The sequence below is a fragment of the Streptomyces sp. NPDC046215 genome (assembly GCF_040646215.1).
Classification (GTDB): Bacteria; Actinomycetota; Actinomycetes; order Streptomycetales; family Streptomycetaceae; genus Streptomyces; species Streptomyces stramineus.
Window position 1 is genome coordinate 1 of record NZ_JBEYZW010000066.1, and the last position, 40,961, is coordinate 40,961.

The 40,961-nt window shown below is 72.1% G+C and carries 37 protein-coding genes and 1 pseudogene; 19 read left to right on the forward strand and 19 right to left on the reverse strand.

The window, feature by feature from the left end; all coding sequences use genetic code 11:
* Positions 1-184: 184 nt before the first annotated feature.
* Genes pgl through tkt form a run of 5 tightly spaced genes read right to left on the reverse strand, consistent with a single transcriptional unit; the run spans position 185 to position 6,801 of the window.
* Positions 185-967 carry a 6-phosphogluconolactonase gene (pgl, locus tag ABZ951_RS24585; protein WP_344091147.1) on the reverse strand — a complete coding sequence of 261 codons (783 nt, stop codon included), beginning with the start codon at positions 965-967 and terminating at the stop codon, positions 185-187.
* The gene (opcA, locus tag ABZ951_RS24590) at positions 964-2,040 is read right to left on the reverse strand and encodes a glucose-6-phosphate dehydrogenase assembly protein OpcA (RefSeq protein WP_344091145.1); all 1,077 of its coding nucleotides are present in this window, start codon (positions 2,038-2,040) and stop codon (positions 964-966) included. The genes pgl and opcA overlap by 4 nt, the downstream gene beginning before the upstream one ends.
* Complete coding sequence (gene zwf, locus ABZ951_RS24595) at positions 2,037-3,563, reverse strand: glucose-6-phosphate dehydrogenase (protein ID WP_344091143.1); 1,527 nt, start codon at positions 3,561-3,563, stop codon at positions 2,037-2,039. The genes opcA and zwf overlap by 4 nt, the downstream gene beginning before the upstream one ends.
* 1 nt (position 3,564) lies before the next feature.
* A complete protein-coding gene (gene tal / locus ABZ951_RS24600) occupies positions 3,565-4,680 on the reverse strand; it encodes a transaldolase (protein WP_344091141.1) in 1,116 nt (371 codons plus the stop codon).
* 33 nt (positions 4,681-4,713) lie between these two features.
* Positions 4,714-6,801: a transketolase gene (gene tkt / locus ABZ951_RS24605; protein ID WP_344091139.1), complete on the reverse strand. Its 2,088-nt coding sequence runs from the start codon at positions 6,799-6,801 to the stop codon at positions 4,714-4,716.
* Positions 6,802-7,243: 442 nt separating this feature from the next.
* Between tkt and ABZ951_RS24610 the strand changes: the two genes are divergently transcribed.
* The 3 genes from ABZ951_RS24610 (at position 7,244) to ABZ951_RS24620 (ending at position 9,702) form a co-directional block, all read left to right on the forward strand.
* Positions 7,244-8,185, forward strand: coding sequence for a heme o synthase (locus ABZ951_RS24610; protein WP_344091136.1), 942 nt, complete (start codon positions 7,244-7,246; stop codon positions 8,183-8,185).
* Between the two features lie 24 nt (positions 8,186-8,209).
* On the forward strand, positions 8,210-8,569 hold the full coding sequence (locus tag ABZ951_RS24615; RefSeq protein WP_344091134.1) for a hypothetical protein: 360 nt from the start codon (positions 8,210-8,212) through the stop codon (positions 8,567-8,569).
* Between the two features lie 86 nt (positions 8,570-8,655).
* Positions 8,656-9,702, forward strand: a complete 1,047-nt coding sequence (locus ABZ951_RS24620; protein ID WP_344091132.1) for an amidohydrolase — start codon at positions 8,656-8,658, stop codon at positions 9,700-9,702.
* On the opposite strand, the gene ABZ951_RS24625 is transcribed toward ABZ951_RS24620, so the two are convergent.
* The 3 genes from ABZ951_RS24625 to ABZ951_RS24635 all read right to left on the reverse strand — a co-directional run bounded on the left by ABZ951_RS24625 (position 9,675) and on the right by ABZ951_RS24635 (position 12,516).
* On the reverse strand, positions 9,675-10,667 hold the full coding sequence (locus tag ABZ951_RS24625; protein ID WP_344091130.1) for a COX15/CtaA family protein: 993 nt from the start codon (positions 10,665-10,667) through the stop codon (positions 9,675-9,677). The genes ABZ951_RS24620 and ABZ951_RS24625 overlap by 28 nt on opposite strands.
* A 98-nt stretch (positions 10,668-10,765) precedes the next feature.
* Entirely contained in the window at positions 10,766-11,557 is a 792-nt protein-coding gene (locus tag ABZ951_RS24630; RefSeq protein ID WP_344091127.1) for an ABC transporter permease, read from the reverse strand.
* A complete protein-coding gene (locus tag ABZ951_RS24635; RefSeq protein ID WP_344091125.1) occupies positions 11,554-12,516 on the reverse strand; it encodes an ABC transporter ATP-binding protein in 963 nt (320 codons plus the stop codon). The genes ABZ951_RS24630 and ABZ951_RS24635 overlap by 4 nt, the downstream gene beginning before the upstream one ends.
* Positions 12,517-12,687: 171 nt before the next feature.
* Here ABZ951_RS24635 and ABZ951_RS24640 point away from each other — a divergent pair, with 171 nt between their 5' ends.
* Genes ABZ951_RS24640 through ABZ951_RS24675 form a run of 8 tightly spaced genes read left to right on the forward strand, consistent with a single transcriptional unit; the run spans position 12,688 to position 19,344 of the window.
* Positions 12,688-13,494, forward strand: a complete 807-nt coding sequence (locus tag ABZ951_RS24640) for an ArsR family transcriptional regulator (RefSeq protein ID WP_344091123.1) — start codon at positions 12,688-12,690, stop codon at positions 13,492-13,494.
* Positions 13,491-14,912, forward strand: coding sequence for a Fe-S cluster assembly protein SufB (gene sufB / locus ABZ951_RS24645; protein ID WP_344091121.1), 1,422 nt, complete (start codon positions 13,491-13,493; stop codon positions 14,910-14,912). Before ABZ951_RS24640 ends, sufB begins: the two co-directional genes overlap by 4 nt.
* A 59-nt stretch (positions 14,913-14,971) precedes the next feature.
* Complete coding sequence (sufD, locus tag ABZ951_RS24650) at positions 14,972-16,162, forward strand: Fe-S cluster assembly protein SufD (protein WP_344091118.1); 1,191 nt, start codon at positions 14,972-14,974, stop codon at positions 16,160-16,162.
* Complete coding sequence (locus tag ABZ951_RS24655) at positions 16,159-16,485, forward strand: bifunctional 3-phenylpropionate/cinnamic acid dioxygenase ferredoxin subunit (RefSeq protein WP_344091116.1); 327 nt, start codon at positions 16,159-16,161, stop codon at positions 16,483-16,485. Before sufD ends, ABZ951_RS24655 begins: the two co-directional genes overlap by 4 nt.
* A 7-nt stretch (positions 16,486-16,492) precedes the next feature.
* Positions 16,493-17,260, forward strand: coding sequence for a Fe-S cluster assembly ATPase SufC (gene sufC, locus ABZ951_RS24660; RefSeq protein WP_344091114.1), 768 nt, complete (start codon positions 16,493-16,495; stop codon positions 17,258-17,260).
* A complete protein-coding gene (locus tag ABZ951_RS24665; RefSeq protein ID WP_344091112.1) occupies positions 17,257-18,513 on the forward strand; it encodes a cysteine desulfurase in 1,257 nt (418 codons plus the stop codon). Before sufC ends, ABZ951_RS24665 begins: the two co-directional genes overlap by 4 nt.
* A gap of 31 nt (positions 18,514-18,544) precedes the next feature.
* Entirely contained in the window at positions 18,545-19,009 is a 465-nt protein-coding gene (gene sufU / locus ABZ951_RS24670; protein WP_344091109.1) for a Fe-S cluster assembly sulfur transfer protein SufU, read from the forward strand.
* A complete protein-coding gene (locus ABZ951_RS24675) occupies positions 19,006-19,344 on the forward strand; it encodes a metal-sulfur cluster assembly factor (protein ID WP_184730813.1) in 339 nt (112 codons plus the stop codon). Before sufU ends, ABZ951_RS24675 begins: the two co-directional genes overlap by 4 nt.
* Before the next feature lie 49 nt (positions 19,345-19,393).
* Here ABZ951_RS24675 and ABZ951_RS24680 read toward each other — a convergent pair whose 3' ends face one another.
* The 4 genes and pseudogenes from ABZ951_RS24680 to ABZ951_RS24695 all read right to left on the reverse strand — a co-directional run.
* Complete coding sequence (locus ABZ951_RS24680) at positions 19,394-19,555, reverse strand: hypothetical protein (protein ID WP_344091104.1); 162 nt, start codon at positions 19,553-19,555, stop codon at positions 19,394-19,396.
* Between the two features lie 159 nt (positions 19,556-19,714).
* On the reverse strand, positions 19,715-22,033 hold the full coding sequence (locus ABZ951_RS24685) for a hypothetical protein (RefSeq protein WP_344091102.1): 2,319 nt from the start codon (positions 22,031-22,033) through the stop codon (positions 19,715-19,717).
* 42 nt (positions 22,034-22,075) lie between these two features.
* The gene (locus tag ABZ951_RS24690) at positions 22,076-22,519 is read right to left on the reverse strand and encodes an agmatine deiminase family protein (protein WP_361280704.1); all 444 of its coding nucleotides are present in this window, start codon (positions 22,517-22,519) and stop codon (positions 22,076-22,078) included.
* A pseudogene (locus ABZ951_RS24695) lies at positions 22,486-22,989 on the reverse strand (agmatine deiminase family protein); the annotation flags it as partial. The gene ABZ951_RS24690 and the pseudogene ABZ951_RS24695, both read right to left, overlap by 34 nt.
* 211 nt (positions 22,990-23,200) lie before the next feature.
* Here ABZ951_RS24695 and ABZ951_RS24700 point away from each other — a divergent pair.
* Genes ABZ951_RS24700 through dapD form a run of 3 tightly spaced genes read left to right on the forward strand, consistent with a single transcriptional unit; the run spans position 23,201 to position 25,099 of the window.
* On the forward strand, positions 23,201-23,524 hold the full coding sequence (locus ABZ951_RS24700; protein ID WP_344091100.1) for a multidrug efflux SMR transporter: 324 nt from the start codon (positions 23,201-23,203) through the stop codon (positions 23,522-23,524).
* The gene (locus tag ABZ951_RS24705) at positions 23,524-24,081 is read left to right on the forward strand and encodes a TetR family transcriptional regulator (RefSeq protein WP_344091098.1); all 558 of its coding nucleotides are present in this window, start codon (positions 23,524-23,526) and stop codon (positions 24,079-24,081) included. The genes ABZ951_RS24700 and ABZ951_RS24705 overlap by 1 nt, the downstream gene beginning before the upstream one ends.
* 28 nt (positions 24,082-24,109) lie before the next feature.
* Complete coding sequence (gene dapD / locus ABZ951_RS24710) at positions 24,110-25,099, forward strand: 2,3,4,5-tetrahydropyridine-2,6-dicarboxylate N-succinyltransferase (protein WP_344091096.1); 990 nt, start codon at positions 24,110-24,112, stop codon at positions 25,097-25,099.
* Between the two features lie 28 nt (positions 25,100-25,127).
* On the opposite strand, the gene dapA is transcribed toward dapD, so the two are convergent.
* Both dapA and ABZ951_RS24720 read right to left on the reverse strand, forming a co-directional pair.
* Positions 25,128-26,036, reverse strand: coding sequence for a 4-hydroxy-tetrahydrodipicolinate synthase (gene dapA, locus ABZ951_RS24715; RefSeq protein WP_361280699.1), 909 nt, complete (start codon positions 26,034-26,036; stop codon positions 25,128-25,130).
* 101 nt (positions 26,037-26,137) lie between these two features.
* Positions 26,138-27,982 (reverse strand): endonuclease/exonuclease/phosphatase family protein, encoded by a 1,845-nt coding sequence (locus ABZ951_RS24720; RefSeq protein ID WP_344091091.1) that lies wholly within the window; start codon positions 27,980-27,982, stop codon positions 26,138-26,140.
* Between the two features lie 319 nt (positions 27,983-28,301).
* Here ABZ951_RS24720 and ABZ951_RS24725 point away from each other — a divergent pair, with 319 nt between their 5' ends.
* Complete coding sequence (locus ABZ951_RS24725; RefSeq protein WP_344091088.1) at positions 28,302-29,804, forward strand: hypothetical protein; 1,503 nt, start codon at positions 28,302-28,304, stop codon at positions 29,802-29,804.
* A gap of 220 nt (positions 29,805-30,024) precedes the next feature.
* Here ABZ951_RS24725 and ABZ951_RS24730 read toward each other — a convergent pair whose 3' ends face one another.
* A complete protein-coding gene (locus tag ABZ951_RS24730; protein WP_344091086.1) occupies positions 30,025-31,185 on the reverse strand; it encodes a serine hydrolase domain-containing protein in 1,161 nt (386 codons plus the stop codon).
* Between the two features lie 200 nt (positions 31,186-31,385).
* On the opposite strand from ABZ951_RS24730, the gene ABZ951_RS24735 reads away from it, so the two are divergent.
* The gene (locus tag ABZ951_RS24735; RefSeq protein WP_344091084.1) at positions 31,386-32,183 is read left to right on the forward strand and encodes an NAD(P)-dependent oxidoreductase; all 798 of its coding nucleotides are present in this window, start codon (positions 31,386-31,388) and stop codon (positions 32,181-32,183) included.
* Positions 32,184-32,320: 137 nt separating this feature from the next.
* Complete coding sequence (locus ABZ951_RS24740) at positions 32,321-33,523, forward strand: TerD family protein (RefSeq protein WP_344091082.1); 1,203 nt, start codon at positions 32,321-32,323, stop codon at positions 33,521-33,523.
* Here ABZ951_RS24740 and ABZ951_RS24745 read toward each other — a convergent pair.
* The 4 genes from ABZ951_RS24745 to ABZ951_RS24760 form a co-directional block, all read right to left on the reverse strand.
* On the reverse strand, positions 33,476-34,546 hold the full coding sequence (locus ABZ951_RS24745) for an MsnO8 family LLM class oxidoreductase (protein ID WP_344091080.1): 1,071 nt from the start codon (positions 34,544-34,546) through the stop codon (positions 33,476-33,478). The two genes, ABZ951_RS24740 and ABZ951_RS24745, sit on opposite strands and share 48 nt — an antisense overlap.
* Positions 34,547-34,566: 20 nt before the next feature.
* Entirely contained in the window at positions 34,567-36,027 is a 1,461-nt protein-coding gene (locus ABZ951_RS24750) for an alkaline phosphatase PhoX (RefSeq protein WP_344091078.1), read from the reverse strand.
* Positions 36,028-36,189: 162 nt separating this feature from the next.
* Entirely contained in the window at positions 36,190-36,876 is a 687-nt protein-coding gene (locus ABZ951_RS24755; protein WP_344091075.1) for a response regulator transcription factor, read from the reverse strand.
* 28 nt (positions 36,877-36,904) lie between these two features.
* Positions 36,905-38,161: a histidine kinase gene (locus ABZ951_RS24760; protein ID WP_344091073.1), complete on the reverse strand. Its 1,257-nt coding sequence runs from the start codon at positions 38,159-38,161 to the stop codon at positions 36,905-36,907.
* Between the two features lie 526 nt (positions 38,162-38,687).
* On the opposite strand from ABZ951_RS24760, the gene ABZ951_RS24765 reads away from it, so the two are divergent.
* Positions 38,688-39,737, forward strand: a complete 1,050-nt coding sequence (locus ABZ951_RS24765; protein ID WP_344091071.1) for an aminotransferase class V-fold PLP-dependent enzyme — start codon at positions 38,688-38,690, stop codon at positions 39,735-39,737.
* Positions 39,738-39,814: 77 nt separating this feature from the next.
* Entirely contained in the window at positions 39,815-40,846 is a 1,032-nt protein-coding gene (locus ABZ951_RS24770) for a methyltransferase (protein ID WP_344091068.1), read from the forward strand.
* Positions 40,847-40,961: the final 115 nt, after the last annotated feature.

A 40,961-nucleotide genomic window follows, 5' to 3' on the forward strand; every position in this document is an offset into this window, starting at 1 on the left:
GCGGAGACTCCTGACGACTGAGGCGTCGGCCGGAATGTGGCTCTCGTCATCGAGATCCTCGAACTGCGTGCGGAGAACGATCAGTTGACCAGGGCCGGACGGGCTCATGAGCCCGTCCGGCGCTTTTGAGGACAGAGCACAGCGGCCCGTCCGGTGATTGAGGACGCCGCGCGCAGCTACCCCGTCAGGACGTCGCCGGGGGGTAAAGCTCCCGCGGCAGGCGCGCCGCGGCGGCGTCGTCCAGCAGCCACAGCGTCCGGCTGCGGCCGTACGCCCCCGCGGCGGGGGCCTGGATCTCGCCCGCGCCGCTCAGCGCGAGCGCCACGGCGGACGCCTTGTCCTCGCCCGCCGCCAGCAGCCACACCTCACGCGCCGCGCGGATCGCGCGGAGCGTCAGCGAGACGCGGACGGGCGGCGGCTTCGGAGCGCCCTGCACCCCGATGACCGTCCGCTCGGTCTCCCGCACGCCCGGCATCTCGGGGAAGAGCGACGCCACGTGCGTGTCCGGGCCGACGCCCAGCAGCAGGACGTCGAAGGACGGCACCGGGCCGTGGTCCTCGGGCCGGGAGGCCGCGGCGAGCTCCGCCGCGTACGCCTCCGCCGCGGCCTCCGGGTCGATCCCGTAGGGGCCGCCGGCCGGGGCCATGGGGTGCACCCGGGCCGGGTCCAGCGGCACGCTGTCGAGCAGCGCCTCCCGGGCCTGGGTGTAATTGCGCTCGGGGTCACCCTCGGGGAGGAACCGCTCGTCGCCCCACCACAGGTCCAGCCGCGACCAGTCCACCGCGTCCCGCGCGGGCGCGGTGGCGAGGGCGGCGAGCAGCCCGTTGCCGTTGCGCCCGCCGGTGAGGACGACGGAGGCGGAGCCGCGGGCGGCCTGGGCGTCGACGATCTTCGTGATCAGCCGGGCCGCCGCGGCCTGGGCCATCAGCTCCTTGTCCCGGTGGACGACGATCTGCGGGGTGCTCACTTGCCGGCCGCCTTCTTGCCCGTCGCCTTCTTGGCGGGAGCGGGAGCGGGGGCCTCAGCGGCTTCCGGAGCCTCCGGGGCCGGCTCGTCGGCCTTCCCGGCGTCCTCGGACGCCTTCGGGGCGGCCGCCCCGGACGCCTTCCCGCTCCCCTGGGAGAGCCGCTCCACGCCGTACTTCAGCGCGGACTCGTAGGTGATGTCCGGGTCGAGCCTGCGCAGCTCCTCCGCGAGGAGCTCCGCGGTCTCGCGCCGGTTGAGCGCGACGGCGCGGTCCGGCTGGCCGGGCATGCACAGCGTGGCCAGCGTGCCGTTGGGGCGGTCCAGGACGACCGGGCCGTTCCTGGTCTCCATCCGGACGGCCGTCAGGCCCGGGCCGTCCGAGACGGCCCGCTTCACCGGCACGCCGAGGCGGTCCGCGAGCCACATCGCCAGCAGCTCGCAGCTGGGGTTGTAGCCCTCGCCCTCGACCTCGGCGGAGACGACGTCGACCTGCTGCTGGTCCAGGGCGGCCGCGAGCATGGAGCGCCACGGCGTGATCCGGGTCCAGGCGAGGTCGGTGTCGCCGGGGGCGTAGTGCGCGGCGCGGGCCGTAACCTCCGCGAGGGGGTCCTCGGCGGCGTAGGTGTCGGTCACCCGGCGCTGGGCGAGGGCGCCCAGCGGGTCCTTCTCGGGGTTGACCGGGGCACCCACCGGCCACCAGACGACCACGGGGGCGTCGGGCAGCAGCAGCGGCAGCACGACCGACTGGGCGTGGTCGATGACGTCGCCGTACAGCCGCAGGACGACCGTCTCGCCGGTGCCGGCGCTGGTGCCGACCCGGACCTCGGCGTCGAGGCGGGCCTTGGCGCGGTCGCGCATCGAGCGGCTGACCCGCTTGATGACGACGAGCTTGCGCGAGGGGTGCTCGCGGGACGCCTCGTTGGCGGCCTTGAGCGCGTCGTAGGCGTGCTCCTCGTCGGTGACGATGACCAGGGTGAGGACCATGCCGATGGCGGGGGTGCCGATGGCGCGGCGGCCCTGGACCAGCGCGTTGTTGATCTTGCTGGACGTGGTGTCCGTGAGGTCCATCTTCATGGCCGCCGCCAGCTCCGTCCGTCTCGTGCGAGCATCTCGTCGGCCTCGTCCGGGCCCCAGGTGCCGGCCTGGTAGGACGCGGGCTTGCCGTGCTTGTCCCAGTACCGCTCGATCGGGTCGAGGATCTCCCAGGACAGTTCGACCTCCCGCAGCCGCGGGAAGAGGTTCGCGTCGCCCAGCAGCACATCGAGGATGAGCCGCTCGTACGCCTCGGGGCTGGACTCGGTGAAGGACTCGCCGTAGGCGAAGTCCATCGAGACGTCCCGGACCTCCATCGAGGTGCCCGGCACCTTCGAGCCGAACCGCAGGGTGACGCCCTCGTCCGGCTGCACCCGGATGACCAGGGCGTTCTGCCCCAGCTCCTCGGTGGCGGTGTGGTCGAAGGGCGAGTGCGGGGCGCGCTGGAAGACCACCGCGATCTCGGTGACGCGGCGGCCGAGCCGCTTGCCCGTGCGGAGGTAGAAGGGGACGCCCGCCCAGCGGCGGTTGTCGATCTCCAGCTTGATCGCGGCGTAGGTGTCGGTCTTCGACTGGGGGTCGATGCCGTCCTCTTCGAGGTAGCCGACGACCTCCTGGCCGCCCTGCCAGCCGTGCGCGTACTGGCCGCGGACGGTCTCCTTGCCGAGGTCCTTGGGCAGCCGGACGGCGCCGAGCACCTTGGTCTTCTCCGCGACCAGCGCGTCCGCGTCGAAGGAGGCGGGCTCCTCCATGGCGGTGAGCGCCAGCAACTGGAGCAGGTGGTTCTGGATGACGTCGCGGGCGGCGCCGATGCCGTCGTAGTAGCCGGCGCGGCCGCCGATGCCGATGTCCTCGGCCATGGTGATCTGCACGTGGTCGACGTAGGACCGGTTCCAGATCGGCTCGAAGAGGGTGTTGGCGAACCGGAGCGCCAGGATGTTCTGGACGGTCTCCTTGCCCAGGTAGTGGTCGATCCGGAAGACCTCTTCGGGCGGGAAGACCTCGTGGACGACCTGGTTGAGCTCCTGCGCGCTCTTCAGGTCGTGCCCGAAGGGCTTCTCGATGACGGCGCGCCGCCAGGAGCCCTCCTTCTGGTCGGCCAGGCCGTGCTTCTTCAGCTGCTGGACGACCTTGGGGAAGAACTTCGGCGGCACGGACAGGTAGAAGGCGAAGTTGCCGCCCGTGCCCTGCGCCTTGTCGAGGTCGTGGATGGTGTCCTTGAGGGTCTCGAAGGCCACGTCGTCGTCGAAGTCGCCCTGGACGAACCGGCAGCCCTGCACGAGCTGCTGCCAGACCTCCTCGCGGAAGGGCGTGCGCGCGTGTTCCTTGACCGCGTCGTGGACGATCTGGGCGAAGTCCTCGTTCTCCCAGTCGCGGCGGGCGAAGCCGATGAGGGAGAAGCCCGGCGGCAGCAGCCCCCGGTTGGCGAGGTCATAGACCGCCGGCATCAGCTTTTTCCGGGACAAATCGCCCGTGACGCCAAAGATGACCAGGCCCGACGGCCCCGCGATACGCGGGAGCCGTCGGTCCTGAGCGTCACGCAGCGGATTGCTGCTTGTGCTCAATTCACGCCTCCGGAGCGAGGCGCTTGAGCTCCGCCTCAGTGGACTTCAGCAGGTCGTTCCACGACGCCTCGAACTTCTCGACGCCCTCGTCCTCCAGGAGCTGCACGACCTCGTCGTACGAGATCCCGACCTTCGCCAGCGCGTCGAGCTCGGCCTTGGCCTGCTCGTACGTGCCGCGCACGGTGTCACCGGTGATCTGCCCGTGGTCGGCCGCGGCCTCCAGGGTGGCCTCCGGCATGGTGTTCACCGTGTTCGGGGCGACCAGGTCGTCCACGTACAGGGTGTCCTTGTAGGCCGGGTCCTTCACGCCGGTCGAGGCCCACAGCGCACGCTGCTTGTTGGCGCCGGCCTTCTCCAGGGCGGCCCAGCGGTCGGAGGAGAAGACCTCCTCGTACGCCTGGTAGGCGAGGCGGGCGTTGGCGAGGGCGGCCTTGCCGCGCAGCGCCTTGGCCTCCTCGGTGCCCAGCGCGTCCAGCCGCTTGTCGATCTCGGTGTCCACGCGGGACACGAAGAAGGACGCGACCGAATGGATCAGCGAGAGGTCCAGGCCCGCGGCCTTGGCCTGCTCCAGACCGGTCAGGTAGGCGTCCATGACCGCGCGGTAGCGCTCCAGGGAGAAGATCAGCGTCACGTTGACGCTGATGCCCCGGCCGATGGTCTCGGCGATCGCCGGCAGGCCGGCCTGCGTCGCCGGGATCTTGATCAGCGTGTTGGGGCGGTCCACCAGCCAGGCCAGCTGCTTGGCCTCGGCGACGGTGGCGTGGGTGTTGTGCGCCAGGCGCGGGTCGACCTCGATGGAGACCCGGCCGTCCTGGCCGCCGGTCGCGTCGAAGACCGGGCGCAGGATGTCGGCGGCGTCGCGGACGTCCGCCGTGGTGATCATGCGGATGGCCTCTTCCACGGTCACCCCGCGCACGGCGAGGTCGGCGAGCTGCTGCTCGTAGCCGTCACCGCTGGAGATGGCCTTCTGGAAGATCGACGGGTTGGTCGTGACGCCCACGACGTGGCTCTGGTCGATGAGCTCGGCCAGGTTGCCGGACGTGATGCGCTTGCGGGACAGGTCGTCCAGCCAGATCGCGACGCCTTCGTCGGAGAGGCGCTTGAGTGCGTCTGTCATGGGGATTGCATCTCCTACTAGTAGTAAAGGGCGTCAGCTGCGGTGGGCGTCGACGTGCGCGATCGACTCGCGGGCGGCGGCGACGACGGCCTCGGTCGTCAGGCCGAACTCGCGGTAGAGGACCTTGTAGTCCGCCGAGGCGCCGAAGTGCTCCAGCGACACGATGCGGCCGCTCTCGCCGACGAAGCGGTGCCAGGTGAGGCCGATGCCGGCCTCGACCGCGACGCGGGCCTTGACGTCCGGCAGCAGCACGCCGTCGCGGTACGCCTGGTCCTGCTCCTCGAACCACTCGACGGACGGCATGGAGACCACGCGGGTCGGGATGCCCTCGGCCTGGAGCGCCTCACGGGCCTCCACGGCCAGCTGGACCTCGGAGCCGGTGCCGATCAGGATCACCTGGGGGCGGCCGCCCTCGGCCTCGAACAGGACGTAACCGCCCTTGGCCGCGTCCTCGTTCGCCTCGTACGTCGGGACGTTCTGCCGGGTGAGGGCGAGACCGTGCGGCGCCGGGTGGGTGACGTGCCGCTTGGTGATCTCGCGCCAGGCGATGGCCGTCTCGTTGGCGTCGGCCGGGCGGACCATGTTCAGGCCCGGGATGGCGCGCAGCGCGGCCATGTGCTCGACCGGCTGGTGGGTCGGGCCGTCCTCGCCGAGACCGATGGAGTCGTGCGTCCACACGTAGGTGACCGGCAGCTTCATCAGGGCGGCCAGGCGGACGGCCGGGCGCATGTAGTCGGAGAACACCAGGAAGGTGCCGCCGTAGACGCGCGTGTTGCCGTGCAGCGCGATGCCGTTCATGGTCGAACCCATGGCGTGCTCACGGATGCCGAAGTGGACCGTGCGGCCGTACGGGTTCGCCTCGGGGAGCGGGTTGCCCTCCGGGAGGAACGACGAGGACGCGTCGATCGTGGTGTTGTTCGAGCCGGCGAGGTCGGCGGAGCCGCCCCACAGCTCGGGGATCACGCCGCCGAGGGCCTTGAGGACCTCACCGGACGCCTTGCGGGTCGCGACGGCCTTGCCGGCGGGGAAGGCGGGCAGCGCCTTCTCCCAGCCGTCGGGCAGCTCGCCCGCGCTGATCCGGTCGAACTCCGCGGCGCGCTGCGGGTTGGCGGAGCGCCACTCCTGCAGCCGCTTGGTCCACGTGGCGTGCGCCTCGCGGCCGCGGTCGACGACCTTGCGGACGTGCGCGAAGACGTCCTCGTCGACCTGGAAGGTCTGCTCGGGGTCGAAGCCCAGCACCTTCTTGGTCGCCGCGACCTCTTCGTCGCCGAGCGCGGAGCCGTGCGAAGCCTCGGTGTTCTGGGCGTTCGGGGCGGGCCAGGCGATGATCGTGCGCGCGGCGATGATCGAGGGACGCTCGGTCTCCTCCTGCGCCGCCTTCAGCGCCGCGTACAGCGCCTGGACGTCGAAGTCGCCGCTCTCGGCCTGCTCGATGCGCTGGACGTGCCAGCCGTAGGCCTCGTACCGCTTGAGGACGTCCTCGGAGAACGCCGTCGCGGTGTCGCCCTCGATCGAGATGTGGTTGTCGTCGTACAGGGCGACGAGGTTGCCGAGCTTCTGGTGGCCGGCCAGCGAGGACGCCTCGGCGGAGATGCCCTCCTCCAGGTCGCCGTCGGAGACGATCGCCCAGATGGTGTGGTCGAACGGGGAGGTGCCCTGCGGCGCCTCCGGGTCGAACAGGCCGCGCTCGTAGCGGGCGGCCATCGCCATGCCCACGGCGTTGGCGATGCCCTGGCCCAGCGGGCCGGTGGTGGTCTCCACACCGCGCGTGTGACCGTGCTCCGGGTGGCCCGGGGTCTTGCTGTCCCAGGTGCGGAAGGACTTCAGGTCCGAGAGCTCCAGGCCGTAGCCGGCCATGAAGAGCTGCACGTAGAGGGTCAGGCTGGTGTGGCCGGGGGAGAGGACGAACCGGTCGCGGCCGGTCCAGTCGGCGTCACTCGGGTCGTGCCGCATCAGCTTCTGGAACAGCAGGTACGCGGCGGGCGCCAGGCTCATGGCCGTGCCGGGATGGCCGTTGCCGACCTTCTGCACGGAGTCCATGGCCAGGACGCGGGCGGTATCGACGGCCCGCTGGTCCAGTTCGGTCCACTCGAGGTCTGTTGTGGTCGGCTTGTTGCTCACCCTCGGTCAGGGCTCCTCTCCACATGTTCTTTTTGCCGGGGGCGGTCTTCCGCCACGACGCGGCGCTGTCGAGCCTACCCCGCAGGGACGTGCGCCTTTTCGACGCACAGTCGGCCGTCGGGACCCGATGCCCCGGGCAACCTGTTCCTGTCGGGAAAGATTCCCGCCGCGGGCGCGACGGTCATCTCCAGCCTGCCGGGGAGGCCGCGTGCCCGCCTCCCGAACGCTTCCGCTGTGTCATGTTCCCAGGGCTGCTGATCCGATGCCGAGCCGTTGCGGATCCGGTACGGATCAGGTCCGCTACGGCCCCAACACGACCCCACCCCGGCGAAGGCCGGGGTACCCCCTACGTCTAGAGTGGCGTGGTACGCGCAAGCCTTTACCGGGGTTCTTCCTGCCCGGAATGATGTGCTTGCTGGCCTTATCTCTGTCAGGGGTGTGCGTGACGGCCGTCGAATCCCGTCCTGCGGGGGTGCTCGCGGAGAGCCCCGGTCACCGGCCGTTCGGGGCCCGTGTGAAGGCGTTCGTGGCGCTGACCAAGCCGCGGGTCATCGAACTGCTGCTGATGACGACCGTCCCGGTGATGTTCCTCGCCGCGGAAGGCGTCCCCGACCTGTGGCTGGTGCTGGCCACCTGCATCGGCGGCTATCTGTCCGCCGGCGGCGCCGGCGCCTACAACATGTACATCGACCGGGACATCGACGCGCTGATGGACCGCACGTCGCAGCGCCCCCTGGTCACCGGGATGGTCTCGCCGGGCGAGTGCCTGGTCTTCGCGACCGCCCTGACCGTCGGCTCGACCGCATGGTTCTGGTTCCTGGTCAACCCCCTGTCGGCGATGCTCTCGCTCGGCGCCTCGGCGTTCTACGTCGTCGTCTACACGATGATCCTCAAGAGGCGTACCGCGCAGAACATCGTCTGGGGCGGCATCGCCGGCTGCATGCCCGTCTTCATCGGCTGGTCCGCCGTCACCAACTCCGTCTCCTGGGCCGCCCTCGTCCTCTTCCTCGTCATCTTCTTCTGGACACCGCCGCACTACTGGCCGCTGTCGATGAAGGTCAAGGACGACTACGAGCGCGTGGGTGTGCCGATGCTGCCGGTCATCGCCGGCAATCTGGTGGTCGCCCGCCAGATCGTGCTCTACAGCTGGGTGATGGTCGGGGTCTCGCTCTCCCTGCAGCCGCTCGGCTACACCAGCTGGTTCTACACGGTCGTCGCGGCCGTGCTGGGCGCGCTGTGGCTCAAGGAGGCGCACGCCCTCCACGGCCGCGCCCGGGCCGGGATCACCGGGGCGAAGCTCAAGGAGATGCGCCTCTTCCACTGGTCCATCACCTATGTGTCGCTGCTCTTCGCCGCCGTCGCCGTGGATCCCTTCCTCCGTTGATTACCGACGGGTAGCATCTGGCTCATGGCAGACACCACCCCGCAGGCCGACGCGGCCGCACCCGAGGCCACGGCGGACCGCAAGGCCGCCCGGCTCGCCAAGCAGATCCGCGCGTTCGCCACGAGCCACGGCGGCAGTGCCGAGGGCCAGCTGGCGCACATCGCCCGCGGCACCACCCGGATCGCCCTGGTCGGTGCCAACGGCGAGTGGGGCAATCTCGTCGCCCCCTCCATGGAGACCGCCCGCACGGCCGCCGCCCTCGCCGGCCTCACCCTGCACGACGACTTCGACGGCGAGTTCGCGGCCAAGGTCCGCACCGGCCCGTACGAGTGGTCCCGCATGGCCGGCCTGCAGCTCGGCGGGCCCGCCAACCCGCAGCAATAACTGACGGCCCTCTCGCCCGTTAGACCGGTGAACCCGCCGCGAGCGACGCTCGGCGGCGGGCCCGGCACGGGGGATGAGGGGGGCGGATGGACGACATGCCGCCGCTGGTCGATCAGCACAGCCACGGCGCCGTCCACGGTGACCTGGGGCTCGGCGGCTTCGAGAGGCACCTCGCCGCGGCCGCCGGGTCCACCGGCCCGGCCCCGCCCGGCACCAGCTTCTTCGACAGCCGCACCGGGCTGGCGGTCCGCCGCTGGTGCCCGCCCCTGCTGGGCCTGGAGCCCTTCTGCTCCCCGGTCCGCTACCTGGCCCGCCGCCGGGAGCTGGGCGCCTACGGGGCGGGCCGGCTGCTGCTGAGGGGCGCGGGCATCGGGACGTTCCTGCTGGAGTCGGGTGAGCGCAGCGGCCTGACGTCGGCCGCGGAGCTGGCCAGCGCGGCCGGCGGGCGCGCCCACGAGGTCGTCCGCCTCGAAGCGCTCGCCGAACAGATCGCCGACACCTCGGGAAGCGCCGAATCCTTCACCGCCTGGACCGCCGAGGCCGTCCAGGGAGCCGCCGGGAGCGCACTGGCGTTCGCCTCAGGCGTCCAGGCTTGCGACGGGGCCCCGCCGGGGCCGGCCGAGGTCCGCCGGGCCGCCGGGCGCCGGCTGGCCGGCCGCCGCCCGGGCACACCCCTGACCGACCCCGTGCTCGCCCGCCATCTGCTGTGGAGCGCGGTCACCACCGGGCTGCCCGTCCAGTTGCACTGCTCCGACCCGCAGCGCCTGACCGGCTTCCTGCGGGCGACGGAGGGCATGGGCACGGACCTGGTGCTGCTGCCCGACCCCTGGCACCACCGGCAGGCCGCGCGGCTCGCCGCGGCCTTCCCGCACGTCTACGCGGACGTGGGCACCCGGCCCGGGGAGACCCTCTGTGAGGCGCCGTTCGGCAAGCTGCTGTTCTCCACCGGTGCGCGGGCGCTGGCGGAACTCTACGTGGTCGCCGCCCGGTCGTTCGCCCGGGCCATGAGCCGGCTCATGGCCGAGTGGCACGCCGACGGCTGGTGCGGGCGCGGGGAGGCGGAGCGGATCGTCTCGCTCGTCGCGGCCGGCACCGCGCGCAGGGTCTACCGGCTGGACGCGGCGGTCGCCTGAAGGGCCTCGTGCCCGCCGGAGGGAGCGGGCACCGCCGCGAGGAGCTCACCGCGGTCCCGCAGGGACAGGAACACCCGCAGGACGGCGATCCACACCAGGCAGGAACCGAACATGTGGGTGCCCACGAGGAGCTCGGGGGAGTCGTTGAAGTACTGCACGAAGCCGACGGTCCCCTGGAGCAGCAGCACGCCGAACAGCTCGACGACCCTGCGGGCCGTCACCGCCGGTGCCTTGACGGCCCGCAGCACGAACCACAGGGCCACGGTCAGGCCGAGCACGACACAGACGAAGTCGACGTGCAACTGGGTGATCTCCCGGACGTCCAGCGGGATGCGGTGGACGTCCTTCTTCGCGTCGCCCGCGTGCTTCCCCGAGCCCGTCACCACGGTGCCGATCACGATCAGCAGGGCGGTCGCGACGACCAGCACCCAGCTGAGCTGCCGCACCGGGCGGGCCACCAGATCGCGCGGCTCCTCGTCACCCTCGGACGCGCGCAGCCACATCACCACCGCGACCGTCAGCAGCGCGGTGGCCGCCAGGAAGTGCGAGGCGACGATGTACGGGTTGAGGCCCGTCAGCACCGTGATCCCGCCGATGATGCCGTTGCTCGCGACGAGCCAGAACTGCGCCCAGCCCAGCCGGGTCAGGCTGCGGCGGCGCGGGGCACGCGCGCGTGCCGCCACGATCGCCAGGCCGACGAAAGCGCACAGCACATAGGTGAGCATGCGGTTGGCGAACTCGATGACGCCGTTGATGCCCATCTCGGGCGTCGGCGTCAGGCTGTCCTCGGTGCAGGTCGGCCACGTCGGGCAGCCGAGCCCGGACTGGGTGAGCCGGACCGCGCCGCCGGTCACGACGATGACCACGGCCATCACGACGCAGGCGAACGCGGCCCGCCGTACGAAGCGCGCGGACGGCTGCCAGCGGTCGGCAATGAGCTGCATGGGGTTCAGCGAATTCGGCACAGGGTCATCGTAAAGGCCCGCTTGTGCACGGATTCACGAGGGGGGCCGTGGTGGCGCATGGCCCCGGTCCCTTGCCTGCCGGTCGCCGCCCGGGCCGCTCACTCCCAGCGGAAGTACCGGGCCGCCGCGCCGAGGCCGAGCACGGCCCACACGGCGAGGATCCCGAGATCGCCCCAGGGCATGCCCGCGCCGTGCTGCAGGACGTCCCGCAACCCGTCCGAGAGCGCGGAGATCGGCAGCAGCCCCAGGACGCTCTGGGCGGCGTCCGGGAACTTGTCCAGCGGCACGATCACGCCGCCGCCGACCAGCAGGAGCAGGAACACCAGGTTCGCGGCGGCCAGCGTCGCCTCGGCCTTCAGGGTGCCCGCCATCAGCAGCCCCAGCCCCGAGAAGGCCGCGGTGCCCAGGACGAGCAGCAGCAGGACGGCGAAGGGGTTGCCGTGCGGCGACCAGCCCAGGGCGAAGGCGATCACCGTCAGCAGGACGATCTGCAGCACCTCGGTGACCAGCACCGAGCACGTCTTGGCGGCCATCAGGGCCCAGCGGGGCAGCGGCGACGCGCCGAGCCGCTTGAGCACCCCGTAGCGGCGCTCGAAGCCGGTGGCGATGGCCTGGCCGGTGAAGGCCGTCGACAGCACGGCCAGGGCGAGAATGCCCGGGGCCAGGAAGTCGACGGCCTTCCCCTCGCCGTCCGCCGTTCCGACCGGCACGGTGACGATGTCGACGGTGCTGAAGAGCACCAGCAGCAGCGTGGGGATGACGACGGTCAGCAGGAGCTGCTCGCCGTTGCGCAGCAGCATCCGCGTCTCCAGCGCCGCCTGCGCCCGGATCATCCGGGGAAGGGGGGCGGCGCCGGGCTTCGGCGTGAAGGTGCCCTCGGTGACGCTCATGCGCGCAGCTCCTTGCCGGTCAGCTCCAAAAAGACGTCTTCCAGGGTGTGCCGCTCCACCGCTATCCGGTCCGGCATGACGCCGTGCTGCGCGCACCACGTCGTCACGGTCGCCAGCAGCTGCGGGTCGACCTTTCCGCTGATCCGGTACGTGCCCGGGGTCAGCTCCGCCGCGGAGGAGCCGGCGGGCAGCGCCTTGAGGAGCGAGGCGAGGTCCAGGCCGGGGCGGCCGCCGAAGCGCAGGGTGTTCTCGGCGCCGCCGCGGCACAGCTCCTCGGGACTGCCCTGGGCGATGACCTTGCCGCTGTCGATGATGGCGACGTCGTCGGCCAGGGCCTCGGCCTCGTCCATGTAGTGCGTGGTCAGGACGACGGTGACGCCGTCCCGGCGCAGCTCCCGGACGAGCTCCCAGGTGGCGTGCCGGGCCTGCGGGTCCAGGCCCGCGGTCGGCTCGTCGAGGAAGACGAGCTCGGGGCGGCCGACGACGGCCATCGCCAGCGCGAGGCGCTGCTGCTGGCCGCCCGACAGGCGCCGGTAGGCCGTGCGCCCGCAGCCGCCCAGCCCGAGCCGTTCGATCAGGGCGTCCACGTCCAGGGGATGGGCGTGCAGGGTCGCGGTGTGGCGGAGCATCTCCTCCGCGCGGGCACCGGGGTAGACCCCGCCGCTCTGCAGCATCACGCCGATCCGGGGGCGCAGCGCGGCGGAGTCGGCGACGGGGTCGAGCCCGAGGACGCGGACCGTGCCGGCGTCGGGGCGCCGGTAGCCCTCGCAGGTCTCGACGGTGGTGGTCTTGCCGGCGCCGTTGGGGCCGAGGACGGCCGTCAGGGCGCCGCGCGCGACGGACAGGTCGAGCCCGTCCACCGCGGATTTGGCTCCGTACCGCTTCACCAGGCCGTGGACCTCGACCGCGGGCTCTCGGCCGGGGGCCCGGGGAGTGTCACCCGGGAAGACGCTGCGCATGGCGGGAAGTCTACGAACAAGGGGGTCCCCGGGGCTGCCCCGGGGGTGTTCGCCCATGCGTTCCCGATGATCTTCCGGGTGGCGGTTAGGTGACCCTTAGTGATCGACGCCACCGATCGGCGGCCCCGGCCGGGCTTGTCGCCCTCCCGCTAATTACGCAACAATGGTGTTGTGAAATACGCGAGCGAGGCTCCGCAGGACCCCGAGGCCCAGTCGGCCACCGGGGCCGCGACTGCGCCCGCGCATGAGACCGAGCGCGTTGAGCACGCCGAGCGCGCCCAGGACGACCAGCGCGGCACGCGGAACCGCGTCGCCCGCTCCATCCTCGATCACGGTCCGTCGACCGCCGCGGAGCTGGCCCTGCGCCTGGAGCTGACCCAGGCCGCAGTCCGGCGCCACCTGGACACCCTGGCCGCCGAGGGCGTCGTCGAGCCCCGTGAGAAGCGGGTCTACGGCGCGCGCACCCGCGGGCGCCCCGCGAAGGCGTTCGCGCTCACCGACTGCGGCCGGGACGCCTTCGACCAGGCGTACGACAAGCTGGCCGGGGACGCCCTGCGCTGGATCGCCCAGGCCGCCGGCGGCGGCGAGATGGGCGAGGCGGCCGTGGCCGCCTTCGCCCGCGCCCGGATGGCCGCGCAGGCCGAGGGGTACCGCGAGGCCCTGGAGGCCGTCGCCCCCGAAGAGCGCGCGGAGGCCCTTGCCCGGGCATTGACCAAGGACGGGTACGCTGCTACGGCGCGTAGCGCACCGGTCGGCGAACAGCTTTGCCAGCACCACTGCCCGGTCGCCCATGTCGCCGAGCAGTTCCCGCAGCTGTGCGAGGCGGAGACCGAGGTCTTCTCCCGCCTGCTCGGGACCCATGTGCAGCGTCTGGCCACCATCGCCCACGGCGACGGTGTGTGCACGACGTTCATTCCCAAGAGCACCACAAAGACCACCACAGCATCCGCCAGCACGGCCGGGAGGAACCCCGCATGACTCTCCCCACGGAGACTGCCCACCCTGAGCTCGAGGGCCTGGGCACGTACGAATACGGCTGGGCCGACTCCGACGTGGCCGGTGCCACCGCCAAGCGCGGCCTCTCCGAGGAGGTCGTCCGGGACATCTCCGCCAAGAAGTCCGAGCCGGAGTGGATGCTGAAGCTGCGCCTGAAGGGCCTCAAGCTCTTCGGCAAGAAGCCCATGCCCACCTGGGGCTCCGACCTCACGGGCATCGACTTCGACAACATCAAGTACTTCGTCCGCTCCACCGAGAAGCAGGCCGCCTCCTGGGAGGACCTGCCCGCGGACATCAAGAACACCTACGACAAGCTGGGCATCCCGGAGGCCGAGAAGCAGCGCCTCGTCGCCGGTGTCGCCGCCCAGTACGAGTCGGAGGTCGTCTACCACCAGATCCGCGAGGACCTGGAGGAGCAGGGCGTCCTCTTCCTGGACACCGACACCGCGCTCAAGGAGCACCCGGAGCTCTTCCAGGAGTACTTCGGCACGGTCATCCCCGTCGGTGACAACAAGTTCGCGTCGCTGAACACCGCCGTGTGGTCCGGCGGCTCCTTCATCTACGTCCCGCCGGGCGTCCACGTCGACATCCCGCTCCAGGCCTACTTCCGCATCAACACGGAGAACATGGGCCAGTTCGAGCGGACGCTGATCATCGTCGACGAGAACGCCTACGTTCACTACGTCGAGGGCTGCACCGCCCCGATCTATTCCTCCGACTCGCTGCACAGCGCCGTCGTGGAGATCATCGTGAAGAAGGGCGGCCGCTGCCGCTACACGACGATCCAGAACTGGTCGAACAACGTCTACAACCTGGTCACCAAGCGCGCCGTGGCCTACGAGGGCGCCACCATGGAGTGGGTCGACGGCAACATCGGCTCCAAGGTGACCATGAAGTACCCGGCCGTCTACCTGATGGGCGAGCACGCCAAGGGTGAGACCCTGTCCATCGCCTTCTCCGGCGAGGGCCAGCACCAGGACGCCGGCGCCAAGATGGTCCACATGGCGCCGAACACCTCCTCCAACATCGTCTCCAAGTCGGTGGCGCGAGGCGGTGGCCGCACCTCCTACCGCGGCCTCATCGAGATCGGCGAGGGCGCCCACGGCTCCAAGTCGAACGTGCTCTGCGACGCCCTGCTGGTGGACACCATCTCCCGGTCGGACACCTACCCCTACGTCGACGTCCGCGAGGACGACGTCTCCATGGGCCACGAGGCGACCGTCTCCAAGGTCAGCGACGACCAGCTCTTCTACCTGATGAGCCGCGGCCTGACCGAGTTCGAGGCCATGGCGATGATCGTGCGCGGCTTCGTCGAGCCGATCGCCCGCGAGCTGCCCATGGAGTACGCCCTGGAGCTCAACCGGCTGATCGAGCTGCAGATGGAAGGCGCGGTCGGCTGACACCCGCCGTTCGGACCGCAGCGACCCCTTTGTGACAGGAAGAGAGCACGACGACAGCCATGGCTGAGAACACTCCCGCCGGCAGCACGACCGACGGCGCCATCCAGGTGGGCGGACCCCAGCAGCCCATCGACGCGCGGGTCAGCGCCCCGGCCTCGTACAACGTCGCGGACTTCCCCGTGCCGCACGGCCGCGAGGAGGAGTGGCGGTTCACCCCGCTGGAGCGCCTCCGCGGTCTGCACGACGGCACGGCCCTGGAGAAGGGCGGGGACGGCCCCGGCGTCCGCGTCGAGGTGAGCGCCCCCGAGGGCGTCACCGTCGAGGCCGTCGGCCGTGACGACGCCCGCCTCGGCCGGACCGGCAAGCCGGTCGACCGGGTCGCCGCCCAGGCGTACAGCTCCTTCGAGAAGGCCTCGGTCGTCTCCGTTCCCAAGGAGACCGTCCTCAGCGAGCCCATCCGCATCGCCGTGCACGGCGAGGGCGGGGTGGCCTTCGGCCACCAGGTCGTGGAGGTCGGTGCCTTCGCGGAGGCCGTCGTGATCCTCGACCACACCGGCGAGGCCACCCTCGCCGCCAACGTCGAGTACGTCATCGGCGACGGCGCCAAGCTCACCGTCGTCTCCATCCAGGACTGGGACGCCACCGCGGTGCACGTCGCCCAGCACACCGCGCTGGTCGGCCGGGACGCCTCCTTCAAGTCCGTGATCGTCACCTTCGGCGGCGACCTGGTCCGCCTCCACCCTCGGGTCGTCTACGGCGCCCCCGGCGGCGAGGCCGAGCTCTACGGTCTGTACTTCACCGACAAGGGCCAGCACCAGGAGCACCGCCTCTTCGTCGACCACGACACCCCGCACTGCCGCAGCAACGTCGCCTACAAGGGCGCGCTGCAGGGCCAGGACGCCCACGCGGTCTGGATCGGTGACGTGCTCATCCGCGCCGCGGCCGAGGGCACGGACACCTACGAGCTCAACCGCAACCTCGTCCTCACCGACGGCGCCCGGGTCGACTCCGTGCCCAACCTGGAGATCGAGACCGGTGAGATCGTCGGCGCCGGCCATGCCTCGGCGACCGGCCGTTTCGACGACGAGCAGCTGTTCTACCTGATGGCCCGCGGCATCCCCGCCGACGAGGCCCGCCGCCTGGTCGTGCGCGGCTTCTTCGCCGAGCTCGTCCAGCAGATCGGCATCCCGGAGCTCGAGGAGCGCCTGATCGCGCAGATCGAGACCGAGCTGGGAGCGTCGGTGGCATGAGCGAGGCAGCGTTCGTACGAGCCTGCGGGCTGAGCGAGCTGGAGGACGACACCCCCAAGCGGGTCGAGCTCGCCGGCACGCCGGTCGCGGTCGTCCGCACCGAGGGCGAGGTGTACGCGATCAACGACATCTGTTCGCACGCCAACGTCTCGCTGTCCGAGGGCGAGGTGGAGGACTGCGCCATCGAGTGCTGGCTGCACGGCTCCAGCTTCGACCTCCGCACGGGCAAGCCCTCGGGCCTGCCCGCCACGCGCCCCGTCCCCGTATACCCCGTCAAGATCCAAGGGGACGACGTGCTCGTCTCCGTCACCCAGGAGTCCTGAGTTCCCCATGGCAACGCTTGAGATCCACGACCTGCACGTCTCCGTCGAGGCCGAGAACGGCCCCCGCGAGATCCTCAAGGGCGTCGACCTGACCGTGAAGCAGGGCGAGACCCACGCCATCATGGGCCCCAACGGCTCCGGCAAGTCCACCCTCGCGTACTCCCTCGCGGGTCACCCCAAGTACACGATCACCGGCGGCACCGTCACCCTCGACGGCGAGGACGTCCTGGAGATGTCCGTCGACGAACGCGCCCGCGCCGGCGTCTTCCTCGCCATGCAGTACCCGGTCGAGGTCCCCGGCGTCTCGGTCTCCAACTTCCTGCGCACCTCCGCCACCGCCATCCGCGGCGAGGCCCCCAAGCTGCGCACCTGGGTGAAGGAGGTCAAGTCCGCGATGGAGCAGCTCCAGATGGACCCCTCCTTCGCCGAGCGCAACGTCAACGAGGGCTTCTCCGGCGGTGAGAAGAAGCGCCACGAGATCCTCCAGCTGGAGCTCCTCAAGCCGAAGATCGCGATCCTCGACGAGACGGACTCCGGTCTGGACGTCGACGCGCTGCGCCAGGTCTCCGAGGGCGTCAACCGCGTCCGTGAGACCGGTGAGGTCGGCACCCTGCTGATCACCCACTACACGCGCATCCTGCGCTACATCAAGCCCGACTTCGTCCACGTCTTCTCCAACGGCCGCATCGTCGAGTCCGGCGGCGCCGAGCTCGCCGACAAGCTGGAGAACGAGGGCTACGAGGCTTACCAGACGAAGGGTGGCGTCACCGCGTGACGATTCTGCCGGGCCTTCTCGACACCGAGGCGATCCGTAAGGACTTTCCCATCCTGGACCGCACGGTCCACGACGGGAAGAAGATCGTTTACCTGGACTCCGCGGCGACCTCGCAGAAGCCGCGCCAGGTGCTCGACGCGCTGAACGACTACTACGAGCGCCACAACGCCAACGTCCACCGCGGTGTCTACACGATCGCCGAGGAGGCCACGGCACTGTACGAGGGCGCGCGTGACAAGGTCGCCGCGTTCATCAACGCGCCGAGCCGTGACGAGGTGATCTTCACCAAGAACGCCTCGGAATCGCTCAACCTCGTGGCCAACATGCTCGGCTGGGCCGACGAGCCCTACCGGGTGGACCACGACACCGAGATCGTCATCACGGAGATGGAGCACCACTCCAACATCGTGCCGTGGCAGCTGCTCTCGCAGCGCACGGGCGCGAAGCTGAAGTGGTTCGGCCTCACCGACGACGGCCGGCTGGACCTGTCCGACATCGACGAGATCATCACCGAGAAGACCAAGGTCGTCTCGTTCGTGCTGGTCTCCAACATCATGGGCACGGTCAACCCCGTCGAGGCGATCGTCCGCCGGGCCCAGGAGGTCGGGGCGCTCGTCGTCATCGACGCCTCCCAGGCCGCGCCGCACATGGTGCTGGACGTCCAGGCCCTCCAGGCCGACTTCGTGGCCTTCACCGGCCACAAGATGTGCGCGCCCACGGGCATCGGCGTGCTGTGGGGCCGCCAGGAGCTGCTGGAGGACCTCCCGCCGTTCCTCGGCGGCGGCGAGATGATCGAGACCGTCTCGATGCACTCCTCCACCTACGCCCCCGCGCCGCACAAGTTCGAGGCCGGTACGCCCCCGATCGCCCAGGCCGTCGGCCTCGGCGCCGCGGTGGACTACCTCTCGGCGATCGGCATGGAGAACATCGCCCGCCACGAGCACGCGATCACCGAGTACGCGGTGCGCCGGCTCAAGGAGGTCCCGGACCTGCGGCTGATCGGCCCGACGACGGCCGAGGACCGCGGAGCCACCATCTCCTTCACGCTCGGTGACATCCACCCGCACGACGTGGGCCAGGTGCTGGACGAGCAGGGCATCGCCGTCCGGGTCGGTCACCACTGCGCGCGGCCGGTCTGCCTGCGGTACGGAATTCCGGCGACCACGCGAGCGTCGTTCTATCTGTACTCCACCCCCGGCGAGGTCGACGCCCTGGTCGAGGGCCTGGAGCACGTGCGGAACTTTTTCGGTTAATGGACACCGTGGCTGACGAGGGCATCTGACTGTGAAGCTAGATTCGATGTACCAGGACGTCATCCTGGATCACTACAAGCACCCGCACGGCCGGGGCTTGCGGACCGGCGACGCCGAGGTGCACCACGTCAACCCGACGTGCGGCGACGAGATCACGCTGCGCGTCCGGCTCTCCGGCGAGACCATTGAAGACGTCTCGTACGAGGGCCAGGGCTGCTCCATCAGCCAGGCCAGCGCCTCCGTGCTGAACGAGCTGCTGGTCGGCAAGGAGCTCGCCGAGGCGCGCCGCATCCAGGAGACCTTCCTGGAGCTGATGCAGTCCAAGGGCAAGCTGGAGCCGGACGAGACGATGGAGGAGGTGCTGGAGGACGCCGTGGCGTTCGCCGGCGTCTCCAAGTACCCGGCGCGCGTGAAGTGCGCTCTGCTGAGCTGGATGGCGTGGAAAGACGCCACGGCGCAGGCGCTGAACGAAGGCGCCGAAGGGAAGACGGCATGACCGACAACGTAGAGACGACGACGAAGCCCGCCTCCGAGGAGGAGGTCCGCGAGGCGCTGTACGACGTGGTCGACCCCGAGCTGGGCATCGACGTCGTCAACCTGGGCCTCATCTACGGCATCCACGTCGACGACGCCAACATCGCCACCCTCGACATGACGCTGACGTCCGCGGCCTGCCCGCTGACCGACGTCATCGAGGACCAGGCGAAGTCGGCGACCGAGGGCATCGTCAACGAGCTCCGGATCAACTGGGTCTGGATGCCGCCGTGGGGCCCGGACAAGATCACGGACGAGGGCCGCGAGCAGCTCCGGGCGCTGGGCTTCAACGTCTGACCTTTGGCTGTAGCGAGGCCCCCAGCAGATTGCTGGGGGCCTCGCTGCGTCATCGGCGGCGTTTGTCGAGCGCGTCGGCGAGGACACGGAAAACGGCTACCCGCTGATCACCGTGCAGGCCTCGCAACGTCGTCAGGTGCCCGATGAGGAGGCTGACGACCACGACGATCGGGAGGCAAGCCAGGACAAGGAGCTCGTGGCTGAAGGACATGAGTGCGACTGCCTTTGGTTTGTGGGGCCGGTTCGGGATGCGAGCGCTTGGGTGACACACAAGCCGAGCCGGGCCCCCTCCCGCTACGTCCGTATCCCTTCTGAGTACTGTTTTCGCAGGTCACGCATTGCAGGCGGGAATTCCCGGCGGGAGACGGGATCAGCGGCGGAAGCCTCGCTCCGGGTCGCGCGCCCTGCCCTCGTAGAAGGGCTTGAACCAGCGGTCTGCTTCCAGGCCGGCGATCCCCAGGTGCTGGTTGAGGGGGCTGTGAGGGTCTTCGATGCCCTGGGACCACGGCTCGTAGAGGAAGAGGACGTCGGTGTCCTCCAGAAATGTGGTCATGCACAGCTCCCAGTCGTAATCCCCGGGCTCCTCCGGAAGGCCCTTCACCAGCTCGGTGACGAGATCCGGCTCGTCCGTGACCATGGACGAGGCGTGATCGAGCGCGAGGTGCATGGCCATTTCCTCCCCTGTGCAGGTGGGGAGCGGCCAGTTGCCGACTTCGATGTCGTCGGCCAGGTCGTCGAAGCATCGCGCCATCTGCCGGCGCCACCCGGTTTTCTGTCGCCAGGTCAACACCGGCATGTCGCTGAAGAGGAACGCGTAGTTGTCTTGCAGGTCCACTCGGGCGTCGCCGATCTCTTCCAGTTCGTCGTACGCCATGTCGGCCAGGAGCCCGAAGGCAGCCCTGAGTATGCGCAGCGTGCGCGGAGTGGGCCCGTAGTCCTCCTCTTCCCAATCCTCTTCTCCGTCGTCCACCTCGTCGGCCTCGTGTAGGGGCAAGGGAGCATCGGGTGTTTGCGGGGCACGGGTGGGAACAGGAGTAGGTTCGCCGCGGTAGTACGACTGGGACACCTCGTCCCCTGCCTCGGCGGCCTTGCGATACCACTCCTCGGCGGCCACGCGATCCTGCTGGCGAAAGTGAAGGTTGCCCATGAGGCGATGTGACAGTACGTCTCCTGCATCGCAGGCCAGCTGAAGCCACTGAGCGGCTTCTGCTCGGTCTTCACGCTCGCACAGGACACCGAGTCCGCGCAGCCCGTCCACGTCTCCCGCGTCGGCGAGCGGCCGAAGGGCGCGGCGACTGATGTCGATGCGCTCGTTGGCGTGGGCGGCCAGGGCGATGTCGAAGCGCTGACGCCTTTCGGTGCCCACTCGGAGCGCGGTCTCCCACACCCTCTCCGGGATGAAGTCGGGCGAGGTTCCGCTGGCCCTGAGATGAGCGTCTAGCAGGTAGTCGAAGGCCCGCAGGCCGGGACCGTCAGGGATGAGCAGCCGAGTCACGGCGTCAGGGGGAGTCGTGGCCCATGCCAGCGCCTCATCCAGTGGTTCGGGGCAGAGCAACTGCTTGTTGCGGCCAGGGAGGTAGTCCTCGTGCAGTTCCTCGAGCAGCTCGGCGGGGAGCGGGTCCGTCAGACCTGCCAGGGCCAGGTCGATCGCGGCCCACACCAGGGCGGCGCCCCGGGGGTTGCCGTTGACCACCGAGGCGCCGCAAAGTCGCTGCCAGAGCTGAGGGCCGGTGGCCAGGGTTTCTGCGACGCCGAAGTCGGCGGCCTGATCGAGGGCTAGGCGCAGTCTCGGATCGCGGTTCTCGTACAGTTCTTCGCGTGCTCGGTCGAGTTCCGGGGGCGACCACAGCCGCTCGACCTGGAATGTCTCCGCGAGCTGTACCAATCCATCGTCGGGAAACTGCTGGTGCATGCGGGTGCGCATGGTTCCGAGCACTGTGGCCTTGGCGGTGCGTAGTGCCCGGACGCCGTGGAGATCCATGCCTTCGGGGCCGAGGTAGCGCTCCATGTCGTTGAGCCAGAGCACGCAGCGTTCCCCGGCCTTGGCCGATCGGGTCACGGCGGACACCGCTTCCGGCACCTCGGTCACGTGGCGCGGCACGACGAGGAGGTGGTCGGGAAGAACAGCCGTCATAGCCTCGTAGGCGCAACGTGTCTTACCGGCGGTGGAGTCCCCCACCAACAGGATCACTCCGCCGTGCTGCCCGGCGCGGGACATGGCTCGGCGTACTGCGGGATCGACGTCCCTGGGAACGTACGCGGGTACTGCGTTGCCGCCCTCGGCCGTGCGGGCACGGTGCACCTTCAGCTCCAGCGGGTCCGTATCGCGGACCCGGAGCGTCACTGCCTGTGGTCCGGGCTCGGGAACCTGTTCGGCGCAGGCTCGTTCATAGAGCCGTACCCACTTGGGGTCGTCGAGCCGGCCCTGTGGAAGCGAGGCCGTCTCCTCCAGAGCTCTCAGGAACGAGGACAGGGCTGCCCAGGATTCGGGGATCCTGCCGCCGCTCTGCCAAGCGCTGATGGCCGACTTGCTGACACGATGTCGATATTTGCCTTCCGTGGCCTTGGCGATCTGTACCTGGGTGGGACGTCGGGAACCCTCACGTGTGGCCTCGTCCACGGCGGCTTTGATGGCTCGGGCTAGTTCGTCCCGAGCGCCCGTGGGGTGTGCGGCGTTTTCCGGATTCATGAAGCCGATGCTGCCCGAACGCACTGACAGAGAGAGCTGGAGTCAGGTGGCGGGCTGCTGCTGTGTGGCGCAGTGGATGCCGCCGCCCTCGGCGAGGGTGTGGATCTCCACGGGGCGGATCTCGCGGCCGGGGTGCAGGTCGCGCAGGACCACCGCCGCCCGCCCGTCGGCGTGCCGGTCGCCGAAGCGCGGCAGGACGACCGCGTCGTTCACGACGTAGTAGTTGACGCAGCGGCCCAGGAAGTCGGCGCCCCGGTGGCCCAGCTGGGCGGGGTCGGGCTCGGGCAGTTCGACGATCTCCGGTGCCCTGTCTCGCGCGTCCGTGGCCGTCTCCAGGGCCGTACGGGCCTGCTCGACCCGCGTCCAGACGTCGGGCTGGAGCCCGGAGGTGGGTTGCTGAGGACGACGGGGCCGGGGGCGGCGAAGCGGGCGAGGGCGTCGACGTGGCAGTCGGTGATGTCCTCGCCGCGGACGCCCGCCAGCCAGATCACCTTCCGGATGCCGAGCAGCTTCTGGAGGGTCTTCTCGATGTCGTCGCGCGAGCGCCCCGGGTTGCGGTTGTCGTTGACCAGCGAACTCTCGGTGACCAGCAGAGTGCCTTCGCCGTCGGTCCCCAGTGAGCCGCCCTCGGCCACGAGAGGCGCCCCCACGCGCGGCACCCCGAAGGCCCCCAGCACCCGGCGCGCGACCAGGCCGTCCCGGGGGTGCTCCTGCCTGCCGCCCCAGCCGTTGAAGCCGCAGTCGATGCCCGCGGGCCTGCCGTCCGGTCCGATGACGAAGGTCGGCCCGTAGTCCCGCAGCCACAGGTCGTCCGCCGGCACGTCCGTGACCTTGATACCACCGCCGCAGGCTTTCTTCGTGCCCTCGGCGTCCTCGGCCGCGGTGAGCAGGAGCACCGGCTTGTAGGCGGCGACCGTGCAGGCGATGGCCGCGACGTCCCGCCGCACCGCCGCCATGTCCTGTCCCCACCCGAGTCGGCCGGCGCCCAGCCCATGACGGTCCGCGCGTGGGCGGCCGATTCGGACGGGAGCGGACGCTGTTCATCGGTGTGCCCCCAAGGCGTGATCCGTGGCGCGCTCGCGTAGTGCCTCATCGTCGCCGGGCGTGTCCGCCAGCGGGAATCGCCGTTGCGTACGGTCGTACGCAACGATATGTACACTTGTACGCATGGTGTACCTGACCCTGGCCGCCGCGATCATCGCGGAGATCCTCGCCACCACCTCGATGAAGTTCAGCGAGGGCTTCAGCAAGCTGTGGCCCTCGGTCGGCACCCTGGTGGGGTACGTCGTCGCCTTCGCGCTGCTCGCCCAGACGCTCAAGACCATGAACGTCGGCACCGCCTACGCCATCTGGTCCGGCGCGGGCACCGCCGTCGTCGCCGCCATCGGCATGCTCTTCCTGGGCGAGGCCGTCACGGCCGCGCGTGTCGGGGGCGTGCTGCTGGTCATCGCGGGCGTCGTCGTCCTGAACCTCGGCGGGGCGTCCCACTGATGGCCCGCCGCTACGACCCCGAGCGCCGCGACCGCCTCGTCGGTGCCGCGATCCGGGTGGTCGCCGCGGGCGGCATCGGCGCGCTGAGCCACCGGGCCGTGGCCGCCGAGGCCGATGTGCCGCTCGGCTCCACCACCTACCACTTCAAGACCCTCGACGACCTGCTCGTCGCCGCCCTGCGGCGGACCGCGCGGGACTGGCTGGACGGCCTGGCGGCCTGGGAGCGCGACAGCGACCCCGGGGCGCCGCTGGCCGGTCAGCTCGCCGCGCGGATCGAGGAGTGGCTCGCGGGCGACCGCACGCGCCTGGAGCTGGAGTACGAGCTCTACCTCGCCGCGCTGCGCCGCCCGGCCGTGCGGCCGATCGCCGCCGAGTGCGTGGAGGAGACGGTGGCCGTGGTGCGCCGCCGCACGGACGACGACGCGAGCGCGCGCGCCGTCGTCCACTACCTCGACGGGCTGCTGATCCAAGTGCTGATCACGGGACGGCCCTTCGACCGGGACGAGGTCCACACGGCGCTCTCCGCGCTGGCCCCCGGGCGGACCGGTTCGCCTTGACCGGCCGTGTCCGGTTAGGTTTTCGACTATGACCGACGCAGTAGCTTCCCGCACCACCGGCGCCGTCGCCGCCGGCCTCGCCACCCTCACCGAGGACGGCACCGTTCTCGACACCTGGTTCCCGGCCCCCGAGCTGGTCGCCGAGCCCGGCCCGGCCGGCACCGAGCGGCTGAGCGCCGAGCGCGCCGCCGAGCTGCTGGGCCAGGGCGCCCTCAAGGCCGTCGGCCCGGACCCGCGCCGCGGGGTCGAGGTCGTCGCCGTCCGCACGGTCATCGCCTCGCTCGACGACAAGCCGCTCGACGCGCACGACGCCTACCTGCGCCTGCACCTGATCTCCAGCCGCCTGGTCAAGCCGCACGGCCTGAGCCTCGACGGCATCTTCGGCCTGCTGGCGAACGTCGCCTGGACCTCCCTGGGCCCCGTCGCCGTCGACCAGGTCGAGACCGCCCGCCTGAACGCCCGGGCCGAGGGCCTGCACCTCCAGGTGACGAGCATCGACAAGTTCCCGCGCATGACCGACTACGTCGCCCCGGCGGGCGTCCGCATCGCCGACGCCGACCGGGTCCGCCTCGGCGCGCACCTCGCGGCCGGCACCACCGTCATGCACGAGGGCTTCGTCAACTTCAACGCCGGCACCCTGGGCACCTCCATGGTCGAGGGCCGCATCAGCGCCGGCGTCGTCGTCGGGGACGGCTCCGACATCGGCGGCGGCGCGTCCACGATGGGCACGCTCTCCGGCGGCGGCAAGCAGATCATCTCCATCGGCGAGCGCTGCCTGCTCGGCGCCGAGTCGGGCATCGGCATCGCGCTCGGCGACGAGTGCGTCGTCGAGGCCGGCCTCTACGTCACCGCCGGCACCCGCGTGACCCTGCCGGACGGCGAGGTCGTCAAGGCCCTGGAGCTCTCCGGGGCCAGCAACATCCTCTTCCGCCGCAACTCCACCACCGGTGCCGTCGAGGCCCGCCCGTACAAGAGCACCTGGGGCGGCCTGAACGACATGCTCCACAGCCACAACTGACCCACCCGGGCGGACCGGGTGGCGCCTGTCAGGCCCACCCGGCCACCACCAGCTCCGCGTGCGCCCGCGCCAGCGCCCCGGTGCGGGCGCGGGCCGCGGCCCGCAGCGGCGCCCGCACCGGCCCCCCGGGCAGGCCGAGCGCGCCCAGCAGGGCCTTCGCCGTCACCGTGCCCGGCAGGCCGGCCCCCATCATCAGCTCGACCAGCGGCAGCGCCCGCTGGTGGTGCCCGGTCGCCCCGGCGGCGTCGCCGCGGTCGTACGCGTCGAGGACCGCGGCCAGCTGCGGCCCCGCGACATTGGCGACCGTGCTGACGAACCCCACGGCCCCCACCGCGCGCAGCGGCAGGTTCAGCTCCTCCACGCCGGAGTAGTAGGCGAGGTCCGTCCGCGCGATGACCTTCGAGCTCCCCGCCAGGTCGTACGCGCAGTCCTTCACCCCGGCGATCCGCGGGTGCTCCGCCAGGTGGAGCAGGGTGTCCGGCTCGATCCTCGTCCCCGTGCGCCCGGGGATGTCGTAGAGCATCACCGGCACGCCGACCGCGTCCGCCACCGTGCGGAAGTGCTCCGCGACATCCTCCTGCGGCGGTCGGCTGTAGTACGGCGTCACCACCAGCACCCCGTGCGCCCCGGCCGCCTCGGCGGCCCGTGCCAGCTCCACCGCGTGGCGGGTGTCGGCGGAGCCCGCGCCGGCCGTGACCGCGGCCCGGCCGTCCACGGCCTCCACCACGGCCCGGACGAGCGCGGCCTTCTCGGCGTCCGTGGTGGTCGGCGACTCCCCGGTGGTCCCGTTCAGCACCAGGCCGTCACAGCCGCCCCGCCCGACGAGGCGGTCGGCGAGGTGCTGCGCCCCGTCGAGGTCGAGCGCCCCCTCCGTGGTGAAGGGCGTCACCATCGCGCAGAGAGTACGGCCGAAGGGGCCGGTGGTTGTGGTGGACACGGTGTCACGCTCCGGAGTGAAAAAGATCTTCCCGCCGGATTGTGGGCCCCTTCGAACGTACAGGTCTATTTAATTGTCCTTCCGGGCACCGCTAAGGAGCGCTACGGCTTCCAGCGGAGCACCTGCGGGTCGTGGTCGCTGGCCTGGTCGGCGAACTCGGCGTTGATGTGCACGATGTCGTAGTCGACCCGCCGCACGTGACCGCTCGTCAGCATGTGGTCCAGGACCTGGGAGTTCCCCTGGAAGACATAGCCGTAGCGCTCGTCGCGGGGGAGCCGGTCGACCAGGTCGGTGAGGACGCCGCCGGCGGTGAGGGCCTTGACCGCGGGGGAGAACTGGTAGTCGTTGAGGTCACCCGCGACGATCACGTTCGCCCGCCGGTCCACCGCCAGCAGCTGCTTGACGAAGGCGTTGACCGACTTCGCCTGCTGGGTCCGCTGGACCTCCGAGGTGCGGGCCGGGGGCTGGAAGCGGCTGTCGAGGCCCTGGTCGCCGCCCTTGGAGTTGAAGTGGTTGACGACGACGAAGACCCGCTCGCCCCGGAAGGTGAACTGGCCCGCCAGCGGCTTGCGGCTGTTGGTCCAGGCCGGGTTCGCCGGGTCGACGCGGCCGGGGGAGGCGGACAGCGCCGCCTTGCCGCCCTCGCGCACCACCGTGACCGGCGTGGTGGCGTCGCCGCCCCGGGTGTCGGTGAAGGAGACGCGCGCGGGGTTGAAGAGGAAGGCGGTACGGATGTTGCCGCCGGGCTGGCCGCCGTCCTGGCCGTTGACCGGGCTGATCTGACGCCACTCGTAGGCGGGCCCGCCGGCCGCGGCGATGGCGTCCGTGAGCTTCTTCAGCGTCTGCCCGGCGTCCACGACCCCGTCGTCGGTCGTGCCGTTGTCGTCCTGCACCTCTTCGAGCGCGACGATGTCGGGCGAGGCCAGGTTCGTCACCAGGGCGGACGCCAGCCGGTCGAACTTCGCCTGCGGGGTCTTCGGGGAGAGGTTCTCGACGTTGTACGTGGCGACGGCCAGCTCGTCGCTCTTCTGCCCGCGGGTCTTCTCGCGGCTCAGCCCCCGGTCGGTGAGCGTGCCCAGCTCGGTCGCCTGGACGGTGTAGCCGCCGAAGTTGTTGTAGTCCAGGGGGCCCGCGGTGGTGCCCGTCAGCTCGTCGCCGACGTTCGCGACGGGGAAGGGGCGCTGCGCGTACGGGATGAGCGAGGCCACCTTCACCCGGCCGGCACCCGGGTCGCGGTAGGAGCCGTAGAGCGAGCCGCCCCGGTCGGTGCGGTCGCGGTGCGGCTCCGCGGTGACCCACAGGTCCTTGTGCTCGCTGGTCGCGCCGACGACGGGCGCGTCCCGCAGCGCGACCCGCATGCCCTCCAGGGACTCGTAGCGGTCCAGGGCGTAGGAGGCGGGCTTCAGCGGCAGCTTCTCGATCGAGCCGCCGCCCGCGTCCGGCGCGTACCGGTCCGGGACGCTCGACGGGCGGAGCCGGAAGGCGGCCGGCAGGGTGTTGCCGGAGGACCGCACCGTCGCCGTGGCCTTGGTGAGCTGGGTGACCGACTGCAGGCCCGCCGCCTCGCCGCCCGGGTAGTACTCGGTGACCGTGCCGGAGACGAGGACCGCGTCGCCCACGGCCACCGCCGGGGCGGTGGAGCCGGTGAAGACGAATATCGCCTCGCTGGTCGCCGGGTTCCGGTCGGCCTGCGGGTCCTGGACCCAGAAGCCGCGCGACGAACCGAAGGCGCGGACGGCGGTGACGACGCCCGGTACGTCCGTCACCTGCTGTCCGGCCAGCGGGGACACCCGGGTGGTGCCCTGGATGTCGTGGATCCGGACCGCCGCGCTGCCGGCACCGCCGTCGGCCGTGGCCTGGGGGGCGGCGAGCAGGCCGGCCGCGAGGGCGAGGGCCACGAGGGAGCCGACGGTGGGGGGTCTGCGCAGGGGGCGGCGAGCGGGCACGGGAGCCTCCGGTGGGGTCAGGAGCTTCGGCTGAGGAAGCGGAGAGAGGGAGATCGGCGCCGGCTGCGGCGCTACGAAGATCTACGCGCGTCAATGTCAGGTGAGGGAAGGGAAGTTGTCAAGGTCTTACGGGCGGTAGCCCGGTAAACGTGCCCCGAGCGGTACCGGAAGCGGGCGGCGCCGGTGGAACGGGGTCCGAGCGGCCGGCCGCCCCGCCCCCGCGGATGATGCGCCCGGCCTCCGGCGGAGCCCTTAGGCTTGGGCACCGCGCGCCCCACCGACCGTGGCGCCGCCGTCACGACGAGGAGAGATTCCCCTGATGTCCGGAGACCGCCCGACCATGCCGCCGGTGCGGCTCCACTCCGACGCGGAGCTCGCGCGGGACGCCCTGTCCGCGCCGCTGTTCACCCGCGCGGCGAAGCTCGCCCGCTGGGCCGGCGAGGGCACCCCGGTCGGGGCGGGCGGCGAGCTGCTCGCCGAACAACTGCGCACCGCCACCGAGCTCCTCGGTCTGACCGACGACGAGGACGGGCCCGGCCACGCCGCCGAGGCGTGGCAGCACGCGCTGGACACCGGGCTGGTGGAGTACACCGAGGGCGCCGACGAAGAGGAAGAAGGGGCCGACCCCGATCAGCCCTCCGGCACGGCCACCGCGGGCGAGGAGCTGGCCACGCTCACCTCCGGCAGCCCCGCCGAGATCCTCGAAGTGTGGCTCGGCGGCCTGGAGAACGTCCTGGCCGACGCGGCGGCCCCCGATCTGGGCGACCTGGTCGACCAGATCACGGAGACCGGGCCGGACGGCGACATCGACCTGGAGGCCCTGGACTGGAACCCCGAGGAGGAGGCCGACTTCCTCGACGGCGTCCTGGGCAACCTCTACCTGCTGACCGTGCTGGACGAGGGCACGGCCGACCGGCCCGTGCCGCTGCCCGCCCTCGCCGCCTCCATGATCGTCCCTGATGACATGGACGAGCCCACCGACGACGTCCTCGAAGAGGTCTCCGACGCGATGATGCGTCTGGACGACCAGTTCCGGATGCTCGCGCCGACCGGCATCGTGGAGTACCAGCCCGTCGACGAGGCCCTCATCGAGGAGGTCGACGGCGAAGGCCACATCCGGGAGTCCGTCGACGGCGTCGCGTCCGAGCGTCCCGAGGAGGAGGACGTCAGCCGCTACGGCCTGGTCACCCTCACCCCCCTCGGGCTCTTCGCCGTGCGGACGAGGATGCTGGACGCCGGCATCGACGCCCCTGCCGTCGGGGACCTCGCCGGCGAGGACGCCGACGTCCTCCTCGCCGCGCTCCCCGGCCACCCGGAGGCGGCCGCCCGCGCCGAAGCCGACCTGTGGCTGGCCCGCCGGACCCCCCTCGACGCCGCCCGGGAGCTGCTCGCCGCCGGCCGCGGCGCCGACGAGGAGGCGCCGCGCCGCCGCCTGTCCGCCCAGCAGACCCTCTCCCTGGTCGGCGCCGAGGCCGAGCCCGCGCTGCGGGAGGTCCTCGACGACCGCGAGCTCGGCGGGCTCGCCCGCGTGTGGCTCGCCGAGCACGGCGCGCGCGACATCCCGGAGCCCGACGAGGCGATGGTCTTCTGGCTGACGATCGACACGATCGCCGCCCAGCTCGCGGCCGACGGCGACTCGGACGAGCTCCGGGGCCTGGTGGTGGACCTGGTCGGCCCGCACACCGGCTTCTTCGACACGGCCTGGCGCGTGGACCACCCGGCGACGGCCGACGTCCTGGAGGCGATGGGCCGTCTGCACCCTGACAAGAAGGCGGCGAAGGAAGCCCGCAAGGCGGCCTTCAAGGCCCGCTCGCGGAGCTGACGGGCAGCCCTTCCGGCCCACAAGGCCGTGCCCCGTGGTGGCCGGGCCACCACGGGGCACCGTGCTGTACCGCGGCCGGTGCGGTGCGCGCCCCCGGTCTCCGCGCGGCGCGGAGTGTTCCTGCCCGTCAGGCCCCCCGGCCCGCGGGCTGGAGTGCCCCTGCCCGTCAGCTCCCCGGCCCGCGGGCCGGAGGGCTGCCGCCGGGGCGTGCGGCCCGTGCTTACCGGGCGCGCCCCGCCGCGTCGTGCACCGCCTTCGCGAGGCGGCCGACCTCCGGGGCCGCGCCGCCCGGGAAGGCGTAGCGCCGGCGGTTGTAGCCGAAGGCCAGGCCTCGGCTCGGGTCGGCGAACGCCTGCGAACCGGCGGCTCCGCTGTGGCCGAAGGCCCGCGCGCCGAGGAAGGGGTAGGTGTCCGACGACGCCGCGAAGCCGAGGGCGAACGTGTTCTGTCCGCGCAGCACCAGGTCGTAGCCGCTGACGTTGACCTGGGCGAACTCGGCGGCCGTGGCGGGGGTGAGCAGCGGGGCCGCGCCGTCGACGCCGCTGATGGCCGCCGCGTACAGGCGGGCGAGACCGCGGGCGGAGGCCACGCCGCCGACGGAGGCGGGGCCCGCCGCGCGCACGGCCCGGGAGTTGAGCAGCTCCTCCAGCACGGTCGGGTGCTCGGGGTGGTTGTGGTTGAACGCGACGCCGGTCAGGCTCTCCGCCCCGGCAGCCGACTCCTGCAGGGTGCGCTTCTGCTCGGGGGTGGGGTCCATGGGCTGGATGTCGAGCACCCGGTGCTCCTGGTCCTCGGGCAGGCCCATGTAGAAGTCGATGCCGTGCGGGGCGCGGATGCGGCTCTCGTAGAACTCCTGCATCGTCAGCCCGGTGACGCGGCGGACGACCTCACCGGTGAGGGCCCCGATGACCAGCGCGTGGTAACCGAAGGCGGCGCCGGGGCGCCAGTGGGGGCGCTGGGCGCCCAGCCGCTCGGCGATCAGCCGGTCGTCCGCCATCTCCTCGGGGCTGAAGCCGCCGTCGGCGCCGGGGAGACCGGCCTGGTGGGTGAGCAGGTGCCGCAGGGTGGTGTGCCCCTTGCCGTGGACGGCGAACTCGGGCCAGTAGTGGCGTACTTCCCGGTCCAGCTCCAGGGTGCCGTCCTGGACGAGCAGGGCGACGGCGAGGTGGGCCGCGCCCTTGGTGGAGGAGAAGACGCCGGTGAGCGAGTCCCCCTCGATGTCCGGGCCGCCCCACAGGTCCACGACCTGCTGCCCGTCCACGTAGGCCGCGAGCTGGGCGGAGTGCCCGGCCCGCTCCTCGGCCAGCGTGGCCTCGAAGACCTCGCGGACGGTTTCGTAGCCCTTCTCGACGGTCCCCCGTGCGGCGGTTTCGCTCGACATCCGTACTCCCCGGTTAGCTCGATGTGCAGATCGATGTGATCATCTGCTGCGTCGCGGGATGCAGCCATGCGGGTGACGTGATTATTCCGCCGGGCCCTGTGTGACCTGCGCATCTCTCCCACCGGGCAAGCGGATTGAGGCATTCCGGCGGGGGTGGGGCACCTTGACCGGGCGTGCGGCGCCTCCCTAGCGTTGCGGCCATGGCCGCTCCTCGCACCGTCCTGCTCACCGGCGCGGCCGGCGGCATCGGGACGCTGATGCGCGCGCTGCTGCCCCGCTACGGCTACACGCTGCGCCTCTTCGACGCGCGGCCCGTCGACGGCGAGCCCGGCGCCGTCACCGCGGACCTCACCGACCGCCGGGCACTGCGGGCCGCCGTGCGCGGCAGCGACGCGATCGTCCACCTCGCGGGGATCTCCCTGGAAGCGCCCTTCGAGGAGATCCTCCACGCCAACATCGAGGGCACCTATTGCCTCTACGAGGCCGCCCGGGAGGCGGGCGTGCGGCGCGTCGTCCTCGCCTCCAGCAATCACGCCGTCGGCTTCACCCCCGTCCCCGCGCCGGGCGAGCCGCCCGTCCCCGTCGACACCCCGCACCGCCCGGACACCTTCTACGGGCTCTCCAAGTGCTTCGGCGAGGACCTCGCCTCCCTCTACCGGGACCGCCACGGCATCGAGTCGGTCTGTCTGCGCATCGGCTCCTGCCGCCCCGAGCCCACCTCGGTGCGCATGCTGTCCACCTGGCTGAGCCCCGCCGACTGCGCCCGGCTGCTGCACGCCGCGCTCACCGCCGACGGAGTGGGCCACACCGTCGCCTACGGCAGCTCCGCCAATACCCGGCTGTGGTGGGACCTCGGCACGGCCCGCGCGCTCGGCTACACCCCGCTGGACGACTCCGAGACCTACGCGGCGGGCCTGCCCGCCGAAGAGCCCGCCGACGGCCGGTCCTTGATCGGCGGGGAGTTCTGCACCCCCACCCCGCCCACCCGGCGCGCCTGACCCGCTCCCTGCCCCGCCCTCTGACCTGCTCCTGACCCGCCCTCTGACCTGCGACGGGGCGAAGAGGCGCACAGCGCACCGGAGAACTCGACGTTCGGTAATGGAACCGCAAAGCCCGGTCACTCGTTACCCGGGGCATGACCGCTATGACACCCGGCTCGAACATCCCTCTCTCCGTCGCCCGTGTGACGGTGGACGTCACCGCCCCCGTGCGGCTCGACGTGTCGGGCCTGCTGCTCACCGCCGACGGCAAGGTGCGCTCCGACGACGACTTCGTCTTCTTCAACCAGCCCAGCGGGCCGGGTGTGACGCACCGCGCCGCGACCGGCGGCACGCCCGACGCGATCATCGTGGACACCGGCGCCGTCCCGGCCGGCATCGAGAAGATCGTGGTGACGGCCAGCCCGGACGCCGCCGGAGCGACGTTCGCGGGCACCGAGCCGACCGCCACGGTCCGCAACGCCGAGGACGGCTCCGTCCTCGCCACCTTCACCCCGCCGCAGCTCGGCACGGAGACGGCCCTCGTGATCGTCGAGGTCTACCGCCGGGCCGGTGCCTGGAAGGTCCGCGCGGTCGGCCAGGGCTACGCGAACGGCCTGGCGGGCATCGCCACCGACTTCGGCGTCAGCGTGGAGGAGCCGGCCGCCCCCGCCGCACCCCCGGCCCCGCCCGCCGCCGCGCCGGTCGCCCCGCCCGCCCCCGTCCAGGCCCCTCCCGTCCAGGCCCCGCCGGCGCCCGCCGCGCCCCCGGCCGCCGCCTCGGGCAAGATCAACCTCGACAAGGGCCGGGTCAGCCTCCAGAAGAACCAGACGGTCTCCCTGGTCAAGGGCGGCCGCCCGCTGACGCAGTCCGTGAAGATGGGCCTCGGCTGGGAGCCCGCCTACGGCAGCCGCGCCATCGACCTGGACGCCTCCGTCATCGCCTACGGCCCCGACCGCAACATGATCGACGCCTGCTACTTCAGCAAGCTCCAGATCCTCAACGGCGCGATCCAGCACTCCGGCGACAACCTCACCGGCGAGGGCGCGGGCGACGACGAGGCCATCACCGTCCACATGGACGGGCTGCCGCCGGAGGTGACGGGCCTGGTCTTCACCGTCAGCTCCTTCACCGGCCAGAAGTTCAACCAGGTCGCCAAGGCGTACTGCCGGCTGCTCGACGCCCGCACCAATGAAGAGCTCGTGCGCTTTGAGCTCACGGACTCGGAGGCGAAGACCGGCGTCCTGATGTGCAAGTTCATCCGCCAGTACTCGGGCGAGTGGGAGATGACGGCACTCGGCGAGTTCGTGAAGTCACGCACGGTGCGCGATCTCGTCAAGCCCGCCGCCCAGGCCCTGTGACGCCCGCGCCGGCAGCCCGGCGAGGCGGGCCAGCCGGCGGTAGGAGTCCAGCAGCCCCACCCGGTCGTACCCACTGGTGGTGACCAGCACCTCGTCGGCGCCGCTGCGCTCGATCAGCGAGCCGAGCGCGGCGGCGACCTCCTCCTCGGTGCCGTGGAGACCGCCGCCCAGCGCGGCCTCGTAGAAGCCGCGCTCCTTCGCACCCGCCGCCGCGGCCCCGGCCTCCGCCTCCCCGGCGGGGAGCAGCGGCGGGAACGCCCCCTGGGTCCGGGAACGGGCCAGCGCCCACGCCTCGGGGACGAGCAGCCGGCGGGCGGCCCCGGTGGTCTCCGCCACGGCGACGTCGCCCGCGACCACCACGTACGGCCGCTCCCACCACGCGGAGGGCCGGAAGGCCGCGCGGTAGCGGTCGACGGCGGCGAGCGTCTTCTCCCGCCCCGTCAGCCCGCCGATCACCAGCGCCGCCCCGGCCCGGGCCGCCGGCTCCGCGCCCGCCTCGTTGGCGAGGACGAACGCCGGCACCGACAGCCCCTCCGCCGGGTAGGCGTGGACCCCGGGGTGGGGGAGCGGCGCGCCGCCGAAGTACGCCGCGAGGTCCGCCAGCTGCTCCCCGAAGCCCCCCATCGCTTCCTTCTCCGTGCCCAGCGCCCGCCGGATGCCGTCGGTGAAGCCGACGGACCGCCCCACGCCCATGTCGATCCGGCCCGGGAAGAGCGACTCCAGCACCCCGAACTGCTCGGCGACCACCAGCGTCCGGTGGTTGGGCAGCATCACCCCGCCCGTGCCGACCCGGATCCGCGAGGTGGCGGCGGCCACCGCCGCCGCCAGCACGGTGGGGGCGGAGCCCGCCACCCCGGGCACGCTGTGGTGCTCCGACACCCAGAACCGGTGGTAGCCGAGCGCCTCGGCCTCCTGCGCGAACCGCACGGTGTCGCGCAGCGCCTCTCCCGGCTCCCGCCCCCGCCGGGTGCGGGAACGGTCCAGGACGGAGAAACGGGTGGTGCTCAGCGCCGAAGTCGTCACCCTTGTGACAACACCTGCGGCTAGACGTGATTCCCGCGCCGGCCGCCCTGCCGGCGCCACGGGCCGGTGATCGCGAACATGATGCCGGGCTCCTGGCTGTTGGCGAAGAGCGTGGTGCCGTCCGGGGAGAAGGTCACCCCGGTGAACTCGCTGTACTCCGGCTTGTCCGCCGAGCCGATGTTGAGCTCGCTGCGCGCGATGGGGTACGTGCGCCCGTCGTCGAGCGCCCCGAAGAGGTGCTGGACGCCCTCGCCGTCCTCGGCGACGATCAGACCGCCGTAGGGCGAGACGGTGATGTTGTCCGGCCCGTCGTAGGCGCCGTCGCGCTCGGGGCGCTTGTTGACGCCCAGGATCACCTTCAGGGTCAGGGTGCGGCGCTTGGGGTCGTAGAACCACACCTGGCCGTCGTGGGGGACCGGGCTCTCGTCCCGGGCGAAGGACGCGACGACGTACGCGCCCCCGTCGCCCCACCACATGCCCTCCAGCTTGCGGGCCCGGGTGACCTCGCCGCTCTTGAACTGCTTGCGCACCGACACCGAGCGCGCGTCGCGGTCGGGGACGTTCACCCAGTCCACGCCGTAGACGGTGCCGGTCTTCCTGGCCCGGGAGAGGTCGTCCACGAAGCGGCCGCCGGAGTCGAAGCACTTGAACGCCTGCAGTGAGCCGGCCTCGTCGGCGAGCGTGCGCAGCCTGCCGCGCCCGTGCTCGAAGCCGCTGGGCGGGGTCCAGCGGTACAGCAGCCCGTTGGGCCCGGAGGCGTCCTCCGTCAGGTAGAGGTGACCGCGCCCGGGGTCGACGACGACGGCCTCGTGCGCGTAGCGGCCCAGCGCCTTGACCGGCCGCGGGTCGCGGTTGGCGCGCCGGTCCCGCGGGTCGACCTCGAAGACGTAGCCGTGGTCCTTGGTCATGCCGTTCTTGCCGGCCTTGTCCTCGGTCTCCTCGCAGGTGAGCCAGGTGCCCCAGGGGGTGGCGCCGCCCGCGCAGTTCGTGGACGTCCCCGCGATGCCGACCCACTCCGCGACGTGGTCCCGGCCGACCTCGACGACCGTGCAGCCGCCGGCCGCGGCGGGGTCGTAGACGAGGCCGTCGACGGGCGGCACCGGGTGCGGCCACTTGGCGCGGGCGCCGCCCAGCTCGTGGTTGTTGACCAGCAGCGTCGCCCCGCGCGGGCCCTCGAAGGCGGCGGTGCCGTCGTGGTTGGACGGCGTGAGCTGCCCGGACTCCAGCTTGGTGACGCCCGTACGGGTGATGACCCGGTAGGAGAACCCGGCGGGCAGCGCGAGGAGGCCCTTGGGGTCCTTCACCAGCGGCCCGTACCCGATCCGGGGCGGCTCCCCGGCCCCGGCCGCACCGGCCGGAGCGGCGGTCCCCGTGGCCAGGGCGCCGGGCGCGGTGGCGAGCACGCCGACGCTGCCGGCCAGCACCACTCCGGCTCCGGTGAAGGCGGAACGCTTGGCGAAGTCTCTTCGGCTGAGGGTCATCTGGTCTCCAGGGTTCGCCGGCTCGTCCTGCGGCGCTCCGTGGTTCTGGCGAACACAGGAGCGGCGCCTACGGTCTCGTTTCCCTCTGACAACCGGATGAACACCACACGACATGCGGGCGGCGGTACGGGGCGCCCGGGGCCGGGCCGCCGCGGGGAGCCGTCACCGCGGCGCGACGAACCCGCACTCGTAGGCCGCGATGACCGCCTGGGTGCGGTCCCGGACGCCCAGCTTGGCCAGGACCCCGGCCACGTGCGTCTTGACCGTCGCCGCCCCCACGGTGAGCCGCTCGGCGATCTCGGCGTTGGACAGGCCCGTCGCCATCAGGGCCAGCACCTCGGCCTCCCGCTCGGACAGCCGCTCCCGCAGCGCCCGGGCCGCGTCCCGCGTCCGGTGCTCGCTCGCGTGCGCCGCGGCCAGGGAGCGGACGGCCGCGGGGAAGAGCAGGGAGTCGCTCCGGGCCACCAGCCGCACGGCCTGGACGAGTTCGTCCGCGCCCGCCCGCTTCAGGAGGAAGCCGCTGGCGCCCGCCCGCAGCGCCTCGTAGACGTAGCTGTCGTTCTCGAACGTGGTGACGACGACGATCCGCGGCGGGTCCTCCATCGTGGCCAGCACCCGCTCGGTCGCCCGGATGCCGTCGACCTCGGGCATCCGCACGTCCATCAGGACGACGTCGGGCGACAGGGCGCGGCTCAGCGACACCGCCTCCGCGCCGGTGGCCGCCTCGCCGACGACCTCCAGATCCGGCTCGGCGCCGAGGATCGCGCGCAGGGCGGTGCGCACCATGCGTTCGTCGTCGGCGAGGAGGACTCGTATGCGTCTGCCGGGTTCCGGCGCGTTGTCTGGCATGAAGATCAGCTTAGGGCGCGGCCGGCCGTCAGGGCGGGCCGCCGCCGCACGGCAGGCTGACCGACAGCCGCCATACGCCCGCGTGTTCACCCGCCTCGGCCGTGCCGCGCAGGAGACGGGCGCGCTCGGCGATGCCGGCCAGGCCGCGGCCGCCGCCCGGCCGGTGGTGGGGGACGTGCTCCGGGCCCACGGGATTCTCCAGGACGACCTCCAGGCGGTCGGCGGCCGCGTCGATCCGCAGGAGCACGGGCACCCGGCCCGCGTGCCGCAAGGCGTTGCTGAGCCCCTCCTGGACGATCCGGAACGCCTCCCGGGAGACGACCGGCGGGACGCCGTCCAGCGTGGCGGGCGCGGTGAGGGTGACGGTGCCGCCCGCCGCCCGGGTCCGTTCCAGCAGGGACGCGAGGTCGGCGAGGGTCGGCGCGGGGGCGGCCGAGGCCGCGCCGTCCTCGCGCAGCAGGCCCAGCACGGTGTCGAGTTCGCCGACCGCCGCGCGCGTGGTCTCCTCGATGGCGGCCAGGGCCTCGCGCGCGAAACCCGGGTCGGAGTCCAGGACCCGGCGCGCCGCGCTCGCCTGAAGGGTGACCGCGCTGAGCGCGTGGCCCACGGAGTCGTGCAGCTCGCGCGCCAGCCGGTTGCGCTCGGCCAGGCGCAGGGCGTGCCGCTCCGCCGCGGCGATCCGGTCGGCGGCCGTCGGGCCGAGCAGCACGGGGGCGCAGCGCGCGAGCAGGGCCCCCGCCGCCCAGGAGATGCCCGCGATCAGGAACAGCAGGGCGGCCCCGCCGACCGGCCCCAGCAGGGTCCAGGGGCCGTCGAGGGTCGCCGGCCAGCGCAGCCACGCCTCGCGCAGATGCCCGCTCAGGAAGGGCACGGCCAGCAGCATCGCGGCGCTCGGCGGCACGGCCAGCGAGGCACCGCTGACGATGCCGCCGGCCGCCAGGTGCAGGGTGTACCACGCGGCCGTACGCCCGCGCGCGGCCCAGGAGTCGCTCGGCCCGGCGGCCAGTTCGGCGCCGGGGACCGCGCACAGCGCCCGCACCGCCGTGCCCTCCAGGGGGCGTACGAGCGGGAAGAGGGCGGTGACCGCCGCCGGGAGCAGCGCCAGCCCGAAGATGGCGAACTGCCGCAGGAGGGAGCCGGTGAGGAGGCCGTCACTGGTGACGACCGCCGCCACGATGACGTTCGCCAGCAGGAAGTACGGCATCAACAGGGCGCCGCCGAGGAGCAGATGCACCCAGCGCAGCCGGGCCCGGCGCCCGAGGAGGGCGCTCGCCAGGGCCCTCACGGGGCGGGGGCGGCGGTGCGCTGCGCGGCGGGGAACTCAAGACCGGTGATCATTCGAACAGGGTAGGGGACGGGCGGGTGGGCGCCGGGGGTTCCGGCGTCCGGCCCCGCGCAGGGCGGCGGGCGCCACCGCGAGCCGCCGTCCGCGGTGCCTCATGGGCGTCAGGTGGCGTGGTCGTCCCAGGCCGTCGCAGAATGTGCGGTTCCGGTCATGGTGGTCGGGAAGGGCGGAAACAGTGTCGTTCGGTTCATAGGCCTAGGATCGTCCGGCATCGGATCCGGCGCGTCGACCCGTACGGCGGACCTGCTCCGCCGTGGGTCGGACATGCCTCTCGTCCCCGCGACAGACAACGCCCGCCGCCCCCTACGCCTCAGGGCCCGGAGCCGGCCTCTCCTTCTCCACCCCGCGCGCGTGCCCCCGCCCCCCATCCGCCTGCTGCCGGGGCCGCGTTCGGCGGGGCGCGTTCCGGCGGGCGGCCGCCGCCCGTCATGGACGGAACGGCCGCCGCCGCGCATAGTGGTTGACCATGGAGAGCCTGGCACCCGCCCAGTTCACGCCCGAGACCACCTACCTCGAGACCGCCGCCACCGGGCTGATCCCCGCCGGCGCCGTGGCGGCCCTGGCCGAAGCCGTCGCCGCCACCGCGGCCGGGACGCTGGGGATAAGGGGCACCTTCGACGTCCTGGAGGAGACCCGCGCCCTCTACGGCCGCCTGCACGGGGTACCGGCCGACCGGGTGGCCGCCGGCCACTCCGTCGCCGTCTACTGCGGCCTGATCGCCCAGTCCCTGCCGCCCGGCGCCGAAGTCATCGTCGCCGAGGGCGATTTCAGCTCCCTCGTCAACCCCTTCCACATGCGCTCCGACCTCCACGTGCGGGCCGTGCCCCTGGAGAAGATTGCCGACGCGGTCCGCCCCGGCACCGCCCTCGTCGCGGTCAGCGCCGTCCAGTCGGCCGACGGCCGCCTCGCCCCGCTCGACGCCGTCACCGCCGCCGCCCGCGCCCACGGCGCCCGCACGCTCGTCGACCTCAGCCAGTCCGCCGGGTGGCTGCCCCTCGACGCGAACGCCTTCGACTACACCGTCTGCGTCGGCTACAAGTGGCTGATGTGCCCGCGCGGCGTCGCCTTCCTCACCGTCCCCGAGGACCTGGGCGGCCTCACCCCCTTCTTCGCCGGGTGGGTCTCCGGAAAGGACCCCTGGGACAGCTGCTACGGGCGCGTGGAGCACCTCGCTCCCTCAGCCCGCCGCTTCGACGAGAACCCGGCGATCTACTCCTACCTCGCCGCCCGTGAGAGCCTCGCCCTCGTCACCGAGCTGGGCGTCGAACGGATCGGCGCCCACGACCGGGCCCTCGCCGACCGCTTCCGTGCCGGGCTCCCGGCCCTCGGCCGCACGCCCGTGCCCGCCGAGGGCTCCGCGATCGTCTCCGTCCCCGGCATCGGGGCCGCCGCCGAGCGGCTCACCGCTGCGGGCGTCAAGGTCAGCGCCCGGGCCGGGAACCTCCGCGCGGCGTTCCACCTGTACAACACCGCAGCCGATGTCGACCGGCTCCTGGAGGTGCTCGCGGGGGAGTGAGTGGGTAGGACGGGGGAGCTCCGCCCACCGGACCGACATCCGCCGGCAGCCCCCCTTTCCGCCCTTGAGGAGAGTTCATGAGCAACGCGCGCAAGGAACAGGACCACACGGCGGCACTCGACCGGATGCTCCAGCTCGCCACCGGCTACCAGGCGTCGAAGGTCCTGTTCACCGCCGTCCGCCTCGGCCTGTTCACCGAGCTGGCCGCGCGCCCGCTCCCCTGCGAGGAACTGCGCCTCCGGCTCGGGCTGCACCCCCGCGCCGCCCGCGACTTCTTCGACGCGCTCGTGGCCCTCGGCCTCCTGGACCGCGGCGAGCACGGCTACGCCAACACCCCCACCACCGCCCGCTACCTGGACCGCGGCCGGCCCGGCTACCTGGGCGGCTTCCTGGAGATGGCCGACTCCCGCCTCTACGACTTCTGGGGCACGCTCCTGGACGGCCTGCGCACCGGCGAGCCGCAGAACGAGATCAAGCACGGCGGGGAGTTCTTCGACACCCTCTACCAGGACCCGGCCCGCCGCTCGGAGTTCCTCCAGGCCATGACCGGCCTGTCGATGCGCTCGGCCCACGCCTTGACCGACACCCTCGACTGGTCGGCCCACCGCGTCGTCGCCGACATCGGCTGCGCGGAGGGCGCCCTCCTGGGGCACCTGCTGCTGCGCCACCCCCACCTGCACGGCATCGGCTTCGACCTGGAGTCCGTCCGCGACGACTTCGACCGGCGCGTCGAGCGGTTCGGACTCGCCGACCGGCTGTCCTTCACCGCCGGGGACTTCTTCACCGACCCGCTGCCCCGGGCCGACGCCCTGGTCTTCGGCCACATCCTGCACGACTGGGACCTGCCCACGAAGCGGATGCTGCTCCGCAAGGCGTACGAGGCCCTGCCGACGGGCGGCGTCGTCATCGTCTACGAGACCCTCATCGACGACGACCGCCGCGAGAACGCGCCCGCGCTGCTGATGAGCCTCAACATGCTCATCGAGACCACGGGCGGCTTCGACTACACGGGCGCGGACTGCCGCGGCTGGCTGGCCGAGGCCGGGTTCGGCGACAGCCGGGTGCGGCACCTGGCGGGGGCGGAGTCGATGGTGATCGGTACCAAGTAGGTGACCCACTCGGGGCTCCGCCCCGGCGTCCACCGGCGGGGTGGGCGCTCACACACTGACGGCCGGGTTCCCGCGCGGCGCCGGCCGTCCAGGACGTGTCGGAGGAGCGTGGTGG

What these genes read in the sequence shown, in the direction of transcription:
- ABZ951_RS24755 (WP_344091075.1), bottom strand. Translation starts at nt 36,876, where the DNA reads ATGCCAGACAACGCGCCGGAACCCGGCAGACGCATACGAGTCCTCCTC.
- ABZ951_RS24630 (WP_344091127.1), bottom strand. Translation starts at nt 11,557, where the DNA reads ATGAGCGTCACCGAGGGCACCTTCACGCCGAAGCCCGGCGCCGCCCCC.
- dapD (WP_344091096.1), top strand. Translation starts at nt 24,110, where the DNA reads ATGACCGACGCAGTAGCTTCCCGCACCACCGGCGCCGTCGCCGCCGGC.
- ABZ951_RS24655 (WP_344091116.1), top strand. Translation starts at nt 16,159, where the DNA reads ATGAGCGAGGCAGCGTTCGTACGAGCCTGCGGGCTGAGCGAGCTGGAG.
- sufC (WP_344091114.1), top strand. Translation starts at nt 16,493, where the DNA reads ATGGCAACGCTTGAGATCCACGACCTGCACGTCTCCGTCGAGGCCGAG.
- ABZ951_RS24735 (WP_344091084.1), top strand. Translation starts at nt 31,386, where the DNA reads ATGGCCGCTCCTCGCACCGTCCTGCTCACCGGCGCGGCCGGCGGCATC.
- sufB (WP_344091121.1), top strand. Translation starts at nt 13,491, where the DNA reads ATGACTCTCCCCACGGAGACTGCCCACCCTGAGCTCGAGGGCCTGGGC.
- ABZ951_RS24750 (WP_344091078.1), bottom strand. Translation starts at nt 36,027, where the DNA reads ATGACCCTCAGCCGAAGAGACTTCGCCAAGCGTTCCGCCTTCACCGGA.
- ABZ951_RS24615 (WP_344091134.1), top strand. Translation starts at nt 8,210, where the DNA reads ATGGCAGACACCACCCCGCAGGCCGACGCGGCCGCACCCGAGGCCACG.
- ABZ951_RS24620 (WP_344091132.1), top strand. Translation starts at nt 8,656, where the DNA reads ATGGACGACATGCCGCCGCTGGTCGATCAGCACAGCCACGGCGCCGTC.
- ABZ951_RS24680 (WP_344091104.1), bottom strand. Translation starts at nt 19,555, where the DNA reads ATGTCCTTCAGCCACGAGCTCCTTGTCCTGGCTTGCCTCCCGATCGTC.
- ABZ951_RS24740 (WP_344091082.1), top strand. Translation starts at nt 32,321, where the DNA reads ATGACCGCTATGACACCCGGCTCGAACATCCCTCTCTCCGTCGCCCGT.
- opcA (WP_344091145.1), bottom strand. Translation starts at nt 2,040, where the DNA reads ATGAAGATGGACCTCACGGACACCACGTCCAGCAAGATCAACAACGCG.
- ABZ951_RS24705 (WP_344091098.1), top strand. Translation starts at nt 23,524, where the DNA reads ATGGCCCGCCGCTACGACCCCGAGCGCCGCGACCGCCTCGTCGGTGCC.
- ABZ951_RS24700 (WP_344091100.1), top strand. Translation starts at nt 23,201, where the DNA reads ATGGTGTACCTGACCCTGGCCGCCGCGATCATCGCGGAGATCCTCGCC.
- ABZ951_RS24730 (WP_344091086.1), bottom strand. Translation starts at nt 31,185, where the DNA reads ATGTCGAGCGAAACCGCCGCACGGGGGACCGTCGAGAAGGGCTACGAA.
- ABZ951_RS24685 (WP_344091102.1), bottom strand. Translation starts at nt 22,033, where the DNA reads ATGAATCCGGAAAACGCCGCACACCCCACGGGCGCTCGGGACGAACTA.
- ABZ951_RS24675 (WP_184730813.1), top strand. Translation starts at nt 19,006, where the DNA reads ATGACCGACAACGTAGAGACGACGACGAAGCCCGCCTCCGAGGAGGAG.
- ABZ951_RS24725 (WP_344091088.1), top strand. Translation starts at nt 28,302, where the DNA reads ATGTCCGGAGACCGCCCGACCATGCCGCCGGTGCGGCTCCACTCCGAC.
- tal (WP_344091141.1), bottom strand. Translation starts at nt 4,680, where the DNA reads ATGACAGACGCACTCAAGCGCCTCTCCGACGAAGGCGTCGCGATCTGG.
- sufD (WP_344091118.1), top strand. Translation starts at nt 14,972, where the DNA reads ATGGCTGAGAACACTCCCGCCGGCAGCACGACCGACGGCGCCATCCAG.
- ABZ951_RS24765 (WP_344091071.1), top strand. Translation starts at nt 38,688, where the DNA reads ATGGAGAGCCTGGCACCCGCCCAGTTCACGCCCGAGACCACCTACCTC.
- ABZ951_RS24770 (WP_344091068.1), top strand. Translation starts at nt 39,815, where the DNA reads ATGAGCAACGCGCGCAAGGAACAGGACCACACGGCGGCACTCGACCGG.
- ABZ951_RS24635 (WP_344091125.1), bottom strand. Translation starts at nt 12,516, where the DNA reads ATGCGCAGCGTCTTCCCGGGTGACACTCCCCGGGCCCCCGGCCGAGAG.